Source organism: Methylobacterium sp. GC_Met_2, assembly GCF_026540795.1.
Taxonomy (GTDB): domain Bacteria; phylum Pseudomonadota; class Alphaproteobacteria; order Rhizobiales; family Beijerinckiaceae; genus Methylobacterium.
In genome coordinates this window covers 1-56,009 of record NZ_JALNUM010000004.1, presented here as the reverse complement: position 1 = coordinate 56,009, position 56,009 = coordinate 1, and the positions used below count along the sequence as shown (strand labels likewise).

At 67.6% G+C, this 56,009-nt stretch carries 54 protein-coding genes (1 of these 54 running past the window's edge); 27 read left to right on the top strand and 27 right to left on the bottom strand.

Annotated features, from left to right (window positions below; translation table 11 throughout):
- A protein-coding gene (accC, locus tag OXS49_RS02745; RefSeq protein ID WP_267421601.1) for an acetyl-CoA carboxylase biotin carboxylase subunit crosses the window boundary here: on the top strand, positions 1–86 show its final stretch. It extends 1,267 nt beyond the left edge of the window; 86 of the gene's 1,353 nt are visible here — the last part of the coding sequence; the start codon falls outside the window, past its left edge; the stop codon is at positions 84–86.
- Between the two features lie 69 nt (positions 87–155).
- The gene (aat, locus tag OXS49_RS02740; RefSeq protein ID WP_244003153.1) at positions 156–839 is read left to right on the top strand and encodes a leucyl/phenylalanyl-tRNA--protein transferase; all 684 of its coding nucleotides are present in this window, start codon (positions 156–158) and stop codon (positions 837–839) included.
- A gap of 118 nt (positions 840–957) precedes the next feature.
- Here aat and OXS49_RS02735 read toward each other — a convergent pair whose 3' ends face one another.
- Both OXS49_RS02735 and OXS49_RS02730 read right to left on the bottom strand, forming a co-directional pair.
- Complete coding sequence (locus tag OXS49_RS02735) at positions 958–1,617, bottom strand: DUF2155 domain-containing protein (RefSeq protein ID WP_244003151.1); 660 nt, start codon at positions 1,615–1,617, stop codon at positions 958–960.
- 126 nt (positions 1,618–1,743) lie between these two features.
- The gene (locus tag OXS49_RS02730; protein WP_243921347.1) at positions 1,744–2,160 is read right to left on the bottom strand and encodes an NADH:ubiquinone oxidoreductase subunit NDUFA12; all 417 of its coding nucleotides are present in this window, start codon (positions 2,158–2,160) and stop codon (positions 1,744–1,746) included.
- A 502-nt stretch (positions 2,161–2,662) separates the two neighbouring features.
- Between OXS49_RS02730 and OXS49_RS02725 the strand changes: the two genes are divergently transcribed.
- From OXS49_RS02725 to OXS49_RS02715, 3 genes are all read left to right on the top strand, one after another.
- Positions 2,663–6,394: a vitamin B12-dependent ribonucleotide reductase gene (locus OXS49_RS02725; RefSeq protein ID WP_267421597.1), complete on the top strand. Its 3,732-nt coding sequence runs from the start codon at positions 2,663–2,665 to the stop codon at positions 6,392–6,394.
- 178 nt (positions 6,395–6,572) lie between these two features.
- Complete coding sequence (locus tag OXS49_RS02720; RefSeq protein WP_267421594.1) at positions 6,573–7,646, top strand: catalase family protein; 1,074 nt, start codon at positions 6,573–6,575, stop codon at positions 7,644–7,646.
- A 78-nt stretch (positions 7,647–7,724) separates the two neighbouring features.
- A complete protein-coding gene (locus OXS49_RS02715) occupies positions 7,725–8,927 on the top strand; it encodes an L-dopachrome tautomerase-related protein (RefSeq protein WP_267421591.1) in 1,203 nt (400 codons plus the stop codon).
- A 10-nt stretch (positions 8,928–8,937) separates the two neighbouring features.
- Here the strand turns inward: OXS49_RS02715 and OXS49_RS02710 are convergent, their stop codons facing one another.
- The 3 genes from OXS49_RS02710 to OXS49_RS02700 form a co-directional block, all read right to left on the bottom strand.
- Positions 8,938–10,437, bottom strand: a complete 1,500-nt coding sequence (locus tag OXS49_RS02710) for an alpha/beta hydrolase domain-containing protein (RefSeq protein WP_267421589.1) — start codon at positions 10,435–10,437, stop codon at positions 8,938–8,940.
- A 239-nt stretch (positions 10,438–10,676) separates the two neighbouring features.
- The gene (locus OXS49_RS02705; RefSeq protein ID WP_267421588.1) at positions 10,677–11,372 is read right to left on the bottom strand and encodes a VIT family protein; all 696 of its coding nucleotides are present in this window, start codon (positions 11,370–11,372) and stop codon (positions 10,677–10,679) included.
- 5 nt (positions 11,373–11,377) lie between these two features.
- Positions 11,378–11,653: a hypothetical protein gene (locus OXS49_RS02700; RefSeq protein ID WP_267421586.1), complete on the bottom strand. Its 276-nt coding sequence runs from the start codon at positions 11,651–11,653 to the stop codon at positions 11,378–11,380.
- 1,262 nt (positions 11,654–12,915) lie between these two features.
- Here OXS49_RS02700 and OXS49_RS02695 point away from each other — a divergent pair.
- The 7 genes from OXS49_RS02695 (at position 12,916) to OXS49_RS02665 (ending at position 21,081) form a co-directional block, all read left to right on the top strand.
- Positions 12,916–13,005 (top strand): K(+)-transporting ATPase subunit F, encoded by a 90-nt coding sequence (locus OXS49_RS02695; protein WP_020091582.1) that lies wholly within the window; start codon positions 12,916–12,918, stop codon positions 13,003–13,005.
- Positions 13,006–13,028: 23 nt separating this feature from the next.
- A complete protein-coding gene (kdpA, locus tag OXS49_RS02690) occupies positions 13,029–14,744 on the top strand; it encodes a potassium-transporting ATPase subunit KdpA (protein ID WP_267421584.1) in 1,716 nt (571 codons plus the stop codon).
- Position 14,745: 1 nt separating this feature from the next.
- A complete protein-coding gene (locus tag OXS49_RS02685) occupies positions 14,746–14,937 on the top strand; it encodes a hypothetical protein (RefSeq protein WP_244003138.1) in 192 nt (63 codons plus the stop codon).
- Between the two features lie 57 nt (positions 14,938–14,994).
- Complete coding sequence (gene kdpB / locus OXS49_RS02680; RefSeq protein ID WP_267421581.1) at positions 14,995–17,100, top strand: potassium-transporting ATPase subunit KdpB; 2,106 nt, start codon at positions 14,995–14,997, stop codon at positions 17,098–17,100.
- Positions 17,101–17,122: 22 nt separating this feature from the next.
- The gene (locus tag OXS49_RS02675) at positions 17,123–17,740 is read left to right on the top strand and encodes a K(+)-transporting ATPase subunit C (protein ID WP_267421579.1); all 618 of its coding nucleotides are present in this window, start codon (positions 17,123–17,125) and stop codon (positions 17,738–17,740) included.
- A gap of 7 nt (positions 17,741–17,747) precedes the next feature.
- Entirely contained in the window at positions 17,748–20,465 is a 2,718-nt protein-coding gene (locus tag OXS49_RS02670; protein WP_267421577.1) for a sensor histidine kinase KdpD, read from the top strand.
- Between the two features lie 103 nt (positions 20,466–20,568).
- On the top strand, positions 20,569–21,081 hold the full coding sequence (locus tag OXS49_RS02665; protein ID WP_267421575.1) for a PTS sugar transporter subunit IIA: 513 nt from the start codon (positions 20,569–20,571) through the stop codon (positions 21,079–21,081).
- On the opposite strand, the gene OXS49_RS02660 is transcribed toward OXS49_RS02665, so the two are convergent.
- From OXS49_RS02660 to OXS49_RS02650, 3 genes are read right to left on the bottom strand one after another with little or no spacing between them, the layout of a single operon-like run.
- Complete coding sequence (locus tag OXS49_RS02660) at positions 21,050–22,387, bottom strand: NCS2 family permease (protein ID WP_267421573.1); 1,338 nt, start codon at positions 22,385–22,387, stop codon at positions 21,050–21,052. The genes OXS49_RS02665 and OXS49_RS02660 overlap by 32 nt on opposite strands.
- Positions 22,384–25,128, bottom strand: coding sequence for a molybdopterin cofactor-binding domain-containing protein (locus OXS49_RS02655; protein ID WP_267421571.1), 2,745 nt, complete (start codon positions 25,126–25,128; stop codon positions 22,384–22,386). Before OXS49_RS02655 ends, OXS49_RS02660 begins: the two co-directional genes overlap by 4 nt.
- Positions 25,119–25,949, bottom strand: a complete 831-nt coding sequence (locus OXS49_RS02650) for an FAD binding domain-containing protein (protein WP_267421569.1) — start codon at positions 25,947–25,949, stop codon at positions 25,119–25,121. The genes OXS49_RS02655 and OXS49_RS02650 overlap by 10 nt, the downstream gene beginning before the upstream one ends.
- 152 nt (positions 25,950–26,101) lie before the next feature.
- Between OXS49_RS02650 and pucL the strand changes: the two genes are divergently transcribed.
- On the top strand, positions 26,102–26,944 hold the full coding sequence (pucL, locus tag OXS49_RS02645; protein ID WP_267421567.1) for a factor-independent urate hydroxylase: 843 nt from the start codon (positions 26,102–26,104) through the stop codon (positions 26,942–26,944).
- Positions 26,945–26,999: 55 nt separating this feature from the next.
- Here pucL and OXS49_RS02640 read toward each other — a convergent pair whose 3' ends face one another.
- The gene (locus OXS49_RS02640; RefSeq protein WP_267421565.1) at positions 27,000–27,719 is read right to left on the bottom strand and encodes an HWE histidine kinase domain-containing protein; all 720 of its coding nucleotides are present in this window, start codon (positions 27,717–27,719) and stop codon (positions 27,000–27,002) included.
- 502 nt (positions 27,720–28,221) lie between these two features.
- Here OXS49_RS02640 and OXS49_RS02635 point away from each other — a divergent pair.
- The 3 genes from OXS49_RS02635 to OXS49_RS02625 all read left to right on the top strand — a co-directional run bounded on the left by OXS49_RS02635 (position 28,222) and on the right by OXS49_RS02625 (position 32,968).
- Positions 28,222–29,397, top strand: coding sequence for a glycosyltransferase (locus OXS49_RS02635; RefSeq protein WP_267421563.1), 1,176 nt, complete (start codon positions 28,222–28,224; stop codon positions 29,395–29,397).
- A gap of 840 nt (positions 29,398–30,237) precedes the next feature.
- Entirely contained in the window at positions 30,238–31,947 is a 1,710-nt protein-coding gene (locus tag OXS49_RS02630; RefSeq protein ID WP_267421561.1) for a methyl-accepting chemotaxis protein, read from the top strand.
- Between the two features lie 34 nt (positions 31,948–31,981).
- Positions 31,982–32,968, top strand: a complete 987-nt coding sequence (locus OXS49_RS02625) for a substrate-binding domain-containing protein (protein ID WP_267421559.1) — start codon at positions 31,982–31,984, stop codon at positions 32,966–32,968.
- A 138-nt stretch (positions 32,969–33,106) separates the two neighbouring features.
- Here the strand turns inward: OXS49_RS02625 and gmd are convergent, their stop codons facing one another.
- The 7 genes from gmd to mdcA all read right to left on the bottom strand — a co-directional run bounded on the left by gmd (position 33,107) and on the right by mdcA (position 39,550).
- Complete coding sequence (gene gmd / locus OXS49_RS02620; RefSeq protein ID WP_267421557.1) at positions 33,107–34,090, bottom strand: GDP-mannose 4,6-dehydratase; 984 nt, start codon at positions 34,088–34,090, stop codon at positions 33,107–33,109.
- 85 nt (positions 34,091–34,175) lie between these two features.
- Positions 34,176–35,102 carry an acyltransferase domain-containing protein gene (locus OXS49_RS02615; RefSeq protein WP_267421555.1) on the bottom strand — a complete coding sequence of 309 codons (927 nt, stop codon included), beginning with the start codon at positions 35,100–35,102 and terminating at the stop codon, positions 34,176–34,178.
- The gene (mdcG, locus tag OXS49_RS02610; protein ID WP_267421553.1) at positions 35,099–35,758 is read right to left on the bottom strand and encodes a malonate decarboxylase holo-[acyl-carrier-protein] synthase; all 660 of its coding nucleotides are present in this window, start codon (positions 35,756–35,758) and stop codon (positions 35,099–35,101) included. Before mdcG ends, OXS49_RS02615 begins: the two co-directional genes overlap by 4 nt.
- Before the next feature lie 8 nt (positions 35,759–35,766).
- The gene (mdcE, locus tag OXS49_RS02605; protein ID WP_244003105.1) at positions 35,767–36,483 is read right to left on the bottom strand and encodes a biotin-independent malonate decarboxylase subunit gamma; all 717 of its coding nucleotides are present in this window, start codon (positions 36,481–36,483) and stop codon (positions 35,767–35,769) included.
- A complete protein-coding gene (locus OXS49_RS02600; RefSeq protein ID WP_267421549.1) occupies positions 36,470–37,402 on the bottom strand; it encodes a biotin-independent malonate decarboxylase subunit beta in 933 nt (310 codons plus the stop codon). The genes mdcE and OXS49_RS02600 overlap by 14 nt, the downstream gene beginning before the upstream one ends.
- Positions 37,403–37,404: 2 nt before the next feature.
- Positions 37,405–37,713, bottom strand: a complete 309-nt coding sequence (gene mdcC / locus OXS49_RS02595; RefSeq protein ID WP_267421547.1) for a malonate decarboxylase acyl carrier protein — start codon at positions 37,711–37,713, stop codon at positions 37,405–37,407.
- A gap of 190 nt (positions 37,714–37,903) precedes the next feature.
- Entirely contained in the window at positions 37,904–39,550 is a 1,647-nt protein-coding gene (mdcA, locus tag OXS49_RS02590; protein ID WP_267421545.1) for a malonate decarboxylase subunit alpha, read from the bottom strand.
- Between the two features lie 226 nt (positions 39,551–39,776).
- Between mdcA and madL the strand changes: the two genes are divergently transcribed.
- The 3 genes from madL (at position 39,777) to OXS49_RS02575 (ending at position 41,796) form a co-directional block, all read left to right on the top strand.
- Positions 39,777–40,232, top strand: coding sequence for a malonate transporter subunit MadL (gene madL, locus OXS49_RS02585; protein WP_244003097.1), 456 nt, complete (start codon positions 39,777–39,779; stop codon positions 40,230–40,232).
- A gap of 17 nt (positions 40,233–40,249) precedes the next feature.
- Positions 40,250–41,014, top strand: coding sequence for a malonate transporter subunit MadM (madM, locus tag OXS49_RS02580; RefSeq protein ID WP_267421725.1), 765 nt, complete (start codon positions 40,250–40,252; stop codon positions 41,012–41,014).
- Between the two features lie 113 nt (positions 41,015–41,127).
- Positions 41,128–41,796, top strand: a complete 669-nt coding sequence (locus OXS49_RS02575; protein WP_243921019.1) for a GntR family transcriptional regulator — start codon at positions 41,128–41,130, stop codon at positions 41,794–41,796.
- A 96-nt stretch (positions 41,797–41,892) separates the two neighbouring features.
- Here the strand turns inward: OXS49_RS02575 and OXS49_RS02570 are convergent, their stop codons facing one another.
- Positions 41,893–42,279 carry a cell division protein ZapA gene (locus tag OXS49_RS02570; RefSeq protein WP_267421540.1) on the bottom strand — a complete coding sequence of 129 codons (387 nt, stop codon included), beginning with the start codon at positions 42,277–42,279 and terminating at the stop codon, positions 41,893–41,895.
- Positions 42,280–42,308: 29 nt separating this feature from the next.
- Positions 42,309–42,593 (bottom strand): DUF4164 family protein, encoded by a 285-nt coding sequence (locus OXS49_RS02565; protein WP_243921023.1) that lies wholly within the window; start codon positions 42,591–42,593, stop codon positions 42,309–42,311.
- 456 nt (positions 42,594–43,049) lie between these two features.
- Here OXS49_RS02565 and gap point away from each other — a divergent pair, with 456 nt between their 5' ends.
- From gap to OXS49_RS02535, 6 genes are all read left to right on the top strand, one after another.
- Positions 43,050–44,054 carry a type I glyceraldehyde-3-phosphate dehydrogenase gene (gene gap, locus OXS49_RS02560; protein WP_267421538.1) on the top strand — a complete coding sequence of 335 codons (1,005 nt, stop codon included), beginning with the start codon at positions 43,050–43,052 and terminating at the stop codon, positions 44,052–44,054.
- 90 nt (positions 44,055–44,144) lie between these two features.
- Positions 44,145–44,618, top strand: coding sequence for a hypothetical protein (locus OXS49_RS02555; RefSeq protein ID WP_244003091.1), 474 nt, complete (start codon positions 44,145–44,147; stop codon positions 44,616–44,618).
- Positions 44,619–44,641: 23 nt separating this feature from the next.
- Complete coding sequence (locus tag OXS49_RS02550) at positions 44,642–45,844, top strand: phosphoglycerate kinase (protein WP_267421532.1); 1,203 nt, start codon at positions 44,642–44,644, stop codon at positions 45,842–45,844.
- 436 nt (positions 45,845–46,280) lie between these two features.
- Positions 46,281–47,351, top strand: coding sequence for a class II fructose-bisphosphate aldolase (fba, locus tag OXS49_RS02545; protein ID WP_243921033.1), 1,071 nt, complete (start codon positions 46,281–46,283; stop codon positions 47,349–47,351).
- Positions 47,352–47,370: 19 nt separating this feature from the next.
- Entirely contained in the window at positions 47,371–48,018 is a 648-nt protein-coding gene (locus tag OXS49_RS02540; protein WP_267421529.1) for a thiamine phosphate synthase, read from the top strand.
- 83 nt (positions 48,019–48,101) lie between these two features.
- On the top strand, positions 48,102–49,058 hold the full coding sequence (locus OXS49_RS02535; protein ID WP_267421526.1) for a tetratricopeptide repeat protein: 957 nt from the start codon (positions 48,102–48,104) through the stop codon (positions 49,056–49,058).
- 4 nt (positions 49,059–49,062) lie between these two features.
- Here the strand turns inward: OXS49_RS02535 and OXS49_RS02530 are convergent, their stop codons facing one another.
- From OXS49_RS02530 to OXS49_RS02520, 3 genes are read right to left on the bottom strand one after another with little or no spacing between them, the layout of a single operon-like run.
- The gene (locus OXS49_RS02530; protein WP_267421524.1) at positions 49,063–49,503 is read right to left on the bottom strand and encodes a cupin domain-containing protein; all 441 of its coding nucleotides are present in this window, start codon (positions 49,501–49,503) and stop codon (positions 49,063–49,065) included.
- The gene (locus OXS49_RS02525; RefSeq protein WP_267421522.1) at positions 49,500–49,913 is read right to left on the bottom strand and encodes a carboxymuconolactone decarboxylase family protein; all 414 of its coding nucleotides are present in this window, start codon (positions 49,911–49,913) and stop codon (positions 49,500–49,502) included. The genes OXS49_RS02530 and OXS49_RS02525 overlap by 4 nt, the downstream gene beginning before the upstream one ends.
- A 13-nt stretch (positions 49,914–49,926) precedes the next feature.
- Positions 49,927–50,352 (bottom strand): DUF779 domain-containing protein, encoded by a 426-nt coding sequence (locus tag OXS49_RS02520; protein ID WP_267421520.1) that lies wholly within the window; start codon positions 50,350–50,352, stop codon positions 49,927–49,929.
- 164 nt (positions 50,353–50,516) lie between these two features.
- Here OXS49_RS02520 and OXS49_RS02515 point away from each other — a divergent pair, with 164 nt between their 5' ends.
- Entirely contained in the window at positions 50,517–50,813 is a 297-nt protein-coding gene (locus tag OXS49_RS02515; protein ID WP_267421518.1) for a hypothetical protein, read from the top strand.
- Complete coding sequence (locus tag OXS49_RS02510; RefSeq protein ID WP_267421515.1) at positions 50,810–51,139, top strand: hypothetical protein; 330 nt, start codon at positions 50,810–50,812, stop codon at positions 51,137–51,139. Before OXS49_RS02515 ends, OXS49_RS02510 begins: the two co-directional genes overlap by 4 nt.
- 72 nt (positions 51,140–51,211) lie before the next feature.
- Here the strand turns inward: OXS49_RS02510 and adh are convergent, their stop codons facing one another.
- From adh to OXS49_RS02480, 6 genes are all read right to left on the bottom strand, one after another.
- The gene (gene adh, locus OXS49_RS02505; RefSeq protein ID WP_243921050.1) at positions 51,212–52,735 is read right to left on the bottom strand and encodes an aldehyde dehydrogenase; all 1,524 of its coding nucleotides are present in this window, start codon (positions 52,733–52,735) and stop codon (positions 51,212–51,214) included.
- Between the two features lie 336 nt (positions 52,736–53,071).
- Positions 53,072–53,419 (bottom strand): DUF3325 domain-containing protein, encoded by a 348-nt coding sequence (locus OXS49_RS02500; RefSeq protein ID WP_267421511.1) that lies wholly within the window; start codon positions 53,417–53,419, stop codon positions 53,072–53,074.
- Entirely contained in the window at positions 53,416–54,936 is a 1,521-nt protein-coding gene (locus OXS49_RS02495) for a PepSY-associated TM helix domain-containing protein (RefSeq protein ID WP_267421508.1), read from the bottom strand. The genes OXS49_RS02500 and OXS49_RS02495 overlap by 4 nt, the downstream gene beginning before the upstream one ends.
- The gene (locus OXS49_RS02490; protein WP_267421505.1) at positions 54,933–55,259 is read right to left on the bottom strand and encodes an iron transporter; all 327 of its coding nucleotides are present in this window, start codon (positions 55,257–55,259) and stop codon (positions 54,933–54,935) included. The genes OXS49_RS02495 and OXS49_RS02490 overlap by 4 nt, the downstream gene beginning before the upstream one ends.
- A gap of 205 nt (positions 55,260–55,464) precedes the next feature.
- Positions 55,465–55,713, bottom strand: a complete 249-nt coding sequence (locus OXS49_RS02485; protein ID WP_267421502.1) for a hypothetical protein — start codon at positions 55,711–55,713, stop codon at positions 55,465–55,467.
- 106 nt (positions 55,714–55,819) lie between these two features.
- The coding region (locus tag OXS49_RS02480) for a cold-shock protein (RefSeq protein WP_267421500.1) at positions 55,820–56,009 on the bottom strand (190 nt) is incomplete at its 5' end.

Genomic DNA, 56,009 nt, shown 5'->3' with positions numbered 1-56,009 from the left:
TGGTCCGCAACCCGGACGTGCAGAACGGCCTTTACGACATTCACTGGCTGGAGCATTTCCTCGAAGACGGCGGCATGAAGGTCTGACCGGGCTGCGGCGACCGCGGCAGGCCGTCCCCTCTGGTCTTCGCGTCGGACACGCGCGACATTCAGGCCATGCACGACAGCCACCGCGTGGACATCACCCCCGAGATCCTGCTGAAGGCCTACGCGGCGGGCATCTTTCCGATGGCCGAGGACGCGCAGGACCCGACCCTCTACTGGGTCGAGCCGAAGGCCCGCGGCGTCCTGCCCCTCGACGCGTTCCGCGTGCCCAAGCGCCTCGCCCGGACGGTGCGGTCCGACCAGTTCGAGGTGCGGTGCGATACGGATTTCAACGGCATCATCGACGGCTGCGCCGCCCCCCGCCGTGACAGCGAGCGGACCTGGATCAACGGCCGCATCCGGGACCTCTACGGGGCGCTGTTCGATGTCGGCCACGTCCACACGGTCGAGGTCTATGCGGGCGACGACCGGCGGCTGGTCGGCGGCCTCTATGGCGTCTCGCTCGGGGCGGCCTTCTTCGGCGAGAGCATGTTCCACGAGGTCCGCGACGCCTCGAAGGTCGCGCTGGTGCATCTGATGGGCCGCCTGCGCGCCGGGCATTACCGGCTCGCCGACACGCAGTTCGTCACCGATCACCTCGCGCAATTCGGCGCGGAGGAACTGCCGCGGCATGTCTACAAGCGCCGCCTCGCCGCGGCGCTGGAAGAGGTCGCCGACTGGAACGTCTGGCCGGGGGACGGCTCGGTGACCGGTGCGCAGGTTCTGGAGGCGCTGGGCGACCAGGGCGACGCTTAGAGCGCCTTCCGCCGAAATGGACACCGGTTCGGCGCAAGAGTACGCGTCACATTAAGCGCTAAGAGCCACGCACGATTGCAACGCGATCGGGCACGGCTCTCAAGCGGGTGCGGCTCGCTCAGCGGAACAGCGCGTCGAACAAGTTCTGCGGCTGCTGCGGCGGAGGCGGCGGGGCCGGCGCCGGACCCTCGTTCGACGGGAAAAACTTGCGCGAGGGCTTCTGGCGGGGCTGAACCGGCACGCCGCGCGGCGCCTCGACATCGACCTGGCCGGCGGCGTTGATCTGCTGAGCGGTCTTGGTGCTATCCTTGCCCGCGCGCTTGGTCTTCTCCGGTTTGGCCGCGACGGCGGGAACGTCCTCCTGCTCCTTGGCCTCGGCGATCACGTCGGCGCCGCCTTTGCAGTCGACCAGCCAGACATCGTAGATCGGGTGTTCGATCGCGTGCAGCCCGGGGCTCGACGCGAACATCCAGCCGGTGAAGATCCGGCGATACTTGTTGTCGAGGGTGACCTCGTCGACCTCAAGGAAGGCCGTGGTCTTGGGGCTCTCGGTCGGCGGGCGCGTGTAGCAGACCCGCGGGGTCAGCTGCAGGGCGCCGAACTGCACCGTCTCGTCGACCGCGACCTCGAACGACACGATCCGGCCAGTGATCTTGTCGAGCCCGGAGAACACCGCGGTCGGGTTCTTGATCTTATCGGCCGCAGCCGGCCCTGCCAGAACGGCGAGCGCGAGGCTCGGGGCAAGCACCAAGCGTGCGAGGGCGATGATGCGGCTCAAGGCGCGGATCCCGAAGCGAGGGAGGCCGGCCGCGCCAACGGATGCGCGGCGGACATGGCGAGTGCCCCGCCATCAACACCGGAACGGTGGCAGCAAAAGGGCGCCTGAACCGCCCCGCGATGGCTGTTATTCGCCCGGGGTCCAGGACACGTAATCGCCGGTCGCCGCCGGGCGTTGGCCCCAGGAGAGCTGCGAGCCCTGCGGCCGGTAGGCGTTCGGCGTGCCGGTCTGGTTCTCCATGTGGGGCTGCTGCCACGCGCGAGGCTGGTAGTTCTCCTCGCTCGGCGCAACATCGACGTTGTGGCAGAGCCAGCCGCGCCAGCCGGGCGGCACCTTCGAGGCGTCGGCGTAGCCGTTATAGACCACCCACCGGCGCTCAGAGCCGACAGAGCGGTCGATCAGCGCCCCTTCCGCCTTGTAGTACTTGTTCCCGAAATCATCCTCGCCGACGAAGATGCCGGTGCGCGCGGTCTGGAGCGCGAGGGAGACGGTCTGGCCGTTCCACCACGTAAAGACGCGCAGCAAAGTGTCCTTCAGCGCCATCGCCGGTCCCGGAATCGTGTCGCGCCGCTCGGACGCTTTCCGGCGCTGTTATGGTGACCGTACGCGCGCGAGTCCAGCGCGCCGAATGATGTGTCGCTACGCGGTAGCGTCAAGGGACGGTTCCCGCCCAAGCCCTGAAATCACAGGCGCGTGACGCTGTGAATCCAAAATATTCCCGAACCGAATCTCGGAAGCCGGAACGACACTTACGCAGGCCTCAGCGGATATCCACAGGATTCTGCAAGCCGGCACAACATCTAGCGTGGAACTGAGCAGCGGAACACCACTTGTTGACGTGGGAGCCTATGGAGCGGTATTCTCGCTGTATCGGTCGCGCTCCGGAGTGGCGTGTGCAGCAGGGGCGGCCGTTCCAAGATTTCGCATGCGTGGCCGGGGTCGGCTCAACCTATGAGCGTGGCCTGCTTCGCATCCCACTATCGGGAATAGACCCCGCTTCGTGCGGGGCCGGGGCCTTCGTGTCCCGTCGGGAGAGGTGTGTTTCATGCGGTTCGAGCGTCGCTACACAACGGCCGGACAATCGCCCTACGCCAGCATCACGTTCCGCAAGGCGCTGAGCGAGATCCGCAACCCGGACGGCTCGGTGGTGTTCCGCCTCGACGGCATCGACGTGCCGGAGAGCTGGAGCCAGGTGGCGAGCGACGTGCTCGCGCAGAAGTACTTCCGCAAGGCGGGCGTGCCGGCGCGGCTGCGCAAGGTCGAGGAGAACGCGGTCCCGTCCTTCCTGTGGCGTTCGGTGCCGGACGATGCTGCCCTCGCCGAGCTGCCCGAGGACGAACGCTTCGTCTCCGAATCTTCGGCCACGCAGGTGTTCGACCGGCTCGCCGGCTGCTGGACCTATTGGGGCTGGAAGGGCGGCTACTTCTCGTCGGAGGACGACGCATCGGCGTTCATGGACGAGCTGCGCTTCATGTTCGCCCGCCAGATGGTGGCGCCGAACTCGCCGCAATGGTTCAACACCGGCCTGCATTGGGCCTACGGCATCGATGGACCGAGCCAGGGCCACTATTACTGCGACCCGCAGACCGGCGTGCTGACCAAGTCGGCCTCGGCCTACGAGCATCCGCAGCCGCATGCCTGCTTCATCCAGTCGGTTCAGGACGACCTCGTCAACGAGGGCGGCATCATGGACCTGTGGGTGCGCGAGGCGCGCCTGTTCAAGTACGGCTCCGGCACGGGCTCCAACTTCTCGATGCTGCGCGGCGAGAACGAGAAACTCGGCGGCGGCGGCAAGTCGTCCGGCCTGATGAGTTTCCTCAAGATCGGCGACCGGGCGGCCGGCGCGATCAAGTCGGGCGGCACCACGCGGCGCGCCGCCAAGATGGTCATCGTGGATATCGATCACCCCGATATCGAGTCCTTCATCGACTGGAAGGTGAAGGAGGAGCAGAAGGTCGCCGCCCTGGTGACCGGTTCGAAGGTGGTCTCCAAGCACCTGAACCTGGTGATGAAGGCTTGCACGCAATGCGAGGCCGAAGGCGACGCCTGCTTCGATCCGGAGCGCAACCCGGCGCTCAAGCGTGAGATCAAGGCCGCCCGCCGCGCCTCGGTGCCGGATTCCTACATCAAGCGCGTCGTGCAGTTCGCCCGGCAGGGCTTCACCAAGATCGACTTCCCCGTCTACGATACCGATTGGGATTCCGAGGCCTACCTCACGGTCGCCGGCCAGAACTCCAACAACTCGGTCTCGCTGACCGACGACTTCCTGCGCGCTGTCGAGGCGGATGCCGACTGGACCCTCCAGGCGCGCACCACCGGCAAGGCCACCAAGACGCTGCCGGCGCGTGAGCTGTGGGAGAAGATCGGCGAGGCTGCCTGGGCTTCGGCGGATCCGGGCCTGCACTTCAACACGACGATGAACGACTGGCACACCTGCCCGGCGGGCGGGCGGATCCGGGCCTCGAACCCGTGCTCCGAGTACATGTTCCTCGACGACACCGCCTGCAACCTCGCCTCGGCGAACCTGCTGACGCTCTATGATCGCGAGACCAAGCGCTTCGATGTCGAGGCGTTCGAGCACCTCAATCGCTTCTGGACGGTCGTGCTCGAGATCTCGGTGATGATGGCGCAGTTCCCGTCGAAGGAGATCGCGGAACTGTCCTACCGTTACCGGACGCTGGGCCTCGGCTACGCCAATATCGGCGGCCTGCTGATGACCATGGGCCTGCCCTACGATTCGGATGCGGGCCGGGCTCTGGCCGGCGCGCTCACCGCGATCATGACCGGCGTCGCCTACGCCACCTCGGCCGAGATGGCGGCCGAACTCGGCACCTTCCCGGCCTACGACGAGAATGCCGATGCGATGCTGCGGGTCATCCGCAACCATCGCCGGGCAGCCTACGGCGAAAGCGAGGGCTACGAGTTCCTGAACGTTGCTCCGGTCGGGCTCGACCACGCCAACATTCCGCAGGCGGACCTCGGCGACCATGCCCGTGCCGCCTGGGACCGGGCGCTGAAGCTCGGCGAGGAGCACGGCTACCGCAACGCCCAGGCCACCGTGATCGCGCCGACCGGCACGATCGGCCTCGTGATGGATTGCGACACCACCGGCATCGAGCCCGACTTCGCCCTGGTGAAGTTCAAGAAGCTGGCCGGCGGCGGCTACTTCAAGATCATCAACCAGGCCGCGCCGGACGCCCTGCGGGCTTTGGGCTACCGGGAATACGAGATCGCCGAGATCGAGGCCTACGCGGTCGGCCACGGCTCGATGGGTCAGGCGCCGGGCATCAACCCGACGACTTTGCGCGCCAAGGGTTTTTCGGACGAGAAGATCGCGGCTGTTGAGAAAGGCCTGAAGTCGGCCTTCGACATCAAGTTCGTGTTCAACCGCTGGACGCTCGGCGACGACTTCCTGACGCAGGCCCTGAAGGTCCCCGCGGAAAAGCTGTCGGACCCGACCTTCGAGCTGCTCCCCTTCCTCGGCTTCTCGAAGAAGGAGATCGAGGCCGCCAACACCCATATCTGCGGGGCGATGACGCTGGAGGGCGCGCCCTTCCTCAAGCTCGAGCACTACCCGGTGTTCGATTGCGCCAATCCGTGCGGCCGGATCGGCAAGCGCTACCTCTCGGTCGAGAGCCACATCCGCATGATGGCGGCGGCGCAGCCCTTCATCTCGGGGGCGATCTCCAAGACCATCAACATGCCGAACGACGCCACGGTGGAGGATTGCAAGGCGGCCTACCTGCTGTCCTGGCGCCTCGCCCTCAAGGCGAACGCCCTCTACCGCGACGGCTCCAAGCTGTCGCAGCCGCTCAACTCGGCCCTCATTGCGGATGAGGACGACGAGGCCGATGACGCGATCGAGGCCCTGATCCAGGCCCCGGCCGCCGCCAAGGCCGCCGCGGTGGCGGAGAAGATCGTCGAGCGGGTGATCGAGCGGGTGGAGCGGATCCGCTCCCGCGAGAAGCTGCCGACCCGCCGGAAGGGCTACACCCAGAAGGCGGTGGTGGGCGGCCACAAGGTCTACCTGCGCACCGGCGAATACGACGATGGCCGCCTCGGCGAGATCTTCATCGACATGCACAAGGAGGGCGCGACTTTCCGGAGCCTGATGAACAACTTCGCCATCGCGATCTCGCTCGGCCTCCAGTACGGCGTGCCGCTGGAGGAATACGTGGAGGCCTTCACCTTCACGCGGTTCGAGCCGGCCGGTTTCGTGCAGGGCAACGACGCGATCAAGAACGCGACGTCGCTCCTCGACTACGTGTTCCGCGAGCTGGCGGTTTCGTATCTCGGCCGCGCCGACCTCGCCCATGTCAGCCCCGCCGAGATCGGCGGTACGGTGATCGGCGGCGGCGAGAGTGGCGACACGACCCGCGAGGGTCCCAAGCCCGCCGCGGCCTCCTCCGTCGTCTCCCGCGGCCTGCTGCGCGGCTCGGCCGACCGGCTCACCTTGATCCAGGGTGGCCCGGCCGGTGCAAGCCTGGGTGTCGGTGCGGCGAACGCCGGCCAGTCGGCTCCGGCCGGCGGGATCGTCCACGCGATCCGCGGCAGCACGGCGCTGAAGACGGAGCCGGCTGTGGCCGGTCAGGCCGAGACGATCGCCGACACCCTCCCCTTCGCGAAGGCGGAGCGGAGCGTCGCCGACCGGCGCGCCGAGGCGAAGATGAAGGGCTATGTCGGCGAGGCCTGCCCGGAATGCGCGAACTTCACGCTGGTCCGGAACGGCACCTGCCTGAAGTGTGACACCTGCGGCGGCACCACCGGCTGCTCGTAGTCACCGGGCCTGTCCCGTAAGCACCATCGACGCGGTGTCGCTCCGGCGACGCCGCGTCGCGCTGTTTCGAAGTTTAACGCCAGTGCCCGCGGTCATTGGCGGGCGATTGTGCGTTCCGCCATCCGGAACGTCACGCAGATCCGCAAGTTCTGTTCTCGCTCAACGGCGGAGACGAACCTTGCAACCACCCGTGCGCTACAGCCCTGACGTCGAGATGGTGAAGCCGGACGAGGCTGAGACCATCGCGGGACTGTGCCAGACCTTCGACACGATCCTGCAGCGTGTCGCCGACGATTCCGGCCATGCCGTCCGGTCCGTCCACGCGAAGGCCCACGGCATCCTCGAAGGGGTGATGCGCATCGCGGACGGCCTGCCGCCGGAGCTGGCGCAGGGGCTGTTCGCCAAGCCCGGTACGCACAGGGTCTACATGCGCCTGTCGACCAATGCGGGCGACATCCTGCCCGATGCCGTCTCGCTGCCACGCGGCCTTGCCGTGAAGGTGCTCGACGCTCCCGGGGAGCGCCTGCCCGACGCAGAGGGGACGACGCAGAACTTCATCATGGTCAACGGACCCGTCTTCCAGGCGCCGGACGCCCAGAAGTTCCTTGGCAGCCTGAAGCTGCTCGCCGGCACCACCGACCGGGCCGAAGGCCTCAAGGTCGCCGCCTCCACGGTGCTGCGCGGCGTCAACAAGGCGCTGCAGGCTGTCGGCGTCGAGAGCCCGACCCTTGCCTCCCTCGGCGGCGCGCCGAACGTCGATCCCCTTGGCGAGACCTATTACAGCGTGACGCCGTTTCGCTTTGGCGACTACATCGCCAAGTTCTCGCTCCGCCCGGTCTCGTCCGGGCTGACCGAGTTGACCGGCACCGAGATCGACGCGTCCGGCCGGCCTGACGCGATCCGCGAGACCGTCCGTTCCGAAATGTCCGGCATTGAGGGCGTGTGGGAGTTCCGGGTGCAGCTCTACCGCGACCTGAACCGCCAGCCGGTCGAGGATCCGACCGTCGCGTGGGACGAGGAGGAAGCGCCGTTCCAGCGGGTCGCGACCATCACGGTTGGACCGCAGGACAGCTGGGACGCGGCTCGGGTCCAGGCGGTCGATGAGGGGATGCGGTTCAGCGTCTGGACCGGCCTCGCGGCGCACCGGCCGCTCGGTAACATCAATCGCGCCCGCAACGCGCCCTACCGGCACTCGGCTGCGTTCCGCGAGCGCTTCAACGGCTGCCCGATCCACGAGCCGGCGGCGCGCTGAGAAGGCTCGGTGCCGGATCCTGCGGGACCCCGGCCTGTCGCGGCGCGTTGGCCCGATGAATTCCCTGGAGTACGCGCCATGACGTTTTTCACCGGCTTTCGGCCCGGATTGGCCCTTTTGTTGATGTCCGGCGCGGCGCTCCTGTCGGCGCCGGCCTCTGCGCAGGACAAGCCGTCCGGCCAAGCGACGCTCACCAGAGTGACGGGCTTCGATCATCAGGTCACGGGCGTCACCGCCAGCCGGGATGGGCGACTGTTCGTAAATTTCCCCCGGTGGAGCGAGGATGCCCCGGTCTCGGTCGCCGAGCTGAAGGACGGCAAGCCCGTCCCCTTCCCGGACGCGGAATGGAACGGCTGGCGCAACGCGAAGTCCGACACGGTGGACCCCAAGACGCATTTCGTCTGCGTCCAGAGTGTCGTGGCCGACCAGCAGGACCGGCTCTGGGTTGTCGACGCGGCCGCCCCCGCCATGGCCCACGTGATCAAGGACGGCCCTAAGCTCGTCGGTATCGATTTGAAGACCAACACGGTCGTGAAGACCATCCCGTTCGACACCAGCACCGTCCTGCAGGCCTCCTACATCAACGACGTCCGCATCACGTCGGACGGGAAGACCGCGTTCCTCACGGATTCCGGGGCCGAGGGCGCGCTGATCGTCGTGGATCTCGACAGCGGCTCGGCCAAGCGTGTGCTGTCCGGCCACGCCTCGACCATGCCGGACAAGAGCGTCACCGTCGAATACGACGGGGCGCCGTTGCGCCGGCCCGACGGACGCGGCGTCAACTTCGCGGCGGACGGCATCGCCCTCTCGCCCGACGGCAAGACGCTGTATTGGCAGGCGATCAAGGGCAAGACGCTCTACAGCCTGCCGACCGATGCGCTCACCGGCTGGGCCACGTCGTCCTTCGTGCCCGAGATGCTGAGCGACCGGACGCTCAGCGGAAAGATCGTCACGGTCGGCGAAAACGGCCCGGCCGACGGCCTGCTGATCGCCCGCAAGGACGGCCGGATGTACGTGACCTCGCCGCAGGACAATGCCGTGAAGGTCCGCGACCTCACGCAGAACGGATCGAGCCTCACCACCCTGGTCCAGGATTCGCGGTTGCGCTGGCCCGACACGTTCAGCGAGGGGCCGGACGGCACGATCTACGTGACGACCTCGCACATCCAGGATTCGGCCGATTACAAGCCGGGCGCGCCGATCGCCCTGCCGACCGAGCTTTGGGCGATCAAGTCCGGCGCGGGCGAAGCGACGGGCTCGACCGGAGGCGTGGCGCGCTGAGGCGCCGCGCTCATCGGGGTGGTGCCGTCTCCACCGGGTTGCCGAACAACGGGGTCTCGGCGGCGGCGTTGACGATCACGGCGACATCACCCGGCAGCAGGAAGCCGTCCGCCTGCGCGGCGCGGGCGGCCACGCCGACGCGGGTCACGTAGTCCTGCTGGGACCTGTACCGCTCGGCCAGTGACGGCAGACCGGTATCGTTCGCGTCGCGCGTGCGGGCGAAGGGCTGATAGGCGCCGACCAACGAACAGGTGAACGTGGTGAGCGGCGCGTTCTGGCCCCCGTAAACCCCCAGCGGCACCGCGATGTCCGGCAGCCGCACGCCGCCGATCGGATTCCCATCGGCATCCCGCTGCGGCACCTGCACGACCGCGTCCGGCAACGCCTTCGGGGCTTGCAGGACGGTCGTATCCTCCGGCGCGGGCTGGAGCGGCATCAGCCGGGTCGCAGGTGGCGGCGTGTTCCGCGCCACCCATCCGTCCAGCCGCTGCAGGGTCGCCCGGGCCACGGGGGCCCAGTCGAGCCGGCCGGGCGGACGCGTGCAGCGATCCGCCTTCAGGACGGTGACGTGCGACGCCCCGGCGACATCGTACATCCGCACGTTTGCGGGCAACGGCAGATCGGCGGTGCCGTGCCCACCGGTCCGGCCAAGCGATGCACGCAACGACGCGTAATCGACCGTGGAGTTGAGCAGCATCATCTTGGGCGGCACGTCCCCGCGCGCCTCGACGGTGCGGACGATCTCGCCGATGGTCAGCGGCCCGTCGTTGACGCCCGGATAATCTGGATCGGCGAAATTCGGGGTCTTGTCGCCGCTCGAATGCGGCCCGGGGCCGGATTGCAGGATCGGTAGCACGCCCGCGCCGGAGACGAAGACGTCCATCCCGTCGAACACGCGCCGGCCCTGCGCGACGTTGAAGCCGTGCAGCAGGAACGTCTTGAGGAACCGCCCATCCTGGGACTTGCCGGTGCCGATCGTCCGGTTGATCGCGCCGGCGAGCGGGTTGCGCGTTCCCGTCGAATCGGACGCCGCATGGGCGAGGAAATCCGCGGTGTCGCGCACGATCGCGAAGCCGACGCCCTCGACGAAGCGCCGCTTCCCGTCCGGATCGGTGAAGGATGGCAGATCCGCGCCGCGGCCGAGTTCCCAGAAGACCTCCGCGACGGCATAGCCGCGATCCTCCAGGAAGCCGGTGCCGGGTTCGAGGTTGCCGGACTGCATCGGGACGGTGCGCGGGCTGTTGTAGAGCGCGTTGGCGTAGGCGTTTCCGCGGTTCGGCACGTCCACCAGCAGCGCGCCGTTACCGGCAGCGGGATCGGCCGGGATGAACAGGATGACGCGCGCCGCGTACGCGACCTTGCCGTCCTGGGTGCGCTCCGCCTTGTCGAGGTCGGGAATGCCGCCGGCGTCGGGCGCGAGCTCACCGTGCACCGTTCCATCGAGCCGGACGTAATCCCCGGCCGCGAAAGCGCCATAGGCTTGCCGGCCGGTGATCTCGAGCCGCGTCACCTCGGCTCGCGCAGCGCTCCCGCATAACGCGACGGCGACCAGCGTGGCAGCACCCAGACAGCGTCCCATGGCGATCCCCGTGCCGGTCCGGCCTCCTCCGAGCCGGATCCGCCCCGGACCATCGCCGTGGCCGGAAGCCTGTGCAAGCTGAGGGTGAGGCCGCACCATCACGTCCGGGTGCACATGCGGGTGCCTGTCTCCCCGGAAGCCGGGTCTCGGGTCGAGGCACGCCTGCCGCGTCAGACGGCCTTGCCGACGAGGCTGCCGATTCCGGCCGTCACCGCCATGGCGAGCGCGCCCCAGAAAGTAACACGCGCCGTGGCCCGGATCAGCGGTGCGCCGCCGGCGCGGGCGCCGAGGGCGCCGAGCACGGCCAGGAACAGCAGCGAGGCCGCCGAGACCGTGAAGACCGCGATCCGGCCGGGCGAAACAGCCGCCACGAGCAGCGGCATGGCCGCACCCGCCGAGAACGTCGCCGCCGAGGTCAAGGCCGCCTGGACCGGTCGCGCCGCGGTAAGGTCCGAGATGCCGAGTTCATCGCGGGCATGGGCGCCGAGCGCGTCCTTCGCCATGAGCTGGTCCGCGACCTGGTGCGCCAAGGCCTCGTCGAGGCCCCGGTCGATATAGATCCGGGCGAGTTCCTCCCGCTCGGCCGCCGGGTCGTCCGCGAGCTCGCCGCGCTCCCGGTCAAGGTCGGCCCGCTCGGTGTCGGATTGCGAACTCACCGAAACGTACTCGCCCGCTGCCATCGACATCGCGCCCGCCACGAGCCCGGCGCAGCCGGCAACCAGAACTTCCACCGGACCGGCGGCAGAGGCCGCGACACCGACGATCAGGCTGGCCGTCGAGACGAGGCCGTCATTGGCCCCGAGGACCGCGGCGCGCAGCCAGCCGATCCGGTTGATCAGGTGCCGCTCGGTATGGACGGGGCGCATCAAGGTCACGGGGGCGACGAGAGCGGGACGCAGGCCGGATCCGTATCGTCCAGATCCCGCGGCAGGATACGGCTCCCCTTCGCGCTCAGGAACCAGAGGCCGACGGTTTCGTCTCCGGGTCGCCTGGGTCGCACGAGACCGCGCGCGAGCAGGGACCGGACGGTCCGCATTTCCCAGGGCCCGGGCGACGGCAGGGCGCCGTCCCGATCCAGGCGGCGCAGCATCAACTGCTGCCCGGGAGTGAGGGCGCGCCAGGCCGGGGACGGTTCGAAGTCGGACATCGCAGATTGGAACTAATCCAATCTAACGCCGGCTTGCAAGATGCACGACCGCGCGTCTCGCGGCGAAGTGATGGTGCGAACGCTGTGATGGTTTGGCGTGCCCGTCAGGGCAGCACCTTTATTCGATTGCAGGAGCCACGGATCGCCGCTTGAGCAGAGAACCCGACCGAGGCGCAGGCAGCATTCGCTCGGAGAGGGCTCGTGTCTCCACGGGGGGCTCTGCAATCGCTGACCGAACAGCCCCCCCTTTGGGAGCTACCGAATTCACATGTCGGGTTTGGACGGGGCTGACGAAAGGCCGCCTCCCCCGTAGAAGCCCGCGGGTTCCTACATCGGGTTCGGACACACCGGTTCAGAGATCGAGCGCGGGTCCCCTCTCCCGGGCGGGAGAGGGTTGGGGTGAGGGTCGAGAAGGTTCAGGATCGCGCGCACCTTCAAGGCGCTGACAGGGTGCGCCTCTTCCGGAAAGTTCTCATCCCTCACCCTGTCCCTCTCCCGCACGGGAGAGGGGACCCGCGCCCTATTCGGCGACGGTGGTGTCACTGTCGTGTACCGTGCGCATTGCAATCGGGCACGGCTCTAAACCTTTGTTTTAAAGCGCTCTCTTGCGCCGAACCGGCGTCCACTTCGGCGGAGAGCGCTCTAGTGAATATCGAAGTCAGTGCGCAGAGGGGCCAGGGAGGGGCGTGGTACCGACGACACCGTGCTGCTCGTTCCTGCACCACCCCCCGCAGTTATCGCATATGCAAACATTGTAGTGCGCACGGATTTTATGCGCCGCAATGTGCGTCGTGAAAATCGACTGGGCCTCGTCTTTGGCTTCTTAGGGATCGACAGTCGAAATTTGGGTCCGAACCCGGAACGGATGGAATCCGTACAGTCCATAGCCGCATGGGAGAGGGGACTCGCACACGATGCGGGCATCCGCGAGCGGACCGAACGGTGAGAATGGCGCAGCGGATGTCGATCCCGCGAGTCCTGTGACCCTCGACGGCGCCGCGTGACGCCCGCCCCGCGCCAGCCAAAACCGAAAATCCTTATGCGATCCTGAGATGGACGCACCCGGTCCTGGCTCGAACCCTAACGCGGTTTCCGGGCACTCTCCAAGACGGCCAAGGCCGGTCGCGGAGCCTCCGCGGCCGGTCCGCCGGACCGGACCCGACCACCATGCTCGACATCGTCTTCATCACCGGCGGCCTCGCCTTCTTCGCGGCCGCCGCTGGCTACGCCGCGCTCTGCGACCGGCTCTGAGCGAGGCCGCCATGACCCTCGACCTCGCCCTCGGCGCCTGCGTGACCGCCGGCCTCCTCGTCTACCTCACCTACGCCCTCGTCCGCCCCGAGCGGTTCTGAGCGGCCCCGCAGGACCCCTTCCCATGACTCTCAACGGCTGGATCCAGATCGCGCTCTACTGCGCGGTCGTTCTGGCGCTCGTGAAGCCCCTCGGGTCGTACATGACTCGCGTCTTCGCCGGTGAGCGCACCCTCCTCTCGCCCGTGCTCGGCCCCGTCGAGCGCGGGCTCTACCACGTGTCCGGCATCGATGCCCGGCAGGAGCAGCACTGGCTCGCCTATACGGGCGCGGTCATCCTGTTTCATGTGCTGGGCTTCGCGGTGCTCTACGCGATGCTGCGGTTGCAGGCGGTCCTGCCGCTCAACCCGGCCGATCAGGCCGCGGTCGCGCCGGACCTCGCGTTCAACACGTCGACCAGCTTCATCACCAACACCAACTGGCAGTCCTACGGCGGCGAGACCACGCTCTCGTACCTGTCGCAGATGCTGGGGCTGACGCACCAGAACTTCCTGTCGGCGGCGACCGGCATGGCGGTGGCGGTGGCGCTGATCCGTGGTTTCGCGCGCGCCTCCACGGGGACGATCGGCTCATTCTGGGTCGATGTGACCCGCGCGACCCTCTACGTGCTGCTGCCGATCTGCATCCCCTACACGCTGTTCCTGGTCTGGCAGGGCATTCCGCAGACGCTCTCGCCCTCCATCGACGCCACGACCCTGGAGGGCGCCAAGCAGACGATCGCGCTGGGCCCGGTGGCGAGCCAGGTGGCGATCAAGATGCTCGGCACCAACGGCGGCGGGTTCTTCAACGTCAACGCCGCGCACCCGTTCGAGAATCCCACCGCCCTGTCGAACTTCGTCCAGATGGTCTCGATCTTCGTGATCGGCGCCGCGCTGACCAACGTGTTCGGCCGCATGGTCGGCGACGAACGCCAGGGCTGGGCGATCCTCGGTGCCATGGGCCTGCTCTTCGTGGCCGGCGTCGCCGTCACCTACTGGGCCGAGGCCAACGGCGGCTCCGTGCTCAACGGCTTCGGGCTCACCGGCGGCAACATGGAGGGCAAGGAGACCCGCTTCGGCATCGCGGCCTCCGCGCTGTTCGCGGTGATCACCACGGCGGCCTCGTGTGGTGCCGTCAACGCCATGCACGACTCGTTCACGGCGCTCGGCGGCCTGGTCCCGCTGCTCAACATGCAGCTCGGCGAGATCATCATCGGCGGCGTCGGCGCCGGCCTCTACGGGATGCTGATCTTCGTCATCGTGGCGATCTTCGTAGCGGGCCTGATGGTCGGCCGCACCCCCGAATACCTCGGCAAGAAGATCGAGGCGAAGGAGGTGAAGATGGCCATGCTCGGGATCCTCTGCCTGCCGCTGATGATGCTGGGCTTCACGGCGCTCGCCACGGTGTTGCCGGCGGGGCTGGCCGGTCCGGCCAATGCCGGCCCGCACGGCTTCACCGAGATCCTCTATGCCTACACGTCGGCGGCGGCCAATAACGGCTCGGCCTTCGGTGGGCTGACGGCCAACACGCTGTTCTACAACAGCACGCTCGCCATCGGCATGCTGGTCGGGCGGTTCTTCGTGAAGATCCCGGTGCTGGCCATCGCGGGCTCGCTCGCGGCCAAGAAGCGGGTACCGGCCTCGGCGGGGACGCTCCCGACCCATGGCGGCTTGTTCGTCGGGCTGCTCGTCGGCGTGATCCTGATCATCGGCGGATTGACCTTCTTCCCGTCCCTGGCACTCGGCCCCGTGGTCGAGCACCTGGCCGGGTCGGCCGGCCAGACCTTCGCGGCGGGGGGCTGAGATGCCGCGCGCCCTGCCCTCGCGCCGCATGCCGGGCCACCGGCTCATGCTGCATCGGCCACAGCCCCGGCGGAGCCAATCCCAGCCGGTGCGGACCTCGGACCTCGTGCTGGCACTCCTCGGCGTCGTGCTGCTCGGCGGCTTCGCCCTGCTGGCGGCCTACGCCCTGACCAGCGGCCTGCTGGCCCCCTGACCCCGACAGCGCCCGGCGCTTCGCGCCGGGCCTCCCGCCTCCCTCCGGACACCCCCCATGTCGCGTCAGACATCCTCCCTGTTCAGCGCCGCCCTGATCGGGCCGGCCCTCCTCGGCTCCGTGCGAAAACTCGATCCGCGGGCCATGATCCGAAACCCGGTCCTGTTCGTGGTCGAGGTCGTGGCCATCCTCACCACCGTGCTGTTCGCCCGCGATCTCGCCACCGGCGGCAGCGACCTCGCCTTCTCCGGCCAGATCATCCTGTGGCTGTGGTTCACCCTGATCTTCGCCAACTTCGCCGAGGCGCTGGCCGAGGGCCGCGGCAAGGCCCAGGCCGACAGCCTGCGGCGCACCCGCACCGAGATGACGGCCAAGCGCCTCACCGGAAGCGACCCTAAGATCCTCGGCCGGACCTTCGAGATGGTGCCCGGCACGTCCCTCAAGGTCGGCGACGTCGTACTGGTCGAGGCCGGCGACCTGATCCCCTCCGACGGCGAGGTGATCGCGGGCGTGGCCTCGGTCAACGAGGCCGCCATTACCGGCGAATCGGCGCCGGTGATCCGCGAATCCGGCGGCGACCGCTCGGCGGTGACCGGCGGCACGCAGGTGCTCTCGGATGAGATCAAGGTCCGCATCACCGCAGCCGCGGGCTCGACCTTCGTCGATCGCATGATCGCGCTGGTCGAGGGCGCCTCGCGGCAGAAGACGCCGAACGAGATCGCCCTCAACATCCTGCTCGCCGGGCTGACCCTCGTCTTCGTCTTCGCGGTGGCCTCGATCCCGAGTTTTGCGAGTTACGCGGGCGGTTCGATTCCCGTGATCGTGCTGGTCGCCCTGTTCGTCACGCTGATCCCGACCACGATCGGCGCCCTGCTCTCGGCGATCGGCATCGCCGGCATGGATCGGCTGGTGCGGTTCAACGTGCTCGCCATGTCGGGCCGCGCCGTCGAGGCCGCCGGCGACGTCGACACCCTGCTTCTCGACAAGACCGGCACCATCACCCTCGGAAACCGCCAAGCCACCGAGTTCCGCCCGGTCCGGGGCGTCTCGGAGCAGGACTTGGCCGACGCGGCGCAGCTCGCGTCGCTCGCCGACGAGACGCCGGAGGGCCGCTCCATCGTGGTGCTCGCCAAGGAGAGATACGGCCTCCGCGCCCGCGACATGGCCGGGCTCAACGCCACCTTCGTGCCGTTCACCGCGCAGTCGCGCATGTCGGGCGTCGATCTGGACGGCGCCTCCATCCGCAAGGGTGCGGTCGATGCGATGATCGCCTCGCTCTCCGGCCAGCCGGTGCCGAGCCGCGGCTCCAATGCGGCGCTGGCCTTCCACAGCGCCGCCGAGAGCCAGGCGGCGATCGAGATCCGGGCCATCGCGGAGACGATCGCCAAGGCCGGCGGCACGCCGCTCGCGGTAGCCCGCGACGGGCAGCTGCTGGGCGTCGTCTATCTGAAGGACATCGTGAAGGGCGGCATCCGCGAGCGGTTCGCGGAGCTGCGCCGGATGGGCATCCGCACGGTGATGATCACCGGCGACAACCCGATGACCGCGGCGGCGATCGCCGCCGAGGCCGGCGTCGACGACTTTCTCGCCCAGGCCACCCCGGAGGACAAGCTGGCGCTGATCCGCAAGGAGCAGGCGGACGGCAAGCTCGTCGCCATGTGCGGCGACGGCACCAACGACGCCCCGGCCCTGGCCCAGGCCGATGTCGGCGTCGCCATGAACACCGGCACGGTGGCGGCCCGCGAGGCCGGCAACATGGTCGATCTCGACAGCGACCCGACGAAGCTCATCGAGATCGTCGGCATCGGCAAGCAGCTGCTGATGACCCGCGGCGCGCTGACGACCTTCTCCATCGCCAACGACGTCGCGAAGTACTTCGCGATCATCCCGGCGATGTTCCTCGGGCTCTATCCGCAGCTTCAGGCGCTGAACGTGATGCACCTCGCCTCGCCGCAGAGCGCGATCCTCTCGGCGATCATCTTCAATGCGCTCATCATCGTCGCGCTGATTCCGCTCGCCTTGCGCGGCGTCACCTATCGGGCCGTCGGTGCGGCCGCGCTGCTGCGCCGGAACCTGCTGATCTACGGGCTTGGCGGCGTCTTCGTGCCCTTCGTCGCCATTAAGGCCATCGACCTCGCCGTCTCGGCCCTCCACCTCGCTTGAACCGGTCCCCCGGAGACCCACCATGCTCAGACAGCTTCGCCCCGCATTGGTCCTGCTCACCGCGCTCACGGTGATCACCGGCCTCGCCTATCCCCTTGCCATGACGGGTCTCGCGGGTGCGATCTTCCCCGCCAAGGCCGCCGGCAGTCTGATCGAGCGGGGCGGCACGACCGTCGGCTCCGGCCTGATCGGGCAGAATTTCACCGGCGCCGGCTACTTCCACGGCCGCCCCTCGGCCACCACCGCGACCGATCCCGCCGACGCGTCCAAGACGGTGCCGGCGCCCTACAACGCCGCCAATTCCTCCGGCTCGAACCTCGGGCCCACCAGCGCGGCTCTGGCCGAGCGGGTGAAGGGCGACCTTGCGACGCTGAAGTCCGAGAACGCCGCCGCGCCGGTGCCGATCGATCTCGTCACGACCAGCGGGTCCGGCCTCGACCCGGACATCTCACCGGAAGCCGCCTATTTCCAGGTGCCACGTGTCGCCAAGAGCCGCAGGATCGCCGAGGATAAGTTGCGCGATCTGGTGGCATCCCATGTCGAGGGCCGCTCGCTCGGGCTCCTCGGCGAGCCGCGCGTAAACGTCCTCGCCCTGAACCTCGCCCTCGAAGGTCTCGCCCGCCCGTCAGGCGCACTATAGAGGAACCATGCCCGAGCCCGGTCGCGAGCCGAATCGCCCCTCCCCCGACGCGCTCCTCGAAGCGGCGCGCCGGGAAGAGCGGACCTGCGGACGGCTCAAGGTCTTCCTCGGCGCCGCTCCCGGCGTCGGCAAGACCTACGAGATGCTGACCATCGGGCGCGCCCGCTTGAAAGCCGGGACCGATGTGGTGATCGGCGTGGTCGAGACTCACGGCCGCGCCGAGACCGAGGCCCTGGTCGACGGCTTCGAGACGATTCCCCGTCGGCCCGTGCCGTATCACGGCGCTGTGCTGCAGGAGATGGATCTCGACGCCCTGCTCACCCGCCGGCCGGCGCTCGCGCTGGTCGACGAGCTCGCCCACACCAACGCCCCGGGCTCGCGCCATCCGAAACGCTACCAGGACGTCGAGGAACTGCTCGATGCCGGCATCGACGTCCTGACGACGCTCAATATCCAGCATGTCGAGAGCCTCAACGACGTTGTAGCCTCCATCACCCGTATCCGGGTGCGCGAGACCGTGCCGGACGGCGTCCTCGACCGGGCCGACGACATCGAGGTGGTCGATCTCAACCCCGACGACCTGATCCAGCGCCTGAAGGACGGCAAGGTCTACGTCCCGACCAACGCCGAGCGCGCTCTCAAGCACTATTTCTCCCGCGGCAACCTGACGGCCCTGCGGGAACTGGCGCTCCGGCGCACCGCCGACCGGGTCGATGACGAATTGCTGGGCCACATGCGGGCCAATGCCATCGCGGGCCCCTGGGCGGCGGGCGAGCGCGTGCTGGTCTGCGTGAATGAGGATGCCAGCTCGTCGGGCCTCGTCCGCTACGCCAAGCGCCTCGCCGATCGTCTGCACGCGCCTTGGACGGCGCTCGTGATCGAAGGCGCCCGGGCAGCGTCCCTCCGGGAGGCGGAGCGCGATCGGATCGCCGAGGTCCTCCGGTTGGCCGACCGGCTCGGGGGCGACGCCGTCACCCTGCCGGGCGGCCGGCGCATCGCCGACGACGCGCTCGACTACGCCCGCTCGGCCAACGTCAACCACATCATCGTCGGCAAGGCGAACCGGTCATGGCTGTTCGAACTCATCAACGGCTCGGTGGTCCATGACCTCGTGCGCCTGAGCGGCAACATCAGCATTCATGTTGTCCGGGGCGAGTCCGTCCCGGACGAGCGGCAGCCCCGCCGGGCGATCACGGTAGCGCCCCCGCGCTCCGGCTTCGACATTAGGCCCTACGGCATCGCCATGGCCGCCATCGCGGCCGGTCTGGGGGCGGCCATCCTGGCGCAGCCCTACGCGGGCATCGAGAACGCCGACCTGTTCCTGCTCACCGCCGTCGTGGCGGTGGCGGTGCGCTGGGGCCTCGGTCCGGCGCTGGCCGCGGTCGTGGCGGCTTCGCTCGCCTACAACTTTTTCTTCCTGCCGCCGGTCTACACCCTGACCATCGCCGATCCGACCAACGTCGCAGCCTTCCTGCTCTTCACCCTGGTGGCGGTGCTGGTCTCCAACCTTGCGGCCCGTGCCCGGCGGGTCGCGGTGGTGAGCCAGGGGCGGGCGCGGGCGACGGAGCGGCTGTTCGGCTTCTCGCGCAAGCTCGCCACCTGCGGGACTCTGGACGATGTCCTCTGGGCGACCTGCGCCCAGGTCGCGGCGATGCTGAAGGTCCGCGTCGTGCTGCTCCTGCCGGACGGCAAGGCCGTCACCGTCCGAGCCGGCTATCCACCCGAGGACATGCTGGAGGCGGCCGACGTGGCGGCGGCCCAATGGGCGTTCGACAACGACAGGCCGGCCGGCCGGGGTGCCGACACGCTGCCGGGCGCGAAGCGCCTGTTCCTGCCGATGCGCACGGGGCGCGGCACGATCGGTGTGATCGGTCTCGACGCGGACGGGACCGGGCCGATCCTGACGCCGGAGGCTCGCCGCCTCCTCGACGCGCTGGCCGATATGGGGGCGCTCGCCATCGAGCGGGTCCGCCTCGTCGAGGATCTCGACCGGGCCGAGCGCGCCGCCGAGACGGACCGCCTGCGACAGGCGCTGCTCACCTCGATCAGCCACGACCTGCGCACGCCGCTGGCCTCGGTGCTGGGGGCCGCCAGCACGCTACGCGACCTCGACGCCGCCCTGGCGCCGGACGCGAAAGCGGAGCTGCTGGGCACTATCATCGAGGAAGCGGAACGACTGAACCGCTTCATCGCCAACCTGCTCGACATGACCCGTCTGGAGGCGGGAGCGGTGGCGCCGAATCTTTCGGCGCAGGATATCGGCGAGACCGTCGATACCGCGCTGCGGCGGACCCAGAAGGTCCTGGCGAAGCACCACATCGTGGTCGACGTCGCCCCCGATCTGCCAACGTTGGCGCTCGATCCGGTCCTGTTCGAACAGGTTCTCGTCAACCTCCTCGACAACGCTGCCAAATACGCGCCGGAGGGCTCGACCGTGACGCTCCGGGCGGTCCGCGAAGGGAGCGCGGTGCATCTCACAGTCCTGGACGAGGGGGATGGCCTGCCGGAGACCGATACCGAGCGGGTGTTCGACAAGTTCTATCGGGCCCGCAAGGGCGACCGGGTTCGGGCCGGGACCGGGCTGGGCCTCGCCATCGCCCGCGGTTTCGTCGAGGCGATGGGCGGCACGGTCACGGCTCTGAATCGCCGCGACCGGAGCGGGGCCTGCTTCAGCATCATCCTGCCGATACCAGCGCAGATCGCCTCGAAGGGCATCACCGCATGAGCGCGATGATAAACCTGGGGTCCGGCCGACGGGGGCCGGCGGTGCGGCGACATGCTGACGAACAGGACTCCACGATGCCTCCGAATGGACGACCTGCGCGGCCATGACCGTCGACGAGATCCTTGCGCCGGCCAACGCTCTGATCGGTCTGCGCACGTCGGGAAAGAAGCCGCTCCTCGACGATCTGGCCCGCCGGGCGGCCGGCACGCTCGGGATCGATGTTGCGGCGATCCTCCCGGCCCTGCTCCGACGCGAGGATCTCGGGTCCACGGGGATCGGGGATGGCATCGCGCTGCCCCATGCCAGGCTGGACGCCGTCCGGCGCCCCTTCGGGATGCTGGCCCGGCTGCGCGAGCCGATCGACTTCGACGCTGTCGATGACCGGCCGGTCGATCTTGTTTTCCTGCTGCTGCTCCCCGCGGATGCGGAGGGCGAAAATCTGAACGCCCTCGCCTGCGTGGCGCGCCGCCTGCGCGACCCCGAGACCGCCGCCGCGCTGCGTCGCGCCCGGGACGGGCAGAGCCTGCATGCCGCGGCGAGCGGCCGGAGCTTCACGGAGGCGTGGCGCGACGCCCCCGGGTTGATCAATGCGCCCCGCCCATCACGACGAACTTGAACAGGAAGATCGCGGCGATCACCCAGACCACCGGCTTCACCTCGCGCGCCCGGCCGGTGAACAGCTTGAGCGCCGCGTATGCGATGAAGCCGCAGGAAACTCCGGTGGCGATCGAATAGGTGAACGGCATGAGCAGCGCCGTCACGCAGGCCGGGATCGCCTCGGTGCGATCGTCCCAGTCGAGGTCGGCGAGTTCGCGCAGCATCAGGCAGGCGACGTAGAACAGCGCCGGCGCGGTCGCATAGGGTGGGACAGCAGCCGCCAGCGGGGCGAAGAACAGGCAGGCCAGGAACAGGATCGCCACCGTCACGGCAGTCAGGCCGGTGCGGCCGCCCTCCTCCACTCCGGAGGCGCTCTCGAGATAGGCGGTTGTGCTCGACGTGCCGAGCAGCGAGCCCACGAAGACCGACGCGGAATCGGCCATCAGCGCGCGGTCGAGGCGGCGCATCCGGCCCTCGGTGAGCAGTCCGGCCCGGTTGGCGACCCCCATCAGCGTGCCGGTGGCGTCGAACAGTTCGACCAGGAACAGGACCAGGATCACGTTGAGCAGCCCGCCCGACAGGGCGCCTGGAATGTCGAGGGCGAACAGCGTCGGGTTGATCGACGGCGGCAGGGAGACGATACCCTGGAAGCCGTTCCCCGCAACAGCGAAGCTCAGGGCCGTGACCGTGAGGATGCTGGAGAGCAGAGCCGCCCGGACCTTCCGGGCCGACAGGGCGGCGACCATGAGGAAGCCGATCACGGCCAGGACCGTTCCGGGTCGATGCAGGTCGCCGAGGGTTACGAACGTGGCCGGGCTCGCCGCGACGATGCCGGCATTCTTTAACGCGATGATCGCCAGGAACAGGCCGATCCCCGCCGTGATGGCGATGCGCATGGAGCGCGGGATCCCATCGACGATGATCGCGCGCAGCCCGGTCAGCGTCACGATCAGGAAGCACAAGCCGGATATGAACACGGCCCCCAGGGCAGCGGGCCAGGCGAAGCCGAGGCCCTGCACCACCACGTAGGTGAAATAGGCGTTGAGCCCCATCCCTGGCGCGAGGGCGATCGGATAATTGGCGTAGAGCCCCATGATCAGCGAACCGAGGGCTGCCACGAGGCAAGTCGCCACGAACACGGCGCTGCGGGGCATGCCGGCATCCGCCAGGATGCTGGGGTTGACGAACACGATGTAGGCCATCGTCAGGAACGTAGTCAGGCCCGCCAGCAGTTCGGTGCGGACGTTGGTCCCGTGCTCGGAGAGCTGGAATGTTCGCTCCAGAAAATTGCCCAACGGCTCAGGGGCGATGGCATCCCGCTTCATGTCGAGGCGCCGTCCGCGTTCAGGCTGGCCGCGACGGCCCGGTAGATCCGGTCGGGCGCGAACGGTGTCGCCGTAAGGCGCGCCCCGGTCGCGTCTCGGATCGCGTTGCCGAGCGCCGCCGCGACGGGGTTGAAGGGCGATTCGCTCATGGATTTCGCGCCGAGGGGGCCGACGCTATCGTGGGTCTCGGCGAACAGGACCTGCGTATCCGGGACATCGGCGCAGGCGGGAATGTGGTAGTCGCGAAACGCCTGCGTGATCACCCGCCCCGCGCCGTCGATGCGGACATCCTCGTAGAGTGCCGCGCCGATCGCTTGCGCGACTCCGCCTTCCACTTGGCCGCGGCACTGCATCGGATTGATGACGCGCCCGGCATCGGCGGCGTGGATGCTGCGCAGGATGCGCACCTCCCCGGTCTCCGGCCGGACCGCCACCCGGAAGGCCTGGACGTTGAACGACACCGAACGCGGGCTGCCGTCGGCGTGCCCGTCCGCTGCCAGCGGTCCGATTGCGGCAAGAGCGAGCGGACCGCTAGGCGTCACAATCTTATCGCCGTCGAGCCGACAAGCCTCGACGGCCTCGCCGGACTTTTCAGCCGCCTGGGCGCGGATCCGCTCCGTCAGGGCCTCGGCGGCACGCAGCACCGCCAGACCGCCGACAACGGTGCCGGTGCTGCCATAAGCACCGGTGTCGTGTCCGACCGCATCCGTATCGGCCGCGAGGATCCGCACGCGCCCAGGATCGGCGCGCAACGCGGAGGCCGCGATCTGACGATGCACCGTGCTGGTGCCGTTGCCGAACTCTGCGGTGCCGACCCGGACGGTGTAGGTAGCGTCCGCCTCCAGGCTCACCCGGGCGTCGGCGAAGTGGCCGCGGGGCGGGATCGTGTCGATCATCGCCATCGCCATGCCTGTGCCGGCGCGCCAGCCCGGTTCCGGCTCCGGTCCTGGATCGGCTTGCAACGCCGCTTCCACCAGATCCAGGCACTGGTCGAGCCCGTAGCTGCCGAACACCACGTCGTGCGGCTCCAGGCTGCTCGACACCATCGGGTCGCCCGGCCTGATGGCGTTCCGGCGACGCAGGTCGAACGGATCGATGCCGAGGCGCCGGGCGACCTCGTCCAGGGCGGATTCGAGGGCGAAGGTCGTCTGGCTCAGGCCGTAGCCCCGGAAGGCGCCGGACGGGACGGTGTGGGTGTAGACGGCGCGCCCGGCAACCCGCTTGTTCGGGCAGGCGTAGGCCGCCAGCACCTCGTTGCAGCCGTGGTGGATCACCCCGCCCGCATGGTTGCCGTAGGCGCCGGTATCCGAGAGGACTTCTAGGTCGATGGCCGTGAGCGTCCCGTCCCGCCGGGCGCCGACCGTTACGGTCACCCGCATCGGGTGGCGGGTCGTGGTCGCGGTGAACTGTTCCTGCCGGGTCAGCTCCCAGCGTACCGGACGGCCGGTCCGCAGTACCGCCAGGGCGACGAGATCCTCGGTCAGCATCTCCTGCTTGCCGCCGAACCCGCCGCCGACCCGCCCGCAGACCACGCGCACCGCATCCCGTTCGAGGCCGAACAGCTCGCACAGGGCATCCCGGGTCAGGAACGGCACCTGGCTGCTGGTGCGCAGCGTCAGGCGGCCGTCGGGGTCGTGCCAGCCGATGCAGCCATGAGTCTCCAGCGCTGCGTGCTGGAGACGCTGGGACAGGAAGGTGTCCGCATAGACGATGTCGGCCGCAGCGAGTCCCGCCGCGACGTCGCCGACCTCGCCATGGACCTCCGCGGCGAGGTTCGGGTGGGGCCCAAGGGGCGGCGCATCGGTGCCGGGTTCGTCGCGGGGATCGTGAACCCGCGGTGCATCGGATGCGAGCGCCACGGCTGGATCGAGCAGAGCGGGCCGGATCTGGTAGGTGACCCGCAGGGCCCGACATCCGGCCTCTGCGGCCGCCTCGGTCTCCGCAATCACGGCGGCCACGCGTTGGCCGACGAACCGCAGGATCGGATCGAGCACGCGGGCATCGGCGGCGTCGTCCCGTGGGTCCTGATGGCGGCCGGTGGAGAAGCGGCCGGGTGGTGCGTCCGCGTGGCTGAGGATTGCAACGACGCCGGGGATCGCGTGCGCGGCCGCCGCATCGATCGCCACCACCCGGGCATGGGCATGCGGCGAGCGCAGCACCTTGAGGTGGAGGGCGTCATCGGGTGGCATGTCGAGGGTGAAGCGCGCGCGTCCGCTGACCATCGGCAGCGCGGCCGGGGCCGGGAGGCTCTGTCCCACCGGATCGCCGCCACCATAATCCAGCGCGGCGTGGCCGATCCCCGAGATGGCGTCGCGGATCGCGCGATAGCCGGTGCAGCGGCACAGATTGCCCTTGAGAGCGGTGCCGAGATCCCGCCGCTGGCCCTGGTCGAGGGCAGCCGCGGTCATGATCATGCCGGCGGTGCAGAAGCCACACTGGAAGCCCTGCGCGGACAGGAAGGCCGCCTGCATCGGGTGGATCGTATCGGGTAAGCCGTCATCCGCGTGACAGTGGCCGGCGAGCCCCTCGATGGTGGTCACGGCCCGGCCCTCGACACGGAAAGCCGGGATTAGGCAGCTATGGACCGGTTCGCCGTCCAGATGGACCGTGCAGGCACCGCAATCGCCCGCGTCGCAGCCTTTCTTGACGCCGAACCATCCGGCCTCGCGCAGGTAGGTTCGCAGGCACTGGCCCGGCCGCGGCACGGCTTCGTACCGGCTCCCGTTGATCGTCAGATGCATCCGCCGCCCCCCTGCAACGCGTCGCGGATCTCCCGGGCGAGGAGACCGGTAACGTGGCGCCGCCAGTCGGGCCGGCCGTGGACGTCGTCGTAAAAGAGCGCGTCGGGGATCGCGGCGGCAAGGGTCTGGGCCAGCGTCGCGTCGTCGGGCCGACTGTCGAAGGCGAGATGGACCGGCCGGCGGATCGCAGCCGTCACGGTGAGCGCGAGGGCACCGCGCGCGTCTTGAGTCCCGATCACCAGGGCACCGGACCGTCCGGCCGGGCTGAGACTGATGCGCCGGAACGCCGTCCGCCGACTGAGAGCCTCCGCCGGGATGTGCAGGCTGCGCAGGATCTCGCCGGGTCGCAGAGCGTTTCGCTGGGGCCCGAGCACGAAGTCCACGGCCGGCAGGTCCCGCTCGGCGCCATCGGTCGACCAGATCGCGCAGCGCGCCTCCAGCGCCACGGCCAGCGCGATCATCGGCCCGGCCGGAAGGGCGAGGCAGAGATTGCCGCCCACGGTTGCGGTGTCCCAGATCTTGAACGAGCCGAGGAGCGCGCGGCAGCACTGCGGGATTAGCGGCGCAGCGCGCCAGTGGGATGGAAGCGTGAGGCGGTCGAGCTGTGCGAAGGTGCAGGTCGCCGCGAGGGTCAGGCCATCCGGTCCGATCGTGTGCGCTGGCCAGCCGAGACCCGCGAGGTCGACGAGGCGGCGGGTTTCCGGCTGCGGTTCGGAGAAAAGCCACGTTCCACCCGCGAGACAGGCATCACCCGCCTGCCACGACGGCAGCTCGGATCGGCTGCGCGGCCTCAGGACGGTCTCGATGGTGTTGAGATCCATGCAGCACGGCGTCCGGGCAAGAAGAGCATCGGGCCACGCACTATGCGTGCCGGTCCGCCGGCCCGGTCAAGTCGTGTCGGCCTGACCCCTGCTTGGATCGCACCGTGTCGCGCCTTAAGCTCGACTGCTAAGCCGATCGTCTGGAGACCACGATGCCGCTGATCACCGCGCGCTATGGAAAGGAACGCGTCCGGGTGATGCGCCTCGCCCGCGACGGCGCGCACCACGTCCCGCGCGAGCTGACGCTCTCGGTGATGTTGACCGGTGACTTCGACGCTGCCTGGACCGACGGGGACAACCGGGCCTGCATCGCCACCGACAGCGTGAAGAACATCGTCAACGTGACGGCGGCCCGGAACCCCACCCTCGACGCCGAGGCGTTCGTCACCGCGGTGGCGCGGGTGCTGATCGAAAGCTATCCGCAGGTCGCCTCGGTCTCGATCGAAGCCGAGGAGACCCGGTGGCTGCGCCACGCCGTCGGGGGCGTGGCGCATGATCACACCTTCACCCGCGACGGCAACGGCTTCGGCTATGTGGGGCTGGTCGCCGAGCGCACCGGATCGACGCTTCGCTCGGGCTTCCGCGATTTCACCTTTATGAAGACCACGCAATCCGGCTGGACCGGCTTCGTCGACGACCGGTATCGTACCCTACCCGATACGACCGACCGGATCGCCGCCACGAGCATGGACGCGACGTGGTCTTGGTCGACCAAGCCGGCCGAATATGGGATCGTGAATGCCCGAATCCTCGCCATCCTGCTCCGGGTCTTCGGAACCACGTACAGCCGCGGTGTTCAGGACAGCATGTACCGGATGGGTGAAGCTGCGCTCGCCGAGGTCCCGGAACTGGCCGAGATCGCATTCATAATGCCCAACAGGCATTATCTGCCGATCGATCTCAGGCCGTTCGGCCTGGACAACGAGGGCGCCGTCTTCCAGCCGACCGACGAGCCTTGTGGCCGCATCGAGGCGACGATCGGCCGGCGAAACTGATCGGCCGCAGAGCCAGGCGGTACCGGGAGTAGGCCGATGTCGGCGGCAGGTCTCCTCAGTTCGGCGCGCCGGTTTCGTCGGATCCGGACGCGTCGATCACGCTGCCGATCCGCTGCACGAGGGGCAGACGCATCGTGCAGCGCAAGCCATCCGGTTCGAAGGCGAGATCGATATGGGCGTTCAACTCGTAGCGTAGCATGTCGTTCAGGACCTGCATGCCGAAGCCCCGCCGCGTCGGCGGGGCGACGTCCGTGCCGCCGGTTTCCTTCCAGGTCAGAACCAGATCACTTGGCTGCATCGTATCGCGGGTGTCCACCGACCAGACGACGTTCACCTTGCCTTTGGACAGTCCGAAAACGCCGTGCTCGACGGCGTTGCTGCAAAGCTCATGCACAGCCAGGGCCATCACCTGTCCGGCCTTCGGACGGAGGCGGATAGTCGGGCCCGCCAGTTCCGCCTGATCGCCCTCGCGGATGAGATGGACCATCAACTCGTCCGAGATCAGCGAATGCATGCTGATCCCGCCGGACATGTCGAGACTGATGCGCGCGCGGGCGATCGCGTCGAGCCGGCCTTCGAGATGGGTGGCATAGCCTTCGACGCTTTCCGCTGTGTCGGCAGACAGACGCAGCACCGCACGAAGCATCGCCATGGTGTCGCGCAGACCGTGGCGCAATCCGTCGGACGCACCGCTCGCATTGAGGAGCCGTCTCAATCGCGCGTTGTCCGCCTCGAGCGCATCAACTCGCGGGTCGCGCACGTGATCCTGTGCCATGCAGGCCCTCTCCGGGCGGAAAGCCCCGACAATGCGACTGGCGCCGAACACGCGCGTGATATCGGGGCGACCATCACGCGTTCAAAAAATGCGGTCAACCACTTGCGCTCGGACAATCAATTGCGCGCCATGAGTGGACGGTGCGACCTTTTGGAACTCGCGATCTCGCTACCCCGGCGGCGCTGCCTCACGCCTTCCACACGACCGCTCACGAAGCGTGCGGGCGCTACAGCCCGCATCATGAAAGGCGTGCCGCGGGCTTGGTCTCGCAATGTTGATTTCGCGCGAATAGTAGGCGAAAACATTAGACCATTTATATCCATACAGATTGCGAGTTGCATCGACATCATTTTATAATGACGATATTAAATTTTACAAAAAGATAAGCATCGATAAGGCGAAACAAAGAAAACTCGTGCTTTGCAAAATTTGAAGCTGGGAGCTAAAGGATCCATCGAAGACTGCGGGGTAATTTAATCTTGTAGAAAAAGGTTCGCGGACCATGAAGTCGTCGAAGCAGACGATCTGTCTGTCAATGATCGTCAAAAATGAGGCGCACGTTATTGGTCGATGCCTCGACTCGGTCAGACCGATCATCGATCACTGGATCATCGTCGATACCGGTTCCACCGACGGCACACAGGATGCCATCCGGACCGCCATGGCGGACATACCGGGGTGCCTTGTGGAACGCCCGTGGGTCGACTTTGCCCACAATCGGAGTGAGGCGCTCCGCTTGGCCCGCCCGCATGCGGATTACTCGCTGATCATCGACGCGGACGACGAACTGGTCGTCCCGGCGGGGTTCATTCTGCCGAAGCTGGATGCGCCGTCTTACACCTTTACGATCCTCGACCGATTCACGCGCTACCCGCGCACGCAGTTGGTCCACAACGCGTATCCCTGGCGCTATCGAGGCGTGGTGCACGAATTCCTGGATTGTCCGAAGCCGACTTGGCAGGGATCCCTGCCACTCGCCATGCGGCGCGGAGAGGACGGAGCGCGGCATTGTGATGGCGACGAAACATATAGGCGTGATGCGATTCTCTTGGAAAAGGCGCTGAAATCTGAAAAAGATCCGTTTCTGATCGCGCGCTATACGTTTTATTTGGCGCAGAGCTACCGTGACATCGGCGAGTTTGAGAATTCACTTAGATATTACATGAAACGTGCAGAACTGGGCTTCTGGGATGAGGAGGTCTACATAAGCCTTCTCAGCGCGGCTTACATCATGGAGTTTCTCGGAAAATCCACCGCCGCGGTACTTGCCGTATACGACCGTGCGATCGCGACACGGCCGAGCCGGGCAGAAGCGCGGCATGGGGCCAGCCGCTTTTGCCGGAGGAAACAACAATTTGTAGACGCGTTCCATTATGCGCAAGCTGGAATGCCGCCGAGGATGAACGCATCCGATCTCTTTGTGCAACCCTGGATCTACCAATATGGTCTGCAAGATGAATATGCGGTGAGTGCGTTCAACACCGGTCAGACGCGCCCCTGCTTATCAACATGCTTGGATATGCTGACGACTGGGGATTTGCCCGCTGATGTACGGGCCCGTATTGCGCGCTTGGCCGGTGAAGCCCTGGGTAAGATGGTCGATCCGATCTGGGGTTTTGCTAAATCATCTTATGACACGCACTTCATGCCACATTGGCAGTTTCGAACGTCGCTTTGAATATGCTTCGATTAAATTCGACAGTCCTCAAGATGGGAATCGCTGAAGGTCGCCGGCGCACCACCAGCGCCAGATCCCCTCTCGCCCCTTGCCCCGGAGCGGCTATCGGCCCTCTAACCCTCGTCTTCCAGCGGCCGCCCGTAATGTGATGAAGGTGCATGCGTGGTGGATCAAAGAGGGACAGGCCGGTTGGCTGAAATGGATATGACCGTATCTTACCGTGAACGCCCGTATCGGCCAGCCTGGTGCATCGACCCAGACGGAGGCGTCAGCCGGGTCTGGAAGAATTGATGCAAAACCAAAGAACTAGTGTTCACTCGCAGGAACGAAGTGAATGCGTCAGAACACTAACACAATGGGCTCCGGGGATTTGATGCGATTTGCCAACGTTTTTTGAGGGGAGACACGCTTTACCGGTAGTTTGGCTATGGCTCTGCTCGCGTTAATCGTCTTCGTCTGTCCCGGAATGGGCATTGCCGGCCTGTTGTGGCTGACGCAGCGGCAAGTCCGGCCATTCTGACCAGCGTTCGACCCTCGCGATCACGAACGAGGCGGCGCAATCAAGGGCTTCGCAGGGGTTCAAATGCAACATCTCTGCTCCGCTCCTCGAACGACTGAGGCGAATTGTTTGAGAGATCTACTCTAATTCGGGCTTTAGAATTATGTAATTTAATAATGAACAGTACTTTTATATAATTGATTGCACTAACTTAGTCATGGACCGTAAATTATAAAACCATTACTCTGGGATTTTTATACGTCACGAGGCATTCCGATAAATTTGCTTCCCGATCAGCGTCACGATAAGCCCTGTCGGGACAAGACTTAGAATGGATTTGGATGGCGTTCCCGGAGCGCAGTCGCGCGCGACAATCTTCTATCAATCTGCGGTCGATCGTCATCGGCTCTGCGATCGCATTGTTCATGATCTCCATCGGGATCGGAACGTTCTCCGTATTCCGCATCAGTCTGATCAACGAGACCAGTCGGTCGGTTGCCGGAGAAATCCGGGCGGTGGCGATCCTCGGCACGATGAAGCAGCTCAGCCAGGAACTGCGTGCGCTCGACGTCCTGGCACACCATGCGCCATCCGATTCGGCGCGGCTGGATTATCGGGCCCGGATCGCGAAGGCACAGGAGGCGTTCTCCGGCGCCTGGAGCACCTACGCGCCTACCGTCGCGGGAACTGATGAGCAGCGCCTCGCCCATACCCTGCGCGAGGCCTGGCAACACTTCCTCGCGGTCGAGGCGGAAGCGGCGGCGCTCGACCGGGCCGGCGAACGCGAGTTGGCCGATGCGGTGTTCGACACCGCCTTGCAGAACGAGGCTGCAAGCTTCACGCAGGCAGTCGACACGGTGCTCGGCTACCGCCAAGCAAGGGCGTTCGATCGGACCGCAATGGCGGATTCGGTCGGCGACGCCTCGCGGATGGCGGTGATCGTTGCAGTCGCACTAGCGGCCTTCCTGACGCTCGGAATCGTCTGGTTCATCCTACGCCGGGTCGCAGCGCCGATCGCCAGGATGACCCGTGTCATGGAGCAGCTGGCCCAGAACGACCTCGCCGTAGCGGTGCCATCCGACGCGCGGGGCGATGAACTCGGCGCCATGGCGGGCGCGTTGCGGGTGTTCAAGGACAACATGCTGCGCACCCAAACCATGGAGGCGGAAACGGCGCAGCTTCGGGCGCAGGCGGAGGAGCAGCGCCGGACGGTGATGCACACGATGGCGGAGCGTTTCGAGGCCTCCGTCGGCGGGATCGTCGGCACGGTGACGGCGGCGGCCGTCGAGCTCCGCAGATCGGCGGACCAGATGAGCCGCGCGGCCGGGGAAACGGCGACCCAGTCGACCAGCGTAGTGGGTGCGGCGGAAAAGGCGCAATCCAATGTCCGGATGATCGCCGCGGCGGCCGACCAGCTCGGCACGTCGGTCCAAGAGATCGGACGCCAGGCCGAGAAAACCGCCGAGGTGGCCAACGGCGCCGCCACCGACGCGGCGCAGACCACGGAGCTGGTCCAAGCGCTCAATGGCGCCGCCGCCCAGATCGGCGACGTCGTCCGGATGATCGCCAAGATCGCCGCCCAGACCAATCTCCTGGCGCTCAACGCCGCCATCGAGGCGGCGCGGGCCGGCGAGGCGGGCCGGGGATTCGCGGTGGTGGCCGCCGAGGTGAAAGCCCTCGCCGGGCAGACCAAGCAGGCGACCGACGACATCACGCGGCATGTGAGCATCATCCAGGGGTCCACCGCCTCGGCCGTCGCGGCGATCACCGGCATCACCATCCGAATCGAGGACATGAGCCGGGCCGCCGCCTCCATCGCGGCGGCCGTAGAAGAGCAGGGCGCTGCCACGCAGGAGATCGTCCACAACATCTCCCAGGCCGCGCAGGGCACCGGCGAGGTCAGCACGCACATCGCCGACGTGGCCGGCACCGCCGAGAAGGCGGGCGATACGGCCGAAACGGTGCTCAGCGCGGCGAGCGCTCTGTCGCGCGACGCCGAGCGACTTGGTGCCGAGGTCGCACGCTTTCTTCAGACGATCCGCGCCGCCTGAGGCCGCGTCGGACCAACACGCCGGACCCGACATCATGAACCGATCAGGCACGGCCCGGACCATCATGGGAATCCGAGTCACTCACTCCGGCGCATGCGACCGCGCCCGGTGGTGGCTTGTAGCGCTCCTCGTCGCCCTCGCATCCGGGCTCGAGCCGGCAGCCGCGACGACCCTGGGCGTAACGATGATCCCCCCGGTCGCATTCACGCAGCTCCTGCACGATCGGATCGCGGAACACGCCAAGTCCCGCAGCGTAGCCGTGCAGTTCGCTTTTTCGCCCGAGGGCGCGGGCGAACAGCAGATCGCACAGGTCCGGTCCTTCATCGCCGCGAAGGTCGATGCGCTTCTTGTCATGCCGGTCGACGCGATGGCCAACGCCACCATCACGCGTCTGGCGCAGGAAGCCGATATTCCACTGGTGTACTTCAACAACGGGCCGCGGGAGGATTGGTTTTCCGGGCGCGTCGCCTTCGTCCTGCCCAACGATCTGGTTGCCGGTCGGCTGCAGATGCGCAAGCTCGGCCAGATGCTGAACGGGTCCGGATCCGTTGCGATCCTGGCGGGGCATCCGACCCATTCCGGATCGGTGCTGCGCACGCAGGGCGTCAAGGCGGTGATGCGCGAGTTCCCGAACCTCCGTCTCGTCGCCGAGTCTGCAGCGGACTGGGACCGCGCCAAGGCCCGCGCCGTCGTCGCCGGATGGCTGGCGCAAGGCCTGTCCATCAATGCGATCGCCGCCAACAATGATGAGATGGCGCTCGGAGCCGCCGAAGCCGTCGAGGCGGCGGGCATTCCCGCTGGTCGCATCCTGATCGGTGGCGTCGACGCCATCCCGGACGCCATCGCGGCCATGCAGAAGAAGCGCTTGGCCGTGACCGTCCATCAGGATGCCGCGATCCAGGGCGGCAAGGCGGTGGACGATGCCCTGGCGCTAATTCGGAGCGAGCCCGTGCAGCAATACGATTGGGCGCCGTTCGAACTGGTCACTGAACGGATGTCGACCGCGCATTTCGCCCAATAGGCGACGGCAGCGCTCATCGTTTCGAAGTGAGCGCCTTCGCCTCGCGCTCCACGAGGTCGCCGATCCGCTGCAGGACCTTGCCTTGCCGCGCAGCCCCTGAGGCTGTCATGGCGGCCCATGGGACGCGGCGACAGCCGCTCAGGCGTTAGCGCTGTGACGCTTGATGTCGGCGTCCACCATCTCGGTGATCAGCGCCTCCAGGCTGGTCTGCGCCTCCCAGCCGAACGTTGCCTTCGCCTTGGTCGGATTGCCGAGCAGAACCTCGACCTCCGCAGGCCGGAACAGCGCCGGATCGATGATGAGGTGATCGTCGATGTTCAGGCCGACATGCTTGAACGCGATCGCGCACATGTCCCGCACCGTCGTGGTCCGCCCCGTGGCGATGACGTAGTCATCCGGCTTATCCTGCTGCAGCATCAGCCACATCGCCTGCACGTAGTCCCGGGCGTGGCCCCAGTCGCGCTTGGCGTCGATGTTGCCGAGCCGCAGCTCCGTCTGCTTGCCGAGCTTGATCCGCGCGACCGCATCCGTGACCTTGCGGGTCACGAACTCGACGCCCCGCAGCGGGCTCTCGTGGTTGAACAGGATGCCGTTCGAGGCGTGCAGCCCGAAGCTCTCGCGATAGTTGATCGTCATCCAGTGCGCGTAGAGCTTGGCCACGCCATAGGGTGAGCGCGGGTAGAACGGCGTCGTCTCGCTCTGGCGCTCCTCTTGGATCAGCCCGAACATCTCGGAGGTGGAGGCCTGATAGTAGCGCGCCTGCGGGGCGACCGAGCGCAGGCATTCGAGCATGTGCACGGCGCCGAGCCCCGTGACCTGCCCGGTCAGCAGCGGCTGCTGCCAGGACGAGGTGACGAAGGACTGGGCGGCGAGGTTGTAGATCTCGTCGGGCTTGGCGGTCTGAACGATCCGCAGCAGGGCGGATTGGTCGAGCAGGTTGCCGTCGACCAATTCGACATCGTCGAGGATGCCCAGCCATTTCAGACGGTGATCGAACACGCCGGCATGGCTCGAGCGGCGCACGATGCCGGTGACCGCGTAGCCCTTCTCAAGGAGGAGCTGCGCCAGATACGCCCCGTCCTGGCCCGTCACCCCTGTGATCAGCGCGCGCTTGCCCGTCATATCCCCGTCCCGTCGCAACATATGCCCGGCTGCTACGACTCGTGCGGCCCGGACGTCAAGGCGAGGGCTTGCCCGCGCAACGGCCCTAAGGCCGGCTCAGCCAGTCACGGACGCCCTCGATCGTCCGGAACTCTTCCAGCGCGTGAACCCGAGCTCCCGGCACTGCGGACCGGGCCATGGTGGCGAGGGCGTGTCCCGGTCCGAGTTCCAGCACGCGGTCGGCGCCGTACTCGCGGCAGGCCTCCAGGCAGGCGGCCCAGTCGATGCTGTGTGAGATCTGCGTCGCCAGCTTGGCCAATCCGTCCTCGCTGCGGAAGACGACCGCGCCGTCGAGCCCGCTTACAAGGCGTGGCGCGCCCGGTGGTGGGCGGCACAATGTCGTCTGGCGCAGGGCCTCGCGGAACGCTTCCGAAGCGGCCGCCAGCAAGGGCGTGTGCGACGGGGTGTGGATCGGCAGGACCACCGCCCGCTGCGCTCCGCGCGCGCGCGCCGCGTCACACAGCGGCTCCAGCGCGTCCCGCGCGCCGCCAACCACGCCGCTATCCGCGGCGTTGCGAATCGCAAGATGGCATCCGTGCTCGAGCGAGAGGTGATCGAGCACGTCGAGCCCGAGGCCGCGGATGCCCGCGAGCCCGAACCCGACGCCCGAGGCAGCGTCCATGGCCTCGGCCCGCCGCGCTGCGAGCGCCAGCACGTCCTGCGGCTCGAACCGACCGGCGATCCCCCAGGCCGCGAGATCGCCGATGCTGTAGCCCGCCACGATCGTGCGGATTGTCCCGGCGGCGCCCAACGCCCGCCAGGAGGCCAGGGCTGCCACGCAGCACAGGATCTGACCGGTCCGGTTCTGGTGCAGGGCGTCGCTGCCGCTGCGCGCGAGATCACGGGGGTCGACACCGCCGAGGAGCGGCTTGGCGGCGGCGAAGATGGCCTGTGCGTCCGGATGATCGGCCGTCAGGTCGAACATGGCCGGGTTCTGGCCGCCCTGGCCGGAGAGGAGCAGCGCCAGCGTCATGCGATCACCGGATCGCGCAAGCCGGCAACGGATCTCAGGGTCACACCCTCGAGGCCCTTGGCCAGGACCGACCCATCCTCGGGAGCGTCACGCAGCTCACGCCAATGTAGGCCGGTGCCGTCCGGAAGGAGAATTTCCCCGTCGATGCGCATCGCGGCGTTCTCCGCGATCGCTTCGAGCCCGGTCAGCAGATTGATTGGAACCGGATCCGGACAGGGCCAGAGCAGATCGAGATCCGAAGTCGCATTGAGATAGGTGAGGCCGGTGACGGCCTGCCACAGCAGGCTGCCGAACGGCCGCGGCACGATGCCGTGATCGCACCCGAGCGAGAGAAGCGCCGCAATCGCCGGCCGCCAGGCCGTCGGGGCGTAATCGCTGGCCTCCGCGAGGTTTAAGGCCGCCATCGGCGTCAATGCAGCGGCCGGTAGGGCGAGACCGATCCGCCGCTTGCCGTCAGACGGCGGCATCGGCAAGCCGAGGGGCACGGTCTCTCCGGTTTCCCCCGGCATGCGACGCCGCACGATCAGCGGGCGGCCTTCTTGAGCCCAACGGTCGAGGTGCCGAACACCGTCGAGATCGTGCCGGGTGCCGAGCCATGCGCCCCAGGCCGAAACATTGACCTGAACGAGATCGTGGCGCCGATACGTCTCAGACACAGCGGTTCTCAGCGTCGTCGGGCCTGATCGATGACCGCGCGAGCGACATCGTGCGCGACCGGGCGGCCGCCGCGCTCCGCACCGAGCCGATCACGCACATCGCCCGGCTCCAGTCCGGCGATGAGATCGCGAATCTGATTGGGGAGAGGTTTCCCCGGATCGAGGACGACGTGAACGGCGCCGGTCGCCACCATGTTGTCGAGGCCCGGCGCGAAGACGGGCGTCGTCTTCGCCATGTCGTTGAGCTTGTCCAGGGGCAGCTTGGTCACCCGCGCGACCGAGGGCAGATCCATCACGCTCGGATTGGCGCCCGGCAGAGCTGCCAGGACCCGCGTGGCGAGCGCTGTCGCGATGAAGGCTCCGGCCGCCGAGTGACCGTAGATGAGCCCGATCGTCGGGTGGCCCGTGCGATCCGCCAGCAACAGCGCCTTGGCGAGGTGGGCGAGGCACTCGTTGAGCCCGAGAAGTTCGTCCCGCCGGCTCATGCGCTGGCTGTCGGAATCGACCGCCACAAGGATCGGCGCCCGGTCGCCCGCCCGGATCGCATCGAGCACCGCCCGTGACAGCCGCAGCGCCCCATCAACCCCGAGCGGCGTATCGCCGTCGATGCCGACAACGGTGATGCGCCCGTCGGCGAACGGCCCGGTGCCGCTCACCAGCCCGTCCTGGACCGTGACGTCGTGCCCGTGCGGGAACAGGGCGGTCAGGATCTCAGCGAGCGTCATGGTCGATCTCCCGGGCCCGGGCCACGGTCGCGTCGAACGCATCCGTATCCATCGCCGGCACCGCCTCCGGATCGTTGACGCCGAGCCGTCGCCAGATGTCTGTGGCGTCGCGGCAATCACCGAAGCGCGCGATCCGGTCTTCGAGCCGCGCCTGCTCGGCCTCCAGGGTATCGAGATCGAAGGCCGGGGCCCGGCCGATCAGATCCAGGGCTGCCCGCCGGAAGGCCGAAACCGTGTCGGCGCAGAACGCGTCCGCGCCGCCGGTGAGCCGGCGATGCTTGCCGCCCATCGTCCGCCAGACGAGCGCACGGTCGCGGGAATCGAATTCCTCCGCGCCCTTGTTGGTCTCGATCACCTCCGGCCCGGAGACCGAGATGCGCCCCCCCCCTTCGGAGACGGCGAGCCGCGAGCAGGTGCCGGCGATGAGGCCGCCGCCGCCGTAGCAGCCAGCCCGCCCGCCGATCAGGCCAATCACCGGGATATCGGCCGCGCGGACATCCACGATCGCCCGCATGGTCTCGGCGATGGCGGTCTCTCCGGCATTGGCTTCCTGGAGGCGGACGCCGCCGGTATCGAACAGGATCAGCACCGCTTTCGGCTTCAGTTCCAGAGCCACCCGGAGCAGGCCGACCAGCTTGGCCCCGTGGATCTCGCCGAACGCGCCGCCCATGAAGCGGCCTTCCTGGGCGGCGATCAGGACGGGCGCGCCGTCGAGGGTCGCTTCGCCGACCATGATGCCGTCGTCGAAGGCGCGGGGCAGGTCGAACAGCGGCAGGTGCGGGCTCATCCGCCGCTCGGTGGGCGGCAGAAACTCGCGGACGCTGCCCGGATCGGCGAGGGCTGCCACCCGCTGGCGGGCAGTCGCTTCGTACCAACTCAGGCTGCCGGGATCTGGGCGCGCGGAGCGATCGCCAGCCATGGTCAGGCCTCCATCAGCCGGGCACCCTGAAGCAGGCGCAGCGACACGGTATCGGGGCGGGCGCCGCCGTCGTTGATGCTGATCCGGAGGCCGCCGGGCTGCGCCCGGGCGACGAAATCGGCCACCACCGCCTCCCAGACGTCGCCGTAGCCGGCAATCGGCGTCTCGATCGCGACCTCGCAGGCATCCGGCGCAAGGACCCGCTCCAGCAGGATCTCCAGATTACCGGAGGCGACCACGCCGGTGATCGCGTTCGGCACCAAGCCGGGCAGCGGCTTCCGGGTGGTGTGGCGGAAGGTCAGGGATTCCATGGCCAGTTCCGTTAAAAAGGATCCTTGATCCCGATGGAACACCTCATCGTGAGGTGCCGGAGCGAAGTTGAGGCCTCGAAGGAGCCCTGCAGATACCACCGCGATCCCTGGAGCCCTCCTTCGAGGCCCGCTGGTGCGTGCACCTCAGGATGAGGACCGTGATTGGATCGATGTGCGTCGGTCTCACCGATTACCAGTTCCGGAACTTGGCCGGCGGCTCGTAGAGGCCACCCGACCAGTGCACCAAATCCTTGATCGATTTCGCAGCCAGCAACGCCCGATCGGCGTCGAGGGGCTCGATGCCGAGATCTTCCGGCCGGCGGATGATGCCGCGGGCGCGCAGTTCCTCGACCTTCGCTCGGTCGCGGCCGCGACCCACCGCGGTGTAGCCCGCCACGCCCCGGATCGCTTGCTCGCGCTCGTCGGCATCCCGACAGAGCAGGAGGTTGGCGATACCCTCCTCGGTGACGATGTGGGTCACGTCGTCGGCGTAGATCATGACCGGCGCCAGTTCGAGGCCGATCTTCCGAGCCAGTTCCAGGGCGTCGAGCTGCTCCACGAAGGTCGGGACCAGCTTGTCGCCGAAGGTCTCGACCAGCTGCACGACGAGTTTGCGCCCGCGCATCAGGGCGGGGTCGCCGACGATCTGCCCCTCGCGCCCCGCCTTCATCCAGGCATCCGACGGGTGACGGCGGCCGTGCGGATCCGAGCCCATGTTGGGGGCGCCTCCGAACCCGGCTACGCGCGACTGCGTGATCGTCGAGGAATGACCCGACAGGTCGATCTGGAGCGTCGCGCCGATAAACATGTCGCAGGCGTACAGACCGGCGGTCTGGCAGAAGGCGCGATTCGAGCGCAGGCTTCCGTCCGCGCCGGTGAAGAAGATGTCAGGTCGCTCGCGGATGTAACGGTCCATCCCGACCTCTGAGCCGAAGCAGTGGACCTGCTTGACCCAGCCGGATTCGATCGCCGGGATCAGGGTCGGGTGCGGGTTGAGCGCCCAGTGGGTGGCGATCTTGCCCTTCAGGCCGAGCTTCTCCCCGTAGGTCGGCAGCAGCAGCTCGATCGCCGCCGTCCCGAAACCGATCCCATGGTTGAGGCGGCGGATGCCGTACTCGGCGTAGATCCCTTTGATCGCCATCATGGCGATCAGGATCTGGGTCTCGGTCATCGCCGCCGGATCGCGGGTGAACAGCGGCTCGACGTAGAACGGCCTGTCGGCTTCGACAACGAAATCCACGCGATCGCCCGGGATATCGACCCGCGGAACCCTGTCGACGATCTCGTTCACCTGCGCGACCACGACGCCGTTCTTGAAGGCGGTGGCCTCCACGACGGTCGGCGTGTCCTCGGTGTTGGGCCCCGTGTAGAGGTTGCCCTCCCGGTCGGCCGAAACGCCCGCGATCAGCGCCACGTTGGGCGTGAGGTCGACGAAGTACCGGGCGAACAGTTCGAGGTAGGTGTGCACCGCCCCGAGTTCGATCTGGCCGCCGTAGAGCATCTTGGCGATGCGGGCGCCCTGCGGGCCGGAATAGGAATAGTCGAGGCGCTTGGCGATGCCGGTCTCGAACACGTCGAGGTGCTCCGGCAGCACGATCCCCGACTGGACCATGTGCAGATCGTGGATCTTGCCGGGATCGCAGGCGCTGAGGCCCCGGGCCAGGCAATCAGCTTGCTTCTGGTTGTCGCCCTCGAGGCAGACACGATCCCCGGGCCGCAGGATCGCTTCGAGCAGATCGACGACGGCTACTGCCGGCACGACCTTTCCCGTAGCATGGGCGCGCCCCGCCGCGATGCGCGCGTCGCGCGCCCGCCTCTCACCGCGCCATTCGGTCATCCGCGCGCTCCCACTCGGTATGCCGAACCGGAGATAGTACGGCGTTCGGTATTTTCAAACCCATCGCCATCACAGTTTCGTATACGGGAGTGTCATTCTGTCAATATCTTGCATACTTCCGGAAAGGGCGACGAGCCGAGACGGGAAGGAGACGCTCCATGCCAAGCGCGTCGAGACACGTGCCGCGACTCGCCCTCCGCACGGCTGAGCCGAAGGACCAACGCCGATGATCGTGCTCGGTGTCGCCCTGCTTGCCGGCTGCACGCTGATCGGCGTGTATCTCGGCGACCTTCTGGGACTTGCGCTCGGCGTGAAGGCCAATGTCGGCGGTGTCGGCATCGCGATGATCCTGCTCATCGCGGCGCGCCTCTGGCTGTCGCGGCGGGGCCGCCTGACCAAGGGCGTGCAGTTCGGCGTCGAGTTCTGGGCCGGCATGTACATCCCGATCGTGGTCGCCATGGCGGCCCAGCAGAATGTGGTCGCGGCAATGAGCGGCGGCCCGATCGTGCTGATCGCCGCGACGGGATCGCTGGTCCTGTGCTTCGGCGCGGTGGCGCTGCTCAGTCGGATCGGCCGCCGAGACTCGGGCGACGCCGCGGTCGAGCACGGCGGATCGGTGATCGAGGGTGACGCGGAGCCGATCCCTGTCGGTCGCACCGCCTCCCTGGCCGGGAAGGAGTGAGCACCATGGATCACACGATCTGGCATGGCATCGAACATGTCTTCGTGGAGCAGAGCTTGGTCGCCGCCTTCGCAGTGGTCGGCGCGCTGATCCTCGTCTCCAACGTCGCCGCCAAGTCTCTCACCAACGGGCGGGTCCACGGTTCGGCCATCGCCATCGTGCTGGGCTTGGTGCTGGCCTATGTCGGTGGACTCTACACCGGCGGGAAGAAGGGTCTCGCCGACATCCCTGCGCTCGCCGGCATCGGCCTCATGGGCGGGGCGATGTTGCGAGACTTCGCGATCGTGGACACGGCCTTCGAAGTCGATGTCGTCGAGGCTCGCCGCGCCGGCCTGCTCGGCGTGCTCGCCCTGGCCCTTGGAACGATCCTGCCGTTCATCGTCGGCACCCTGACGGCTGTCGCGTTCGGATACCACGATGCGGTCTCGATCACGACGATCGGCGCGGGGGCGATCACCTACATCGTCGGACCCGTCACCGGCGCGGCCATCGGCGCGGACTCGACCGTCATGGCCCTTTCGATCGCCACCGGAGTGACCAAGGCCGTCATGGTGATGGTGGGCACGCCCCTGGTCGCGCGGCTGATCGGCCTCGACAATCCGCGCTCGGCGATGGCCTACGGCGGCCTGATGGGGACCGTGAGCGGCGTGGCGGGAGGCCTCGCGGCGACCGATCCCAAGCTGGTGCCGTACGGGGCGCTGACCGCCACCTTCCACACCGGTATCGGCTGTCTGGTCGGGCCCTCGATCCTGTTCCTGGCCGTGCGCGCCCTGGTAGGGTGACACACTTCACCACCGCGTCGCCTCGGCAAGATTCGGTGGATGATGACGGAGGACTGTGCCGTTTGCTTTGTGGACTTGAAGCCGCGTCGAGCGGATTGGTCTAAGGTTGACGAATGCACGGCGATTTTCAGAAGATCGATACGGGATTGCTCTCGGACCGGATCCGTGACGCGCTCACCGATGCCATCGCGTCTGGCGAGATTGCGGCCGGCACGGCCCTCGACGAGCAGAACCTCGCGCAGCGCTATGGTGCATCGCGCACGCCGGTGCGGGAAGCCCTGCGGCAGCTCGCGGCCTCGGGGCTCGTGGAGATCCGGCCGCGGAGAGGCGTCGTGGTCGCGCGGCTGACGCCGCAGCGCATCGCCGACATGTTCGAGACCACCGCCGAGATCGAGGCGATGTGCGCCCGGCTCGCCACCTACCGGATGACCCCGCTCGAACGGGGCCAACTGATGGAGCTACACGCGGATTCGGCGATCGCGGTCCGGGATGGGGACATCGACGCCTACGACCGCTTCAACCGCGCCTTCCACGAGGCGCTCTACACCGCGACCCACAACGGCTACATGGCCGAACAGGCGCTGGCGATCCGCGAGCGCCTGGCCGCCTTTCGCCGGACGCAGTTGCGACACGCCGACCGGATCGGCCGCTCCTATGAGGAGCACGGGGAGATCCTGACGGCGATCGCGGAGGGCGACGGCGAGACGGCGGCCCGGCGGATGCGCGCGCACATGCTACGGGCGGCCGTGGCGCTGGGGCGGTACATCGCGGAGCACGGCTGACGTCCGGGAACGGCACGCCGCTCCGGTACCGTTACCGTGCGGAGCCGGACTGGCAGGATCGACAGCCTCACAGCTCGAAGGGCGGTTTGCCCGCGATCACGTCACGACCTCCGAGCCCCGCTGCGGGGGCGTCCCGAGTGCATCCGCCATGCGGCCCACGCGTTCGGCCGCCCGGCCGATCCCCGCCGAGGCCCGCTCAGCATCCTCCGCCCGGCCGCGCTCCGCAGCCTCGGTCGCGGCGCGCAAGTCCGAGACCTCCGCCTCGAGCCCGGCAAGCCGCCCGCGCAGTTCCGCCAGCTCGTCCGCGATCGTCAGCGCCGCCATCACCTGCAGGCGCATGTCGCCGATCTCGCCGAAACTCTTGCGCATCTCGCCGATGCGCCCGTCGAGGCTCTCGGCGAGTGCGGTGAGATGCGCCTCCTCGCCCTCCCCGCAGGCCATGCGGTAGCTGCGGCCGTCGATGGTCATATTGATCTGCGGCAAGAGCGGCTCCGGGAGGCGCGATATCCGGGTCAGGCGCGTCCGAGGACATCCTGGACGGTCTCGATCGCCCGGTCGAGGCGCTGCCCGACCTCGCCGGTCGTGGCGGTGACCTCCGCGAGCCGGGCGCTGGCCGCGTCGAGGGCGGCGGCGAGCCGCGCACGATCCTCGTCCATCAGCGCCAGCTCGGCGTCGCGGTCGTCCGGCTGAGCGGCTTTCTCCAGGCGGTACTGGACGACGGCATCCATACGGTTCACCGCTGCCTCGAGGCGGGCAAGCGCCTCGTCGATCATGCTGGGTTCGGACTCGTCGGCCATGGTCTTCCGTTTGTCGGACGCGGAAGTTTTTGATCGAATGCCGTCGGAATTCCAGCGCAAAATTGCGGATCTCACCCGGAAGGCACCACCCGGTAGATCAAGCGTCGAAATCCCTGTTTATTGGTTGGAGAATCGAAGGTCTTTGTCACCGCCACGCGTTTGACAGGTCCAAGCGCCATGCTAGACAGCCGCGCGCTCCCGAAAGGGACCGCGCACGACGCCGGGAAAGCCGGCCCGTGACAGTCCCGAGGCCGTGGCCGGAACAGGGCGCTTCGCTGGTTGCCGGCTGTGGAGCCCGGACTCTCCCGGTCCGGTTCATCACCGGTTCAAGCCCGCCCGCCCAGATCCGCGCGACCAAGCTCTGCGCGGCTTCGGGGCGGAACCTCGGGATCCGCCGCAAAACCCGCCCCGTGCGGTGCCGCGCGGTCGAGGGCCGCATCAGGAAGGAATGACGCCGTGACGAAGGTTGCCATCAACGGGTTCGGACGCATCGGCCGCAACGTCCTGCGCGCGATCGCGGAAGCCGGCCGCAGCGACATCGAGGTCGTGGCGATCAACGATCTCGGCCCGGTGGAGACCAACGCCCACCTGCTCCGTTTCGACTCCGTGCACGGCCGCTTCCCCGGCGAAGTCGCGGTCGACGGTGAATTCCTGGTGGTGAACGGCAAGCGGATCAAGGTCACGGCCGTGCGCAACCCGGCCGAGCTGCCCCATCGTGACCTCGGCGTCGACATCGCGCTCGAATGCACCGGTATCTTCACCGCGAAGGACAAGGCCAAGGCCCATCTCGACGCCGGTGCCAAGCGCGTCCTCGTCTCGGCGCCCGCTGACGGCGCCGACCTGACGGTGGTCTACGGCGTGAACCACGACAAGCTCACGCGCGAGCACCTCGTCGTCTCGAACGCCTCCTGCACCACCAACTGCCTGGCGCCGGTCGCCCAGGTGCTGGACGCGGCAGTCGGCATCGAGCGCGGCTTCATGACCACGATCCACTCCTACACCAACGACCAGCCGTCGCTGGACCAGATGCACAAGGATCTTTATCGGGGCCGCGCCGCCGCGCTCTCGATGATCCCGACCTCGACCGGCGCCGCCAAGGCCGTGGGCCTCGTGCTGCCGGAGCTGAAGGGCAAGCTCGACGGGACCGCGATCCGCGTGCCGACCCCGAACGTTTCGGCGGTGGATCTCGTCTTCACGGCCAAGCGTGCCACTTCGGTCGAGGAGATCAACGAGGCCATCAAAGCCGCGGCCGCGGGCCCGCTCAAGGGCGTGCTCGGCGTGACCGACCGGCCGAACGTCTCGATCGACTTCAACCACGATCCGCACTCGTCGACCTTTCATCTCGACCAGACCAAGGTCATGGACGGCACGTTCGTGCGCATCCTGTCCTGGTACGACAACGAGTGGGGCTTCTCGAACCGCATGGCCGACACCGCCGTGGCGATGGCCAAACTTATCTGAGTCGGCTTGCGAATGGCCGCCGTCCCGTGACAGGACGGCGGCCATTCGCCCGATTGGGCGGTCTCACCACGAACCGGGAATTCGCCAGGGATGACCGACGCTCCGCAGGCCAAGTCGACCGCAGCGACCGCGACCTCACCGATCACGACCGCGCCGAATACGGTGCCGCCCGCGCCGCTTCCGGCCCCGCCGGCCGCTGGGGCACCATTGCACGCCCTTCCGACCAATCAGCTCTTCGATCAGCTCGCGCGGATCGAGGACAAATGTTCTCGGATTGAAGACAAGTACGCCCGGTCTGAAGCGCTGCTGTCGCGCGTCGAAGACAAGGTCGAGACTGCCACCAGCCGGATGAATGAATCCGCGCGGCAGACCGACCTGGCGGCCCTGCGCGCGGAGATGCGCGGGATCGCGGAGCGGACACGCCGCCTGCCCGGGACCGGCGCCCTCGTCCTCACGGCCGTGATCACCGCCATCCTGACCGTCGTTCTGATGATCGCGGTCCAGCGGCTGAATCTCGACCGGCTGCTGCCACAGCGGGCGACGATCGGGACGACCGTCCAGTAACTCACTGACCGATACAGGACCGCATGAGCGCCTTCCGCACCCTCGACGATGCCGGCTCCCTCAAGGGCAAGCGGGTTCTGATGCGCGTCGATCTCAACGTGCCCATGGAGAGCGGGCGCGTCACCGACGCGACCCGCATCGTGCGCGTGGCGCCGACGATCCGGGAAGTCGCCGGCCAAGGCGCGAAGGTGATCCTGCTGGCGCATTTCGGCCGACCGAAGGGCAAGCGCGAGCCCAAGGATTCCCTGGAGCCGGTGGTGCCGGCGTTGGGTGAAGCGCTCGGGCGTACGGTGGCCTTCGCACCCGACTGCGTCGGCGAGGAGGCCGCGAAGGCGGTGGCGGCGCTCAAGGACGGCGACGTACTGCTCCTTGAGAACACCCGCTTTCACGCCGGTGAGGAGAAGAATGAGGCGGCCTTCGCGGATGCGTTGGCAGCCAACGGCGATGTCTACGTCAATGAAGCGTTTTCAGCGGCCCACCGGGCCCACGCCTCCACGGAGGGGCTTGCGCACCGTCTGCCGGCCTATGCCGGCCGCGAGATGCAGGCTGAACTCGAGGCCCTGACCAAGGGTCTGGAGGCGCCGCAGCGCCCGGTGATCGCGCTGGTCGGCGGCGCCAAGGTGTCGTCCAAGATCGATCTCCTCGAGAATCTCGTCGCCAAGGTCGACATGCTGGTGATCGGCGGCGGCATGGCCAACACCTTCCTGCACGCGCAGGGCATGGCGGTCGGCAAGTCGCTCTGCGAGAAGGATCTCGCCGGGACCGCCACCCGCATCCTGGCGGCGGCCGAGAAGGCCGGCTGCCGGATCATCCTGCCGGTGGACGCGGTGGCAGCCACGGAGTTCAAGGCACAAGCACCGCACGAGACGGTGCCGGTGGATGGCGTGCCGGACACCAGCATGATCCTCGATGCCGGGCCCCGTTCCGTCGCCGAGATCAACGCCGCCATCGACGGCGCGAAGACGCTGGTCTGGAACGGTCCGCTGGGCGCCTTCGAGCTGGCCCCCTTCGACGCCGCCACGGTGGCCGCCGCCAAGCACGCGGCGTCGCGCACCAAGGCAGGCCAGCTGGTCTCGGTAGCGGGCGGCGGCGACACGGTCGCGGCCCTCAACCACGCTGGCGTGGCACAGGATTTCACCTACGTATCAACCGCTGGCGGGGCTTTCCTCGAATGGCTCGAAGGCAAGGCCCTGCCGGGCGTGGAGGCCCTTCGCGGGAAGGGGTGAGCGCAGCGCTCCGTTCTCCTCCCCGGGCGCCGCGACCCCATTTATACTCCCGGCCGTCAACAGCCGGGGAGCCGAGTCGACGAGTGACATCGTGGAGAACACCAACTTCGCGATCCGGACGCGTTTCCAGGTACGTCACGCAAGCCCGCCGGACGAGACGGTTTTGCGCTTCGACAGGCGTGGTTGGCTCGGTCTTGAGATGCGCAAGGATCGGCCAGGAATTTCGGCAAGCCGGTCGGCGAGGTCGAAGAAAGTGTCGCGGCTTTGGAAAGCTCGGCCAGCCGAAATTTATCCGGTGTGAAATGCTCAGTTCTGCCTCGGAGATTGACCCAAAGCGACGCTCTCGGCAGACCGGCACGATAAGGCTCAGCTGAGCGCGCGCGACGCGACCGGCAATCGGCCAGACGACCACTCGGCAAACAGGAAGACAGTCACGATGGCACGCATCACCCTCCGACAGCTCCTGGATCACGCCGCCGAACACGAATACGGCGTGCCCGCCTTCAACCTGAACAACATGGAACAGGGGCTCGCCATCATGGCGGCCGCCGACGCCACGGATTCCCCGGTGATCCTCCAGGCGAGCCGCGGCGCCCGCGCTTATGCCAACGATGTCGTGCTGGCCAAGCTGATCGACGGCCTCGTCGAGATTTACCCGCACATCCCGGTCTGCATGCATCTCGACCACGGCAACAACGAAGCGACCTGCGCCACCGCGATCCAGTACGGCTTCACCTCGGTGATGATGGACGGCTCGCTGAAGGCAGACGGCAAGACCCCGGCCGACTACAACTACAATGTCGAGATCACCCGCAACGTCACCAAGATGGCCCATTGGGCCGGCGTCTCGGTCGAGGGTGAGCTTGGCGTGCTCGGCTCGCTGGAGAGCGGCCAGGGCGAGGCCGAGGACGGCCACGGCGCCGAGGGCACTCTGAGTCACGATCAGCTCCTGACCGACCCGGACGAGGCGGTGAAGTTCGTCGAAGCCACCAAGGTCGATGCGCTGGCGGTGGCGATGGGCACCAGCCACGGCGCCTACAAGTTCACGCGTCAGCCCGATGGCGATGTGCTGGCGATGAACGTGATCGAGGAGATCCATCGTCGGCTGCCGACGACCCACCTCGTCATGCACGGCTCCTCCTCGGTGCCGCAGGACCTGCAGGACATCATCAACCAGTATGGCGGCCAGATGAAGCCGACCTGGGGCGTGCCGGTGGAGGAGATCCAGCGCGGCATCAAGCACGGCGTGCGCAAGATCAACATCGACACCGACAACCGGATGGCGATGACCGGTCAGATCCGGAAGATTCTTACCGAGAACCCCTCGGAGTTCGACCCGCGCAAGTACCTGAAGCCGGCCATGGAGGCGATGACGAAGCTGTGCAAGCAACGCTTCGAGGAGTTCGGCACGGCCGGCAAGGGCTCGAAGCTCCGGCCGATCTCGGTCGCCGAGATGGCCAAGCGCTACGCCAGCGGCGCACTGGACCCGAAGATCGGCGCACGCTGAGAGTGATTTGGCCGTCGCGATGAGCAACAGCACGCGTCTCGCCCTGCTCGGGCCCCACGGCTTGGATGCAGCCGGCACGGAGGCGTTCGTGTCGGCCCTCCGGGCCGCCTGCGCCGCCGGTGATGTCGCAGCCGTGATCCTGCGTCTCGCCGCGACCGACGAGCGCGGGCTCACCGCGCAGGTCAAGCAGGTGGCGCCGGTGGCGCAGGAATACGGTGCGGCCCTGGTCGTCGCTTGCCCCGGCTTCACCGGCAATCTCGCTACGGTTGCGATCCGGGGCGGGGCCGACGGTATCCACGTCGACAAGCCCCGCGACTTGCAGGATCTTCGCGGTCGCCTGCGGGACGGTCGCATCCTGGGTGTCGGTGGAACGGAGACCAAGCATACCGCCATGGAGGCCGGTGAGGCGGGGGTCGACTACGTGATGTTCGGGGGGCTGTACCCGGATGGTGCGGCGCCCGATGCCGAGACCGTACTCGCGCGTGTCTCCTGGTGGGCGGAGATTTTCGAGACGCCCTGCATCGCCGTCGCCGCGAGCGCCGATGCGATCGGTCCCCTGTCGGAGACGGGCGCGGAGTTCGTCGGGCTCGAAAGCGGTCTCTGGCTGGCCGATCCGGCCGCCGTCGGGCAGGCGCAACAGGCGCTCGCGCAGGTGCCGGCGCGATGAGGCCGGATCTCCGTCCCGCGCTGGCCGTCGTCGGCGCACTGTTGGCGCAGTCGGCTTGGGCCGCCGGTCCGAGCGATCCGTCCATGAGCACGGTATCCCCCCCGCGATCGGCGAGCGCGGTGCCCGGCCAGAAGCCGATGCCGGAGCTGCCGACCCCCTACACCCCGAACTACACCCGTGGCGCCGTCCCCCCGGCCAGCGGCCAGCCGGCGGATCTTGCCTACGGGGCGTACCAGCGCGGGCAGTACGTCACGGCCTTCCGGGAGGCGACCAAGCGCATCGCGGCCAACCCCAAAGACGCCGCCGCGATGACGCTCCTGGGCGAGTTGTACAATCAGGGTCTTGGGGTGAAGCAGGACCCGATCAAGGCTGCCGATTGGTATCGCCTCGCCGCGGCCCAGAACGATGCCGCCGCGATGTCGTCCCTCGGTCTGATGGCCCTCGACGGCCGCGGCATGGCGAAGGATCCGAAGGTCGGCCGCCGCTGGTTGGAACAGGCCACCGCGAACGGCTCACCCACCGCGGCCTACAATCTCGGATTGATCCTGATCGGGACGGGCAGCCCTTCGGACGAGGCTGCGGCCGCCGCGCAGTTCCGCAAGGCGGCGGATGCCGAGATCGGCCCGGCGCAGCACGACCTGGGCGTCCTCTACCTTCAGGGCCGTGGCGTGCCGAAGGATGCCAGCAAGGCGGCGTCCCTGTTCCGGCGCGGCGCCGACAACGGCGATCTGGCCAGCGAGATCGAGTACGCGATCCTGCTTTTCAACGGTCACGGTGTGACCAAGGACGAGCGTTCGGCGGCCCGCTACTTCCTGCATGCCGCCTCACGGGGGAATGCGATCGCGCAGAACCGGCTCGCGCGGCTCTACGCCGTCGGGCGCGGGGTGACGAAGAACCCCGTCGAAGCGGCGGCCTGGAACCTCGCCGCGGCCGGCCAGGGCCTGTCCGACGCGTGGCTGGACCAGACCCTGTCGGGCCTCTCGACGGACGAGCGGGCACGCGCCGAACGGCTCGCCAACGAGCGGGTTGAGCAGCGCTGAGGCGCTATTCGTCGGCCTTCGACCAATCGACGCCGTGTTCCAGATCCGGCAGCAGCACCACGCTCTCCTGTTCGTTCGGATCGGTCCGGGCAATCACGGCCGTGACCGGCTCGGTCCGGCTGCGGTTGTAGGGCAGGTGCGGGACGTCCGCGGCGATGTAGACGAACTCGCCGGCGCCCGCGATCGCGTGATGCTCGAGCTGCTCGCCCCAGAAGCAGCCCGATACGCCCGACAGGACGTAGATGGCGGTCTCATGCGATTCGTGCTTGTGCGCGTGGGCACGTTCGCCGGGTGGGATCTCCAGAAGTTGCATGTGCAAAGCGGCGGAGCCCACCGCTTCGGCGGAGATGGCGGGGCGGTAGAGATGCCCCTGCCTCCCGCGGAACGGCGCGCTCTCACGCACAACGCGCAGACCTGCTTTCGGCGTTTCGGAACCGGAGCTCATGGACCTTCTCCGACCTTAAAGGCAGCATCGACCGGGATCTGCATGCCGTTGACCAGCGCGTTGGTCTGGTTCGCCATGCCGACCACAGACAGGAACTCGCCATGTTGCGCCGGGGTCAAGCCTTTCGCGCGGGCCGCGGCCGTGTGCGAGTGGATGCAGTAGGGGCAGCCATTGGCGATCGAGACCGCGATGTAGATCAATTCCTTGGTCAGCGGATCGAGCGTTCCGGGGCCCATGACGGCCTTCAGACTGGTCCAGGTTCGCTCCAGCAGGGCAGGGTCGTGGGCGAGCCCGCGCCAGAAGTTGTTGATGAAATCCGAGCCGCGGGTCGTCCGGATATCCGAGAAAACCGCCTGGACCCGTGGATCAGCCTCGGCTTCGGCATCGCTCCTGAGCGTCACGGTCGCCATGGCGGGATGTCCTTCAGAGCTTGCAGGCGCCGTCCAAGGCGCGATTCTCGGCGTCCGAGAATAACCGCGAGCGGATGTGGAAGCGCTTCTCGCGGCCGTTCTCCAGCGAGAACATGCCACCGCGCCCGGGTACCACGTCCAGAATCAGGTGCGTGTGCTTCCAGACACCGAACTGCGAGCGGCTGATGAAGAAATCGGCGCCCCCAACCTGGCCGAGATGCACATCCCCATCGCCGACGATGAAATCGCCCACCGGGTAGCACATCGGCGATGAGCCATCGCAGCAGCCGCCGGACTGGTGGAACATGACCGGGCCGTACTCGGAGCGAAGCTCTTCGATCAGTTGCAGCGCCTTCGGCGTCGCGGTGACCCGCAGCGGCGTACCATCGGCGCCGACCTGCTCGGCGGTCGTGGCCTCAATTTTCGCATCCAGGCTCATACTGTCCTCCCCGGTGTGATTGTTGATATGCGCGTGCGGTGCGCGATTTCCACATTTGCGTCATCAGAACAGCCAAGCTGGTGCCGGACCGGCCGTATCGGCGTTTCCCATCGGGAACGCGCCCCGAACGGGCGACACGGAGAGCCCCACGGGCTGATCGCACCATGACTCCTCGAACCACCGCATCCTGTCTTGCCCTCATCCTCGCCACGCTGATGGCCGGGTCGGCCAGTGCCGATCCGCTCGCGCTCCGTGTTGAGCCCCGCGCGCAGCCGCTCTTCCTCCAGCATGCCTGGCGCGTGGCGGGAAATCCGAACGTCACGCCCGACAATCCGATGGGTGTCGTCGGCTGGGACGGGCCGCCCGACGACTTACCCAGCGTCAGCGCCGATGCCGGCCCGATGCCGCCCGGCTCCATCGCCAACGCGCCCTTCGAGGGCTTCGGGTACGGCGTCTATTGAACCGCCCGTTCGTCGCCCTGCTGCTCGCCGCGCTGGCGAGCGGCCCCGCCCGCGCACGTGAAGACGTCAACGCGCCGGCACGGGAGGCCGAGCTGGGCACCTGTCTGAACCATCCCGACTGGATCGCTCCGCCCGATACCGTGATTGCCGACAAGGCCGCGTTCTGCGCCTGCTACGCCGACGGGGCGGTGAAGGCGCGGCTCTGGGAACTCGAGAAGGCCGAGGCCAATCAGGGCGAGGAGGTTCGCCGTCCAGTGGCCGATCGCACCATCAGCCTGCACGACCGGACATCGGCTGCCATCGCCGTCTCCTGCCTGAAGCGCTGAACCCCGATAGGAAAAAGCCCCGGCCGCGAGGCCGGGGCTGAAGTTGTCGCGGGGGTTAACCCGGGCAGAAGCTCAGAAGAAGCCGAGCTTCTTGGCCGAGTAGCTGACCAGCATGTTCTTGGTCTGCTGATAGTGGTCGAGCATCATCTTGTGCGTCTCGCGGCCGATGCCGGACTGCTTGTAGCCGCCGAAGGCCGCGTGGGCCGGGTAGGCGTGGTAGCAGTTCGTCCAGACGCGGCCGGCCTGGATCGCCCGGCCGAAGCGGTAGGCGCGGGTTCCATCGCGGGTCCAGACGCCGGCGCCGAGTCCGTAGAGCGTGTCGTTGGCAATCGAGAGCGCCTCGGCATCGTCCTTGAAGGTCGTGACCGACAGGACTGGGCCGAAGATCTCTTCCTGGAAGATGCGCATCTTGTTGTGGCCGCGGAACACGGTCGGCTGCACGTAGAAGCCCTCGGCGAATTCACCGTCCTTGACGTTGCGCTCGCCGCCGGTGAGCAGCTGCGCGCCCTCCTGCCGACCGATATCGATGTAGGAGAGGATCTTCTCCATCTGCTCACCCGAGGCCTGGGCACCGATCATCGTGGCCGGATCCAGCGGCGAGCCCTGGGTGATCGCCTCGACGCGCTTCACCGCCCGCTCCATGAAGCGGTCGTAGATCGATTCGTGCACGAGCGCGCGGCTCGGGCAGGTGCAGACCTCGCCCTGGTTCAGGGCGAACATCGTGAAGCCTTCGAGCGCCTTGTCGAAGAAGTCGTCATCCTCGTTGGCGACATCGGCGAAGAAGATGTTCGGCGACTTGCCGCCGAGCTCCAGCGTCACCGGAATCAGGTTCTGCGACGCGTACTGCATGATGAGGCGGCCGGTGGTCGTCTCACCCGTGAAGGCGATCTTGGCGATGCGGGGCGAGGACGCCAGCGGCTTGCCGGCCTCCAGGCCGAAGCCGTTGATCACGTTGAGGACGCCCGGCGGCAGCAGGTCGCCGACGATCTCCATCAGCACCAGCACGGAGGCCGGGGTCTGCTCGGCCGGCTTCAGGACCACGCAATTGCCGGCGGCGAGCGCGGGCGCCAGCTTCCACACGGCCATCAGAATCGGGAAGTTCCACGGGATGATCTGGCCGACGACGCCGAGCGGCTCGTGGAAGTGGTAGGCCACCGTGTCGTGGTCGATCTCGGAGAGTGACCCCTCCTGCGCCCGCACGCAGCCGGCGAAGTAGCGGAAATGGTCGATCGCCAGCGGGATGTCGGCGTTCATCGTCTCGCGGATCGGCTTGCCGTTGTCCCAAGTCTCGGCCAGGGCGATCAGATCGAGGTTCTCCTCCATCCGGTCGGCCATCTTGAGCAGGATGCGGGCGCGCTCGGCCGGGGCAGTGCGGCCCCAGGCCTCCTTAGCCGCGTGGGCGGCGTCGAGCGCTTTCTCGACGTCCTGCGCGTCCGAGCGGGCGACCTCGCAGATCACCTTGCCGGTGATCGGTGACGTGTTCTCGAAATAGCGGCCGGCCGCGGGGGCGACCCACTGGCCACCGATGAAGTTCTCGTAGCGGGCCGAGAACGGCGACTTCACCTTGGAGTCACCGAGAAATTCCGGCTTGTTCATCGCTCTGTTTCCTCCATTGGCCCCGGCCTCGCGAACCGCGGCTCTTGGGCGTTCGCAGTGCGCCGGGCGGCCGCTTGGTTGGGCCGCATCCGATTCCGCGATGATCACAGCCAATGTCTTTTGGCGCGTCGAATCAAGGTGGACTTTTGGCCAGTGCGCGAACGCAAGGATCCTACGCCTTTCCGATCGCAATCGCGAGGGGCCAATGTTCTTCGGGATCAGCGACGGTGAAATCCGGAAATTTGCGAAGCTGCACCGACGATTGCCATGCGAACATTGCAGCATCCATACGCCCGCGGACCGAACGGCGGATCAGCGCGCGTGTCGTTCCACCGATCATCGCATCAGAGCGAATGGAAGCATCAGGGTCGCGAGCGGAAGGGCCGCTACGGCGGCGGTCCGCAGCGCTGCGGGCCGATAGGCGATCAGGGCGACCACGGCGAGCGCCGAGCCGGTGAGCGAGCCGATCCATTGGACCGGGCCGAAACTCCACCCGGCCGATGCAATCGCGGCTGCGCAGGACAGCCCGAGGCCCGACCAGCCCGCCGCGCGCAGTCCCCTGAGCCGCCGCCGGGACACCGGCGTGCGGAAGACTGCCCGATGGTGCCGATCCAGGCTCAAGGCCAGGGCGGAGAAACCCGAGAACGACAGCAAAAGGCTCAAGATCAGGGCCGATACGGTCACGCTTCGGCCGCCCTGTGGAGGTTCGCCCGGGACGGTTGCCGCATGGCTGCCCGCCGGCCAGCGAGCCGCGCCGCGAGAAGGAACAGCAGGCCGAGGAGCGCCATCGCGAAATCGAAGCCGAGGAACCGAAGCTCACCGACCGTCAATGAATCGCTGATCGGAATCGCCAAGAAGATCAGGGCCGGCACGGTCAGGGCCATCGTCCAAACCCGTTTCGGTGGGTAGAGCGCGGATGCCGCGGCCGCCAGCACCCAGACCCCGAAGAAAGCGCCGACCTCCCAGTCCGCCCGCGCGTCCAGAGAGACGGGCAGCAGCCGGTTGACGAGGAAATAGGCCGCAAGACCAGCGGGCAGCCCCGCGATGGTGCCGAGGTTGAGGATGCGGACGAGACGCAGGCCAAGACCCTCCGGCGCGGCATTCTTCGGCGCGCGGGCGACGGTCCAGAGCACGAGCCCGGTCGCCACCGTGGCGGCCCCCATGAGGCCGCATAGGAAGAACACGAGGCGCAGGGGCGCGGTCGCGAAATGCGCCTCGTGCAGCCCGACCATCACGGCGCCGGTCCGCGTGGCTGCGCCGGCTTCGCCGACCCGCCCGAGTTCCACGCCGGTGGACGCATCATAGGCGATCTGGGGGTGGAGATGGGCGAGGCCGGGCGGCTCCTCGAAATAAGCGGTGACCGTCGCGGCGGCGTCGCCCGGATGCGCAATCATCACGAGTTCGGGTGTCTCGCCGGCCGCCGCCATGGCCCGTGACACGATTTCGCCGAGGGGCAGCGCCGCGCCCGGACGCCCGGCCGGCGGGCGACCGGCGATCATGATGCCGGCATCGGCGTAGTAGCGCAGGATATCCCCGCGATAGGCCGTCTGCACCGCCCAGGGCATCAACATCGCCGACAGTGTGACGAGGCCCGTGTAGACGATCATCAGGTGGAACGGCAGCGCAAGGACCCCCATCACGTTGTGGGCATCGAGCCAGCCGCGCTGCGCCGAGCGGTCCCGTCGGAAGGTGAAGAAATCGGCGAAGATCCGCCGATGGGTCACGATCCCGGAGATGAGCGCGATCAGCAGAATCATCGCACAGGCCGAGACGATCCAGCGCCCCACGAGCGGCGGGAGGCTCAGCTCGTAGTGGAAACGGTAGAGGAAGTCGCCACCCTGCGTATCCCGGACAGCTGCACGTTCGCCAAATGCGGAATCGAGCAGCGCGTGATGGAACGGGCCGTTGAAACTCTGCCACCAGTAGACCTCGACGGCCGGGTTCTCGGCGTTCGGCAGCTTGATCGACCACCCAGCAGCATCCGGCATCGTCCTTTGGAGGAACGCGCCGGCGCGGGTCGCCGCAGCTGCGGGATCAGGTTTCGCCGCCGACAGTTCCGGCCGCATCCAGTGCGAGATCTCCGGCCGATAATAGCTGGCGGTGCCGGTGACGAAGATTGCGAACAGCACCCATCCGACCACGAGTCCGGACCATGTGTGCAGCCACGCCATCGACTGGCGGACACTCCTCGGCCGGCTCATGTGGCACTCCCGGTCTGGAACGCACCCGCGAGCCACAGGGTGACGGTCAGCAGCGCGGCCACGATCCCCAGAACCAGCGCGGCGCGTCCGACCGTCCGCGCGGCAAAAACCCAGATCACCACGGCCGCCATGATGGCGAAGCTCGCGATCAACGCGGCCGACACGGCCTCGGCCCTGGTGCCGGGCAGGACCACCGCAAGCAATGCGCTCGCCAAAGCAGCAATTCCGTAACCACCTGCACTTGCCAGGAGTACCCGCGCCGCCACCGCAAACCGATACGCGCGCGCCCTCCCTGAATGGGCGCCCACCGGACTGGTGCTCATAGCGCCATCTCGCGATTCCGTGATCCCATGTCCCGACCTAACCGCGGCCGGCGGAGGGACGCAACGCCTATGTTCCGGAACGATTCCAGTGAGGAATGAACGACTTGGTGCAGTTATAATTAGGACGCCGATCGTTGAGGGCGGCCTCCAACAAATCATGTCGGCGTCTGATAGAAATCAGATTACCCCGAACTGCCGGTCCGTCTCAGCGTCCAGACGGCGGAGCAGCTTGGCTCGACCCGGACGAGCGCAATGCCAGCGCGGCGTCCCGCGCGCTCGGCGGCAGATCCGCGCCCGGCCTTGCCAACGGCGACGGCGATTCGCCCCCGGCCCGGTCGCGCTCATGACCCTGGGCGTAGCCAGCGTTGATCCCGGCGTAGAACCCCGTGAAATCCTCAGCCCGCGCGCCACCGGCAACGACGAGTAGGAGAGCCGAGAGCAGGATGCGACGCATGGCAAAATCGCTGGCGAACCCAGAAACGAAGCGGGCGGCGGCTCCTCTTGGAACCACCGCCCAATCATCTTCGTGCGGATCGCGGCGGCGATGCGGCCGCGAAGCCTCAATCTTCGACGTTGATGCTCTGGGCCTCGCGGCCCTTTTGCCCATCGACCACAGCCAAGGTGACCTGCTGCCCTTCGGCCAGCGACTCGAGCCCGGCGCGGGACAGAGCCGAACGGTGGACGAACACGTCCTTGCCGCCGTCATTGACCGAAACGAAGCCGAAGCCCTTGGCCGGATCGTACCACTTC

Excerpts from the sequence above, each read along its gene's own strand:
- aat (WP_244003153.1), top strand. The coding sequence starts at position 156 with ATGCACGACAGCCACCGCGTGGACATCACCCCCGAGATCCTGCTGAAG.
- OXS49_RS02730 (WP_243921347.1), bottom strand. The coding sequence starts at position 2,160 with ATGGCGCTGAAGGACACTTTGCTGCGCGTCTTTACGTGGTGGAACGGC.
- OXS49_RS02725 (WP_267421597.1), top strand. The coding sequence starts at position 2,663 with ATGCGGTTCGAGCGTCGCTACACAACGGCCGGACAATCGCCCTACGCC.
- OXS49_RS02715 (WP_267421591.1), top strand. The coding sequence starts at position 7,725 with ATGACGTTTTTCACCGGCTTTCGGCCCGGATTGGCCCTTTTGTTGATG.
- OXS49_RS02705 (WP_267421588.1), bottom strand. The coding sequence starts at position 11,372 with ATGCGCCCCGTCCATACCGAGCGGCACCTGATCAACCGGATCGGCTGG.
- OXS49_RS02700 (WP_267421586.1), bottom strand. The coding sequence starts at position 11,653 with ATGTCCGACTTCGAACCGTCCCCGGCCTGGCGCGCCCTCACTCCCGGG.
- OXS49_RS02695 (WP_020091582.1), top strand. The coding sequence starts at position 12,916 with ATGACCCTCGACCTCGCCCTCGGCGCCTGCGTGACCGCCGGCCTCCTC.
- kdpA (WP_267421584.1), top strand. The coding sequence starts at position 13,029 with ATGACTCTCAACGGCTGGATCCAGATCGCGCTCTACTGCGCGGTCGTT.
- OXS49_RS02685 (WP_244003138.1), top strand. The coding sequence starts at position 14,746 with ATGCCGCGCGCCCTGCCCTCGCGCCGCATGCCGGGCCACCGGCTCATG.
- kdpB (WP_267421581.1), top strand. The coding sequence starts at position 14,995 with ATGTCGCGTCAGACATCCTCCCTGTTCAGCGCCGCCCTGATCGGGCCG.
- OXS49_RS02675 (WP_267421579.1), top strand. The coding sequence starts at position 17,123 with ATGCTCAGACAGCTTCGCCCCGCATTGGTCCTGCTCACCGCGCTCACG.
- OXS49_RS02670 (WP_267421577.1), top strand. The coding sequence starts at position 17,748 with ATGCCCGAGCCCGGTCGCGAGCCGAATCGCCCCTCCCCCGACGCGCTC.
- OXS49_RS02665 (WP_267421575.1), top strand. The coding sequence starts at position 20,569 with ATGACCGTCGACGAGATCCTTGCGCCGGCCAACGCTCTGATCGGTCTG.
- OXS49_RS02660 (WP_267421573.1), bottom strand. The coding sequence starts at position 22,387 with ATGAAGCGGGATGCCATCGCCCCTGAGCCGTTGGGCAATTTTCTGGAG.
- OXS49_RS02655 (WP_267421571.1), bottom strand. The coding sequence starts at position 25,128 with ATGCATCTGACGATCAACGGGAGCCGGTACGAAGCCGTGCCGCGGCCG.
- OXS49_RS02650 (WP_267421569.1), bottom strand. The coding sequence starts at position 25,949 with ATGGATCTCAACACCATCGAGACCGTCCTGAGGCCGCGCAGCCGATCC.
- pucL (WP_267421567.1), top strand. The coding sequence starts at position 26,102 with ATGCCGCTGATCACCGCGCGCTATGGAAAGGAACGCGTCCGGGTGATG.
- OXS49_RS02640 (WP_267421565.1), bottom strand. The coding sequence starts at position 27,719 with ATGGCACAGGATCACGTGCGCGACCCGCGAGTTGATGCGCTCGAGGCG.
- OXS49_RS02635 (WP_267421563.1), top strand. The coding sequence starts at position 28,222 with ATGAAGTCGTCGAAGCAGACGATCTGTCTGTCAATGATCGTCAAAAAT.
- OXS49_RS02630 (WP_267421561.1), top strand. The coding sequence starts at position 30,238 with ATGGCGTTCCCGGAGCGCAGTCGCGCGCGACAATCTTCTATCAATCTG.
- OXS49_RS02625 (WP_267421559.1), top strand. The coding sequence starts at position 31,982 with ATGAACCGATCAGGCACGGCCCGGACCATCATGGGAATCCGAGTCACT.
- gmd (WP_267421557.1), bottom strand. The coding sequence starts at position 34,090 with ATGACGGGCAAGCGCGCGCTGATCACAGGGGTGACGGGCCAGGACGGG.
- OXS49_RS02615 (WP_267421555.1), bottom strand. The coding sequence starts at position 35,102 with ATGACGCTGGCGCTGCTCCTCTCCGGCCAGGGCGGCCAGAACCCGGCC.
- mdcE (WP_244003105.1), bottom strand. The coding sequence starts at position 36,483 with ATGACGCTCGCTGAGATCCTGACCGCCCTGTTCCCGCACGGGCACGAC.
- OXS49_RS02600 (WP_267421549.1), bottom strand. The coding sequence starts at position 37,402 with ATGGCTGGCGATCGCTCCGCGCGCCCAGATCCCGGCAGCCTGAGTTGG.
- mdcC (WP_267421547.1), bottom strand. The coding sequence starts at position 37,713 with ATGGAATCCCTGACCTTCCGCCACACCACCCGGAAGCCGCTGCCCGGC.
- mdcA (WP_267421545.1), bottom strand. The coding sequence starts at position 39,550 with ATGACCGAATGGCGCGGTGAGAGGCGGGCGCGCGACGCGCGCATCGCG.
- madL (WP_244003097.1), top strand. The coding sequence starts at position 39,777 with ATGATCGTGCTCGGTGTCGCCCTGCTTGCCGGCTGCACGCTGATCGGC.
- OXS49_RS02575 (WP_243921019.1), top strand. The coding sequence starts at position 41,128 with ATGCACGGCGATTTTCAGAAGATCGATACGGGATTGCTCTCGGACCGG.
- OXS49_RS02565 (WP_243921023.1), bottom strand. The coding sequence starts at position 42,593 with ATGGCCGACGAGTCCGAACCCAGCATGATCGACGAGGCGCTTGCCCGC.
- OXS49_RS02555 (WP_244003091.1), top strand. The coding sequence starts at position 44,145 with ATGACCGACGCTCCGCAGGCCAAGTCGACCGCAGCGACCGCGACCTCA.
- OXS49_RS02550 (WP_267421532.1), top strand. The coding sequence starts at position 44,642 with ATGAGCGCCTTCCGCACCCTCGACGATGCCGGCTCCCTCAAGGGCAAG.
- fba (WP_243921033.1), top strand. The coding sequence starts at position 46,281 with ATGGCACGCATCACCCTCCGACAGCTCCTGGATCACGCCGCCGAACAC.
- OXS49_RS02540 (WP_267421529.1), top strand. The coding sequence starts at position 47,371 with ATGAGCAACAGCACGCGTCTCGCCCTGCTCGGGCCCCACGGCTTGGAT.
- OXS49_RS02535 (WP_267421526.1), top strand. The coding sequence starts at position 48,102 with ATGAGCACGGTATCCCCCCCGCGATCGGCGAGCGCGGTGCCCGGCCAG.
- OXS49_RS02530 (WP_267421524.1), bottom strand. The coding sequence starts at position 49,503 with ATGAGCTCCGGTTCCGAAACGCCGAAAGCAGGTCTGCGCGTTGTGCGT.
- OXS49_RS02525 (WP_267421522.1), bottom strand. The coding sequence starts at position 49,913 with ATGGCGACCGTGACGCTCAGGAGCGATGCCGAAGCCGAGGCTGATCCA.
- OXS49_RS02520 (WP_267421520.1), bottom strand. The coding sequence starts at position 50,352 with ATGAGCCTGGATGCGAAAATTGAGGCCACGACCGCCGAGCAGGTCGGC.
- OXS49_RS02515 (WP_267421518.1), top strand. The coding sequence starts at position 50,517 with ATGACTCCTCGAACCACCGCATCCTGTCTTGCCCTCATCCTCGCCACG.
- adh (WP_243921050.1), bottom strand. The coding sequence starts at position 52,735 with ATGAACAAGCCGGAATTTCTCGGTGACTCCAAGGTGAAGTCGCCGTTC.
- OXS49_RS02495 (WP_267421508.1), bottom strand. The coding sequence starts at position 54,936 with ATGAGCCGGCCGAGGAGTGTCCGCCAGTCGATGGCGTGGCTGCACACA.
- OXS49_RS02490 (WP_267421505.1), bottom strand. The coding sequence starts at position 55,259 with ATGAGCACCAGTCCGGTGGGCGCCCATTCAGGGAGGGCGCGCGCGTAT.
- OXS49_RS02485 (WP_267421502.1), bottom strand. The coding sequence starts at position 55,713 with ATGCGTCGCATCCTGCTCTCGGCTCTCCTACTCGTCGTTGCCGGTGGC.